Source organism: Streptococcus mitis, assembly GCF_001281025.1.
GTDB lineage: Bacteria > Bacillota > Bacilli > Lactobacillales > Streptococcaceae > Streptococcus > Streptococcus mitis_AK.
In genome coordinates this window covers 445,687-503,357 of the sequence record NZ_CP012646.1, presented here as the reverse complement: position 1 = coordinate 503,357, position 57,671 = coordinate 445,687, and the positions used below count along the sequence as shown (strand labels likewise).

Sequence of the window (57,671 nt, the reverse complement as noted above, 5' to 3'; positions counted from 1 at the left end):
CGTAGATGGCTTGAGACAAGTCAGGCTGCTGTTGGATTCGTTTGATTTCTATCATAGGCGTTTAATGTAAGACTCGCCAGACTCAGTGTGGTTCTTAAGCCAGTTTTCCTCTGCCTCGACTCGTTTGAGGTAATTCGGCACAAAATCATGCAAGGAGTCTGCTTCCTTGTCCCATGCCAAAAGAGCAAGATTGGCTGCATTAGGCAAGGTTTCTCTGTAATCAGTCCTTGGCAAATGTTCTTGAATCTGCTCAACAAAGGGGCCAACTTCTCCGACAAAGGTTACCTGACTAGCACCCTTGATTAGTTCGATGACTCGCTCAAAAGGCAGGTGCGCTTCTGGCATGACAGGTTTGGCATTTTCATAAAATCCTGCATAAACATTGTTGCGACGCGCATCCATCAAAGGAACGAACAAACCTTCTTGCTGGTATGGCACCAGAGCTAAGAGACTCGACATACCAACCAACTCGATGTTCAGAGTGTGAGCTAAAGTCTTGGCAGTTGCTACCGCAATTCGCAAGCCTGTGTAGCTACCAGGCCCTTCCGCTACCACGATTCGGCCCAAATCCTTGGGCGTCCAGTCCAAACTTGCCATCAAAAAATCGATGGCAGGCATGAGGGTAATACTGTGATTTTTCTTAATATTAATCGTCGTCTCGGCAAGAACCTGCTTATCCTCTAAAATAGCGAGAGAAAGAGCCTTGCTGGACGTATCAAAAGCTAATACTTTCATAACACATTCCTATCTTTTTGTCTGCTTACTATTATACTACAAAAGCTGGCACATGGGAATTTTCTTTATCCCCAAACAAAAATGCCTATACTTAGCTAAAAAATAATTCGCAAATAAAATTCAAAAAAATGCTCACTTTTCCTTTTCTTTTCCGAATATAAAAGTGAACAAGAAAAAAGGAGGAAAGTTCAATGACAAATTTTGACGTTCTTGACAATCAATTTTTATCCTTATCTGAAAATGAATTATCAGATATTGATGGCGGTCTCGCTCCCTTGGTTATCTTTGGAGTGGCAGTATCTTGGAAAGCTATTGCAGGTGGAACAGCACTTATAGGTTCTGGTTTGGCAGCTGGTTATTTTTTAGGAGGAGATTAATATGATGAAAGATTTGAACAACTATTGTGAAATTTCTAATAAGGAATTGCAAGAAATAAAGGGTGGTTTTGGTGTAGGTGTTGGTATCGCTTTATTTATGGCAGGTTATACCATTGGAAAAGACCTTCGTAAAAAGTTTGGTAAGTCATGCTAGATAAAAAACACATTTTTAGAAGGATAAATTTTATTATCTTTATCTCTTATAGTTTGCTCAGCATTCTCAATGATTTAAACATTACTACTATCCCTTTACCAATCGATTTATCTGTTTGTATTGTTTTGTTTTTAGTCTTCAACTCTATTTTTGAGCAGAAGAATCATTAATATAAAACTAATAAGCTCTGAAAATTCCATTGTCATGTCATTTTAGAAAAATGCAAAGACCACCTCATCTTGATAGATGGGGTGGAATTTTCTTTGCCCCCAAACAAAAATGCCCCAGCATAAGCAGGGCATCTAAGCATTTAATCCAAAATAAAATACAAACCAAACGACATAAGTTACGAGGAGGAGAAAAAGCGAGTAGAGAGTCACAAAGGTAATCTTCCACAAGAACTTGGTTTGTCGTCGTTCCAGTTTGGCAAATAGAAGATTCCCCGCATAAACGCAAGCAACAAAAACAATAAAAGCTACCAAACGAGCTCCGATAGCAAAAGCAAATAAGTTATACACGGGGCAACCTCCTTGACTTAAAATCTATATGGAATTATGACAAACAATAAAACTCATTTCCATTTTCAAAATAACATATTTTCTTTATTTTTGCAAACGATTACCAAAAAAATCGTCCTGTGACTTTCTCGTTTCCGTCTTTTACTAATTTTTCATTTTGTGGTATAATTGAAATAATTGTAACGAATCAAGGTCAATCTAGACACAAAATGGAATGAAATCAAGCAAATCTCTGCTAAAAGTTTGGAATAAGCTGACCTGTAAAATAGAAAGGAACTATATGATTTACAAAGTTTTTTATCAAGAAACAAAAGAACGTAGCCCACGCCGTGAAACAACACGCGCACTTTACCTAGACATCGATGCCAGCTCAGAACTTGAGGGTCGCATCGCTGCTCGCCAACTTGTCGAAGAAAATCGCCCAGAGTACAACATCGAGTATATCGAACGCTTGTCTGACAAATTGCTAGATTACGAAAAAGAAACTGGCGCCTTCGAAATCACGGAGTTCTAATATGGCCTATACTCTTAAACCTGAAGAAGTCGGCGTTTTTGCCATCGGTGGTCTGGGAGAAATCGGGAAAAACACATACGGAATTGAATACCAAGACGAGATTATTATCGTCGATGCTGGGATTAAATTCCCAGAAGATGACTTGCTGGGTATCGACTACGTCATTCCTGATTACTCTTACATCGTGGACAATATCGACCGCGTCAAGGCTGTTCTGATTACACACGGACACGAGGACCACATCGGTGGAATTCCTTTCCTGCTCAAGCAAGCAAATGTCCCTATCTATGCTGGACCACTTGCCTTGGCTTTGATCCGTGGGAAACTCGAAGAACACGGCCTCTTGCGCAACGCCAAACTTTACGAAATCAACCACAATACTGAGTTGACCTTTAAAAATCTCAAGGCAACTTTCTTTAGAACGACTCACTCTATTCCAGAGCCTTTGGGGATTGTCATTCATACACCTCAAGGAAAAATCGTTTGTACGGGTGACTTCAAGTTCGACTTTACTCCAGTTGGAGAACCAGCTGACTTGCACCGTATGGCGGCTCTTGGTGAAGAAGGCGTGCTCTGTCTCCTGTCTGACTCGACAAATGCAGAAGTGCCAACCTTTACCAACTCTGAAAAAGTCGTTGGTCAGTCCATCATGAAGATTATCCAAGGCATCGAAGGACGTATCATCTTTGCATCCTTTGCCTCAAATATCTTCCGTCTCCAGCAAGCAACAGAAGCTGCTGTTAAGACTGGACGTAAGATTGCGGTCTTTGGTCGTTCTATGGAAAAGGCCATTGTCAACGGAATCGATCTTGGCTACATCAAAGCTCCTAAGGGAACCTTTATCGAGCCAAATGAAATAAAAGACTACCCTGCAGGCGAGGTTCTCATCCTTTGTACAGGGAGTCAGGGCGAGCCTATGGCTGCCCTCTCTCGTATCGCCAACGGAACCCACCGTCAGGTGCAACTCCAACCCGGCGATACGGTTATCTTCTCTTCAAGTCCAATCCCTGGAAACACTACTAGCGTCAACAAGCTGATTAACATCATTTCTGAAGCTGGTGTCGAAGTTATCCACGGTAAGGTTAACAATATCCATACATCTGGACACGGTGGCCAGCAAGAGCAAAAACTCATGCTCCGCTTGATTAAGCCAAAATACTTCATGCCTGTCCACGGTGAATACCGCATGCAAAAGGTCCACGCTGGACTAGCAGTGGATACTGGTGTTGAGAAGGACAATATCTTTATCATGAGCAATGGTGATGTGCTTGCCCTTACTGCTGATTCAGCTCGTATCGCAGGTCATTTCAACGCCCAAGATATCTATGTCGATGGAAATCGTATCGGTGAAATCGGTGCTGCTGTTCTTAAAGATCGTCGTGATCTATCTGAAGACGGTGTCGTTCTGGCAGTCGCAACTGTCGACTTCAAATCACAGATGATTCTGTCTGGACCAGACATCCTCAGCCGAGGCTTTGTCTATATGAGAGAGTCTGGAGACTTGATTCGCCAAAGCCAGCGCATCCTCTTCAATGCAATTCGTATCGCACTGAAAAACAAGGATGCTAGCGTGCAATCTGTCAATGGTGCCATTGTCAACGCTATTCGCCCCTTCCTCTATGAAAATACAGAACGTGAACCGATTATCATCCCTATGATCCTCACACCAGATGAAGAATAAATCATAAAACAGCCCCGATTTTTCGGAGCTGTTTTTCTCTATGCTTTCTTTTCTTGATTTTTAGAAATACTACGATTTTTACCTTCAAGATACACCATCAAAATAGAAATATCTGCTGGGTTTACTCCCGAAATACGGCTGGCTTGGCCGATGGTTTCTGGATTGATGAGTTTGAACTTCTGGCGGGCTTCGGTTGCGATAGAGTCAATGTCATCCCAGTCGATATTAGCTGGAATGCGTTTTTCTTCCATGCGCTTCATCTTGGCAACCTGATCCATGGCTTTTGAAATATAGCCTTCGTACTTGATTTCTGTTTCAATCAATTCGATAATCTTGTCATCCAAGTTCTCTACAGCTGGCCCGATAAAGGCCACCACATCTTGATAAGAAACTTCTGGACGGCGAAGGAATTCCTTGGCTGTCACTGCATCTGTCAACGGCTTGAAGCCCATCTCCTCAACCTTGGCATTGGTTTCCTTGACTGGCTTAAGTTTGATGCTGTCTAGGCGCTTCATCTCATTGTCAAATTGATTTTTCTTGATTTCAAAGCGAGCCCAGCGTTCATCGTCCACAAGTCCAATCTCGCGTCCCATCTCTGTCAAACGCATATCAGCATTGTCATGGCGGAGAATGAGGCGGTATTCAGCACGACTGGTCAAAAGGCGATAAGGCTCAATCGTTCCCTTGGTCACCAAATCGTCAATCATCACCCCGATATAACCGTCACTACGCTTCAAAATCAACTCAGGCTTATCTTGGATTTTCAGAGCCGCATTGATACCCGCGATAATCCCTTGGCCTGCTGCCTCTTCGTAACCTGACGTTCCATTTGTCTGACCAGCAGTGAAAAGACCTGAGATTTTCTTGGTTTCCAAAGTCGCACGCAACTGATGAGGCAAGACCATATCATACTCAATGGCATAACCTGTTCGCATCATTTCAGCATTTTCCAAACCTTTAATAGAATGAACCAAGTCACGCTGGACATCCTCAGGTAGACTGGTTGAGAGGCCTTGGACATAGACTTCCTCAGTATTGCGCCCTTCTGGCTCAAGGAAGAGTTGGTGACGTTCCTTGTCCGCAAAGCGCACAATCTTGTCTTCAATCGACGGACAGTAACGAGGTCCCACTCCCTTGACCACACCTGTAAACATAGGCGCACGGTGGAGGTTATTTTGGATAATCTCATGACTGGTACCATTGGTATAGGTCAACCAGCATGGCACCTGATCCTTGACATAATCCTCATCACGTGAAGTATAAGAGAAGTGATTTGGCGCTTCGTCTCCTGGCTGAATCTCTGTCACGTCATAATTGATAGAAGAAGCCTTGACACGTGGAGGGGTTCCCGTCTTGAAACGACCGATTTCGAGGCCCAGTTCCTTGAGATTATCAGCAAGGTTAATAGAAGCCAAGCTGTGGTTAGGACCTGATGAATACTTAAGGTCTCCGATGATGATTTCCCCACGGAGGGCCGTCCCTGTCGTCACGATAACAGCCTTAGCAGCATACTCTTGATGGGTCGCTGTACGAACGCCGACAACTTTGCCGTCTTCCACCAAAATCTCATCAATCATGGTCTGACGAAGGGTCAGATTGTCTTGATTTTCAACTGTCTTGCGCATCTCCTTAGAGTAAAGTTCCTTGTCAGCCTGCGCACGAAGGGCACGGACAGCTGGCCCCTTCCCTGTGTTGAGCATCTTCATCTGGATGTAAGTCTTGTCAATGGTTTTGGCCATCTCGCCACCGAGGGCATCAACTTCACGCACAACAATTCCCTTGGCAGAACCACCGATAGAGGGGTTACAAGGCATGAAAGCCAGCATTTCAATGTTGATAGTCGCAAGCAAGACCTTACAGCCCATACGGCTAGCGGCCAAGGAAGCCTCGACCCCAGCGTGTCCCGCACCAATTACAATAATATCGTATTCTTCAGTAAAATTATATGTCATTTCTTAACCTTTCAAAAATTTCTCGTAAATAAGGAACTAACTTCTCCTCCTCTAGAGCTTGAGCCATAGTAACCCACTTAAAGTGCGTATGCTCTTCAGGATCTAATCGGATAATCGGCTTCTCCCCAACCCACTCTGCTTTATAAACTAAGCGAGTAAAGACTGTATCCTTAGAGGTATCCAGTTGACTATCTTCGTGAAGAAGTTTGAGCGAACTGCTATCTAGCCTAACTCCCGCTTCTTCAATACATTCTCTAAGAGCTCCATCTCGCGGAAGTTCACCCTTTTCAACCCCGCCACCAGGAATATCCCAGTAAGTTGGATAAACATTGGGTTGTCCTCTTTTAATTTCCGAACGCTGAATGAGTAAATAATCATCACCACTATGAACAAGTACATGGGCAATAAGCTTAACCATTATTTTCTCCCCTATTCCTCAAGATGGATGTGTCTTAGTTGGCCGTCCCAATCTGGCAGGGCTGTTTTTAAAAAGGCTGGAACTAGATTGATACCCTTAAGCTGGTCTATGTCAATCCATTCACAGGGCTGCCTTTTCTCATCTTCCTGCATGGTCAATGGGGCATCTTCAAGCAAGTCCACCAGATAATGAAACTCAATGTTGTGATAGGAAACACCGTCTTGTTCAAAACGATTTTCAACAACAAAAGCTAGTTGCCCAGCTTGAGCTTTGACACCCAGTTCTTCCTTCACTTCACGGACTACCGCGTCTTCCGTGCTTTCATTGACTTGAATCGCACCGCCAATAGTGTAATACTTTCCCTTGTCTTTGGTGACTAGGAGCTTGCGATTTTGGAGAATCAAGGCTGTCGCCCGAACTCCAAAAATTGTATTTCCTACTTTTGTCCGAAAGTCTTGCTGAGTCATTCTTATCCTTTCCCTTAAACGACACAAAAACAGTCAAAACTCCAAAGAAGTGCAGGACAAAAAAGCCTGCAACATCCATGAGCTTTGACCATCATTTCTATTGCTTTTATTATTGTAGCAAATTGAGAAAATTTGTCAATCTAAATGTACTGACAAACTTGTCCATCGCGGTAAGCATTGTCAATCAAACCGCCACCTAGACACTCTTCGCCCTCGTAAAAGACAACTGCCTGTCCTGGTGTAATCGCGCGTTGCGGTTCTGCAAAGATGACCTCTGCCTTATCTCCTTTGACATGGATGGTCACCTTCGAATCAGGCTGACGGTAGCGGAATTTTGCTGTGCATTCTAGCGTAAATTCCTCTGGCATCTCACGAGTAAAGTGAACTTGACTAGCTTCTAGGCTAGTTGACATGAGCGAGTCATGGTAGAAACCTTGACCGACATAGAGGATATTCTTGCTTAGGTCTTTTCCGACAACGAACCAAGGGGCATTGTCACCACCGTGTTGCCCACCGATACCAAGTCCACCACGCTGACCAATCGTATAGTACATAAGCCCAGCATGCTCGCCCATATCGCGACCATCCACAGTCATCATGCGACCAGGCTGAGCTGGCAGGTAGTTGCTGAGGAAATTTTTAAAGTTCTTTTCTCCGATAAAGCAAATCCCTGTCGAGTCTTTCTTCTTAGCAGTCGCAAGGCCTGCTTCTTCTGCTAGTTTTCGCACTTCAGGCTTTTCCAAATGTCCTAGTGGGAACATGGTTTTTTGAAGTTGTTCTTGCGAAAGTTGGCTGAGGAAATAGGTCTGATCCTTGCCATTGTCCACGCCACGAAGCATATGAACAGTACCATCTTCATCACGCGCCACTCGGGCATAATGCCCAGTCGCTACATAGTCTGCCCCCAAGGTCATGGCATAGTCCAAAAAGGCCTTGAACTTGATTTCCTTGTTGCACATCACATCTGGATTCGGCGTGCGCCCTGCACGGTATTCCGCTAGAAAATACTCAAAAACGCGGTCCCAATACTCTTTTTCAAAGTTGACAGAGTAGTAAGGAATGCCAATCTGGTCTGCCACCGCAGCCACATCCTTGTAATCTTCGGTCGCCGTACAAACGCCGTTTTCATCTGTGTCATCCCAGTTCTTCATGAAGATACCGATCACATCGTAGCCCTGCTCCTTGAGAAGAAGAGCCGTCACCGACGAATCGACACCACCACTCATCCCCACAACAACACGTGTTTTAGAGTTATCACTCATGGTAGGTCTCCCATCTATTCGTTTATTCACGATTGAAGGTCGTGTGTGCTTTAACGATTGAAGGTCGCTTGAGCAGTATTCATTATAACATGCTTGGTTAGAGAAGACAAGAAAGAGGCTGATAATCTACAAGCCTCTTTTATAAAATAATCAATCCTTCAACAAAATCCATTGTTGAAATGCTGTTCTAAACCATTGATCGCTCAGATTTCCCAGAATAGAGCTGTCCTAACTATCGAATAGATTAAATCCATACATATCCACGCAATTCTACGTTTAGAATTGCCATAAAATAAATGTTTTAGGGATATTCTAAATCTTTGACTGCTTAAAATTTTACGTTCTGAAGGATTTTAAAGCTAGAATAGCATAAAAATCATGAAAACTGAACTATTCGAAGCTTCAAAGTCATACGATTTCCATAGGAAGTATCTTTTTAGTACGTGTGGTTAGGAGGTAATTTTAGGGAATCTCCCAAAAACAACCGATTTCCTATTTTTATCAATCAAAAATGTTGATAAATGAGTGTTTTAAAATTAAATTTTAAAGGTATCCTTAAATTTAAAGATTTTTGATAAGATTTCTGTATTTTTTACAATTCAATGATTCGATGGCATTGTTGGGCTACATAGGCATCGTGGGTCACGATAATGACTGTTTTCCCCTCGCGATTCATCTCTAAGAGAAACTTCAAGACCAAATCTCTATTTTCAGGATCCAGAGAACCTGTTGGTTCATCGGCTAAAATCAGCTGGCTGGGTTTTAAGATGGCTCTAGCAACTGCAATTCGTTGTTGTTCGCCACCAGACAACTCAGAGACCTTTTGATGCAAAGTAGCTGACAAACCTACTCTATCTAAAATCTCTTCCACCTTTTTGAGCTTGTCTTTCTTGGACAATTTCACATATTTCAGCGCAAGCATGAGATTGTACTCGACCGTTTCATCATCAATCAGGGCAAAATTTTGAAATAGATAAGAGATGTGTTCACGGATTATTATTTGCGACTTGGCAGAATTGACCGCTAGATTTGTCTGACCAAAAATCTCATACCGTCCACTGTAATCACTATCTATCAAACCTAATAAATTTAACAAGGTCGACTTACCACTACCACTCTTACCAACAATGGCTACCAAATCCCCCTGATCAATCCTGAGAGACAAGTTATCCAAAATCACTTTTCCCCCAATGGTTTTGGTAATATTTTCCAACTCAATCATAAGATGCCCCCTTTCAATAACTCTACTAGACTTCTTTTCTCCATCCTAGAAGCCAAAACTAGCACAAATAGTATATCCAGACATGTAAAGCCTGCAAACAGCAGAAGTGGCAAGAACGCATGGGCAAAGAAAATCAAGACTAGAAGGGGGAGACTATAGCCCAGCAAGAGCAGAACTAAGAGAGCTCGGTAGCGATCGACCAGTTTCCACCCCATAAACTTCTTGGTAATGATATCCCTGCGCTTCAACAAGAAAGTGGTAACGAGTAAAAAGTAGGAGACAATCATACTGAGAAGAGCAAATAAGGCAAAAAGAACGTTAAAATTACGAACAGAATCCCGATAGGTATCGACCATCTCCTCTTGAATTGCTTGAATCGATGAAAATTTTAAATAGCTACCATCAGATAAGTTATCGATTAACTCTGTAATCACTTTTTGATTTTGTTCTGTATTTTCAATTTTCATCGGGTTGTTTAAACCTGTCGTTGACAAGTGAGTCTTTTCTTCCCACATCATGTCTTGATCATTTACCAGACTAATGATTGGATTGTGGAGATTTTCCTTTCGCTCATTATTATAAGGGAAGAAAGACCAATCTCCTTCATAGTAGGCAATTTCTACATCCATATCTTCTATTGTTTGCTTTTGCTGATCTTCATACCTCAGAGAAAGATAGGCGATGGATTTTCCCAAGAACTGATTCTTGCCTTCTTGTCCTTTGTCACTGGCTGGCAACAAAATAACTTTTTTAGTGCCGGTATCTGGTAACTTGAATCCCTGACTGTCTAAAAATTGACGGTTTGCATAGTAAACATCTACCTTATCAGGCAGTTGGTACTGTTGCACTTGTTCTGCTTTGATGACTGGTTTGATAGGAAGACTCGCACTTCGCACATAATTTACTTGTATTTTTGCTAACAAATCTTGATAAAATTGGTAGAAATAATCTGTAGATTTCCCTGACCCTGCTAGCTCTTCTTGCCACAGGTTATCATTGAGTTGGAAGGTTTCTAAGGTCAAGTAATTCCCTTGGCTTACCCACTGTTGCTGATAAGCAAGTTCTTTGTTTTCTTGTTCTAAACTTCTGCCCACCCCAATCAGTAAGGCCGTCAGTAAAATAGTTGTCCCTATTTTCATCACATAATTGAAGATAAGACCAAGTTTGACAGATGAAAAACCTTTCAACATGGAACTGACTGTCATTTTCTGAATCATCAGGTAGGTCAGCCAACTGATGAACAAATACAACTGTAAAAGCAGAAATTGGGATAAGAGTAAACTTGGGAACAGAAGTTTTGGTCTGTAGTCCAGCACTAAAAATAGTCCCAAGTCAATGATAAGACTTCCACCCAAGAGAAGATAAAAATTAGTCTTTACAAAACCAGCTAAAATCGCCCTGCTTTGAAAACCAAGTAACTTTTGAACCCCCACTCGTTTCATCTCCATCATCGGCTGATAAACTGTCATTAAAATCACAAGCAAGATTGCCAAAATAAAGATAATGATAGATAGTAACAAAGCTTGATTTAGCACTCCAACCTGACTTCGGTAAGTGGGTTCTAATAAAATCGTTTTATCTATCTGGAAAAAATCACTCCACTTTTGTAGAATGGTATCACGATCTATCTCTTTGCTGGAGGTAATCATGTATCGTCCATTTACAGTATGGGATTTATCCTCAATATAGGATTGGAAGGTCTGGAGTCGAATGAGTTTCACCTTTAAAAAGGTGGGAATGGTTCCTAGATTATTGGGAAGATCCTGGTTGCTGTAGACCCCCTTCTCATTCTTTGAAAAATCAAGAGAAGTCAGACCGAACTCCTGATAGGGGAAGGTTTCCTTATCAAAAACACCAGCCTTGACCACCTCATCGCCATTATCTACTTTGATAATAGAGACCTTGTCTTGACTTGCAACCTCTTCAAAAAACTGGAGAATAGTTTCTGTCGGTTTAGTGACATCTTTCAAGTACAAGTCAAATGAATAAGTTGTCTTGCCCATCTCCTGAATCCGCACTATTTCACGTGTAACATTTACATTCAGGACAAAAAACGTAGTACACAGCAAAAGCAAGAGCATACAAAGATGACTGATTTTTTTCATAGAGATACCTCCCGTGAAGAGACGAAAGTAAGATAGGTGCAGGTAATTTTTATTTTTTACTAAATTTTAAGTAGGTGTAAATAAATCCTGCACTTATAGCCAGAGTTATCCACCATTTAAAATCAATATGTAAAAGTGAAAAGATTACAAAACTGATGAACAGCGAGGCTGAAAGATAAACAATGATTAAAATTTTATTTTTCATAGGAATTACCTTTCTAAAGGGATTCTAGTGTTTAGAGCTTATTTGTAAAGTTTAAAATAAACAACTAGGGCAATTGTCAATCAGAATGTTCTTTTATCTGTTAATAATCCTAGAAAATCTTGTCGTTTCAAGTCGGAGAAATGTTTGGTAGAAAGACTTCCTTTTTGAAGTCCATCATCTCTAACCTGCAAATAATAGCTATGTTGGCTTGTTTTAATTGTCAAAAAATCGCCAAATACAAAAAATTTTTTCCAGTTACGAATCTCAAATTCTTTCATCTCTGATTTTGGAATGCGGATAAGTCCTTGCCGCAAATCACGATGATGCTCACTTGTGAAAGTCATCCCATTCCCAAGATTTCTTATCAGTAGTTCATCTGGAGTCACCATCACCAGCGCTATTTTAGTTAAGAAAATTTCAACTGTTGGTGGTAAAATCGCCAAATTAAACCAAGGATGTAGGTAGCGATACGCTAAGAAATAGTGAGGTTCCTCACTCAATGCTAGTTGTTTATATAAGGTCTTGACCTCACTATCTAACCTCGCTTCAAAAGACACATCCGAATGCTCTTCTTCCTTCTTCTGATTAAAATAACGCATCCAGACTAGAAAACCTATAAAGACTATGACAAATATTCCTGATAAAAGATATTTTAAATTGTAGTTCATCACTTAACCTCCTGATTCACGCCTCTGCCTAGAGCAGAGGTCTATTTATTTTGAAAAAATTTCCATAACAACTTTAAATAAGGCGGGTGTCATTAAAATGAGGATAATTCCTATCACAAATATCATGACTACTCGAAAAAGCTCCTTATTTCTAAACATTTTTCCATCCATTTCCTAGCTACATCATAATTCTCGACTAAATACAAAGTTAAGAATACCGTTTTTTGGTAGCGTTTACACAACTCGTTTCACTTATATTATAAATCAACATATATAACCTGTCAAGTAATTAAAGCAACATACTAGATATTTTTAAAAAGAAGAATTATAGTTATATCTTGCACATAAAAAAGATAGCTTCTGCTATCCTTATACATTCTCTGACTACTTATCCATCAGATATTGTTCTACCTTGAGTGTCATAACTTCATTATTTTCAATTAGATAGAGTACCTTAGCTTTCATATAATAGTCCTTAGCAACAGAGATATCAAGATTTTCTGTTACATTTCCCAACAAACAATATAAATCTGCTAGTCTAAAGCTACTATGATACTTGTTACAAAATTTAATTATCTCCAATAATATAGCTCTGGACTTATCCATCTCCTCCTGTTTCCAAAGGTGGTAACAATAATTGTATTTTATTTTGATATACAACTCAATTTGTTCACGCACACTGGTATCGATTTTTGAAAGAGCTACGGAAACCTGATCATATAGTTGCTCAAATTTCTCCTTATCCTCATCATAGCCTAAGAAAATCAGCAGGGTATTCAAAATATACAAGTAGTCCACTTTCTCAATACTAATCCTACTGAGGATGTCTTCTATTTTTGAAATAGCTAGTTTTAATTGATGTTCACATTGATAGGTTAGAATGGCATCTATCCAGTCCAGATAAATCTTTTCATCAAAAGATAAGGAAGTCTGTTGCTTTCTTTCTCCCTCAAAAGCATATTTCAGAGAGGCATAATCTTGATTTTCCAACAATGTTTCAGACAACCTCTTGAAAGCAGATAAGCCTAGAAACTCTTTCGAAATTTCTCCTGAAAAGAAATAGTCCATATTTAAGCCCATTTTTTCAGATAATTTATATAACAAATCTGCTCCTGGCATATATTTGCCTTGTTCCATGCGACTTATCTGAGTTTGTTGGCAAATTCCTTCTGCCAACTCTTTTTGCGACCAGCCCAGCTCTTTTCGCTTATTTTTTAATCTTGTTGCTAATAATGCATGCATGCTATCCACCACTATTTATATTCTATAAAAACATTATACTACTTTTTTGAGAAGATTATATCAAATTGGCTACACAGTGTGAACAGGCTTCTAAAAAGAAAAAAGAGCCATTAAAAGCTCTTTCCCCTATTTCTTAATACCAGCCGTTGTTAAGCCAGAAGTTTTTAGCGGCTGACCATGAACCGTAACGTCCTGCAACGTAGGCATCTGCTACACGTTCTTGGTTTTCAGCTGAGTAGTCACCGTTCAAGTATGAATCTGTCAATTGGTAACGTCCAATGTATTGGCCGTTTGTAGCTGTATAGCTACCACCTGATTCTTTTTGTGCAATCCATTCTTTAGCTTCTGCTTCAGAGCCACTTACAGTTGCAGCTGGTGCTGAAGTTTCTGTTGAAGTAACCGTTTCTTCTGCTGCAGGTGCGCTTGCCACTGGAGCTGCTTCTTCTGCTACTTCTGTAGTTTCTGCTACTGGAGCTGAAACAGTTTCATCTTGAGCTGCTGGTGCTGCATAAGTAGTTTGCGCTGGTGTTGTAGCTGGTGCTACAGGGCCATCGATAACCAACTCTTGACCAACATAAATCAGATGGATGTTGTCAATGTGGTTGTTTTCTGCCAATCTCTCAACAGTTGTGTTGTGAGTTTCAGCGATTTCTGAAAGTGTATCACCTTCTTTAACAGTGTAAGTTGATGATTCTTGAGCAGATACAAATGATGGAGCAAATACTGCAAACAAGGCAGCTACTCCTGCAAGAGTTGTTTTAATCTTTTTAGTTGTTGATTTCATATTTGAAAATTCTCCTTCTTTCTATAGTTCTATCATACCCTTTAAATATTACCGTTTCTTGACACTTTTATGTAGAAATATTACAAAATTATTTTTTATTTCCCTAAATAAGCTATTTTTTGTTACAAAAGATGCTTTTTTATGCTATTTGTAGTGTAAAAAGGTTTTCATCCACAATTAAAGCCAAGACCTTCATTCTTTGATATAATAGAGATAAGAATTTTTATAAGGGGAAACTGATGAAATCACTTCGTTTTCAATCTGTCTTTGATATCATCGGACCAGTTATGATTGGCCCATCTAGTAGTCATACCGCTGGTGCTGTTCGTATTGGTAAGATTGTCTCTTCCATCTTTGACGATACTCCGACAGAAGTCGAATTCCAACTTTTTAACTCATTTGCCAAGACTTATCGTGGTCACGGGACAGACCTAGCCCTTGTCGCAGGTATTTTGGGCATGGATACAGATGATCCTGAGATCCCAAACAGTCTGGAAATTGCCCACAAGCGTGGCATCAAGATTGTCTGGACTATTCAGAAAGACAGCAATGCTCCGCATCCAAACACCACTAAAATTACCGTCAAAAATGCCCACAAGACCATCAGCGTGACTGGTATTTCTATCGGTGGAGGGAATATTCAGGTCACCGAACTCAATGGCTTTGCCGTCTCTCTCAATATGAATACACCGACTATCATCATTGTTCATCAAGATATTCCAGGTATGATTGCCCTCGTAACAGAGGCTCTTTCACGCTATGGTATCAATATCGCCCAGATGAATGTTACTCGTGAAAAAGCTGGTGAAAAAGCCATCATGATTATCGAAGTCGACAGTCGCAACTGTGATGAGGCCATAGAAGAAATTCGAAAAATCCCTCATCTCCACAATGTCAATTTCTTTAAATAGGAGGAAGCATGTTTTATTCTATCAAAGAATTGGTCGAGCAAGCAGATCTGGACTTTCAAGGAAATGTCGCAGAACTCATGATTACAACAGAGTTTGAATTGACCGGTCGCGAACGTGAAGAAGTCTTCCTTCTCATGGAACGCAATCTGGAAGTCATGAAAGCCTCTGTCCAACTCGGCCTCAATGAAAATAAATCTCGTAGTGGTCTGACAGGTGGAGATGCTGCCAAATTGGATCACTACATCAAAAACGGAAAAACTCTGTCAGATTACACGATTCTCTCTGCTGCCCGAAATGCCATTGCAGTCAATGAACACAATGCCAAAATGGGCTTGGTTTGTGCCACTCCGACCGCAGGAAGTGCTGGCTGTCTGCCTTCCGTTCTAACAGCTGCTATTGAAAAATTAGACCTCAGCCACGAGCAACAGCTGGATTTCCTCTTTGCTGCTGGTGCCTTTGGACTAGTCATCGCAAATAATGCCTCTATCTCAGGTGCTGAAGGTGGCTGTCAGGCCGAGGTTGGTTCGGCCTCTGCTATGAGTGCTGCAGCCTTGACTCTAGCTTCCGGTGGAACACCTTATCAGGCCAGTCAGGCCATTGCCTTTGTCATTAAAAATATGCTGGGTCTCATCTGTGACCCTGTTGCCGGCTTGGTTGAAGTTCCCTGTGTCAAACGCAATGCCATGGGAGCTAGCTTTGCCTTCATCGCAGCAGACATGGCCTTGGCAGGTATCGAATCTAAAATCCCTGTGGATGAAGTCATCGATGCCATGTATCAAGTAGGAGCAAGCATGCCAACTGCCTTTCGTGAAACAGCTGAAGGTGGACTCGCTGCTACACCTACTGGTCGTCGCCTCCAAAAAGAAATTTTCGGAGAATAAGCTTATCAAATAGGAGAAACTATGACCTCTATCTCAGCTATCTTTTTTGATCTGGATGGAACCCTCGTTGACAGTTCTATCGGGATTCACAATGCCTTTACCCATACCTTTAAGGAGCTCGGGGTGTCTAGCCCTGATGCCAAAACGATTCGTGGTTTTATGGGACCGCCCCTTGAAAGTAGTTTTGCGACCTGCCTGCCCAAAGAACAAATCTCTGAAGCTGTGCAGATATACCGTTCTTACTACAAGGAAAAAGGCATCCATGAAGCTCAACTTTTCCCTCAGATTGTAGAGTTGCTTGAGGAATTATCAAGCAATTATCCTCTCTACATCACCACTACAAAGAATACACCAACCGCTCAAGACATGACTAAAAACTTGGGAATCTATCATTTCTTTGATGGCATTTATGGTTCCAGCCCTGAAGCCCCCCATAAGGCAGATGTCATTCGCCAAGCCTTGCAGACACATCAACTAAAACCTGAACAAGTCATCATCATCGGAGATACCAAGTTTGATATGCTGGGAGCTCAAGAAACAGGTATTCAGAAATTGGCCGTCACTTGGGGATTTGGAGAGCAAGCAGATCTACTAAACTATCAGCCTGATTATATCGCCCACAAACCCATAGAAGTTTTGGCCTATTTTCAATAACATAGACTGGGCGACAACCCCATTTCAGAAGAAAATGGAGCAAGTTTCTACATAACAAAACGCATATTACCAAGATTCTTCAGAACTGATAATATGCGTTTTTCTGTTTTTATTCAACGTGGGTGGTTTGATTGGCAAAGGCGATAATGGCTTGCTTCAACTCATCTCCACTAAGAGTGCGAAACTCTTCAATCTTTTGATCGATGGCTTCTAGAGGCATGACATTAACCTTACCAACGAAAATCTTATCCATAACCTGATTGTCAACCAATTCGGTCGAAACCAAGAGTTCTTCGTAAAGTTTTTCGCCTGGGCGGATTCCAACTTCAACAATTGGAATTTCGCTTTCGGTGTGTCCACTTAGAAGGACCATTTTCTTGGCCAAGTCATAAATTTTGACTGGTTTGCCCATATCAAGGATAAAGACTTCTCCATCCTTGGCGTAAGCACCAGCATGGATAACCAGACGGCTAGCTTCTGGAATGGTCATAAAGTAACGGGTCATGCGGAAGTCTGTCACCGTTACAGGCCCACCTTCAGCAATCTGGCGTTCAAAGACTGGAATGACACTACCACGGCTACCAAGTACATTCCCAAAACGAACCGCACAGTAGGTCGATTGGCTACGTTGGTTAAAGCCAGTGACAATCAACTCCGCCACGCGCTTGGTTGCTCCCATAACATTTGGTGGATTAACCGCCTTATCTGTCGAAATCATAACCATCTTAGGTACTTTGGCTTCATCAACAGCCTTAGCAACATTGTAGGTTCCACGGATATTGTTTTTGAAGGCTTCTTTTGGATTGCGCTCCATCATCGGAACGTGCTTGTGAGCAGCCGCATGGTAAACAATAGCTGGTTTATACTGCTCAAAAACTTGCAACAAACGGTCATAGTCTTGAATATCGGCAATAACTGGTACATAATCAATCCCTTGGAACTTGCGAATCAATTCATGATAAACAAGGTAGATTGAATTTTCCCCATGACCGAGCAAAACGATGCGTTCAGGATTGAAACGACTAACTTGGCGACAGATTTCAGAACCGATTGAGCCACCAGCACCTGTAACCAAGATTGTCTTACCTGTCAGTTCTGCGCCCAGACGCGATTCATCAAGACGAATTTCCTGACGTCCCAAAAGGTCTGTGATATCAATCTTCTGGAATCCTCCACCTGCTTGGTGAAGTCCCTGAACAACTGTTTCAACCTTAGGCATCTTGTAACATTTGACACCCAGCTTATTACACATCTGCAAGATACGTTCATATTCTGACGGGTCAAGCGACGGAATCGCAACGATAACACGCTCGATTTGATGGCGTTTGGCTAATTCAGGCAGATCATCATATGAACCCAAAACAGGAATCCCACCAAGTTTTTGGCCCTTTTTCTTAGAATCCTTATCCAAAATACCGACAAGTTCTAATTCACTAGTTGGATGTTGGTAACTATCCATAAAGAGAGCTCCACCATCACCGGCACCAATCAAGAAAGTCCGACGGTGTTCTCCATCACCACTTCCCTTTTTGCGTTTGGAGTAGATTAACTGCCAAGTAATCCGTGGCAATAAAATCAAGAAGGTACTTAACAAGATAAAGAGCACGATAAAACGGATGGAGAAGAGGGGCAAGAAGGCATAGCAGATACTATATGACAAGATACTGCTAGCAGTCACACCAAAAAAGATTTTCATGAAATCCGTAATCTTGCTGTAACGACTAATACTAGCGTTCAACCCCCAAAATCCAATCATCAATTGATAGAACAGGAAGGCCAAACTCGTATAGATAATGTAGTCAACAGGTGCTGGATTAATCAAGCCGTAGAATAAAATATAAGATACAATGATGGAAACCACCATACTCAAAATATCAAATATTCCCCAGAAAACCTGTTTTTGTTGTTTATTTAAAATTTCCACCAGATCAATCACATAATCTGTGAGTTTTTTATTCATAGAAATTTACTCCTCCTTAAAAGAGCCGAATAGTTATATTGTTATTATAACACTTTTTCTCTAGTTTACGATTTGCTACAATCTTTTACTTGCTTTTTCGTAACAGTTTCATAAAAATAAACTGTCTGACAAATCCTGGACAAAGAGCAACCACCATCTGAATGGCAACACTCTTGGCATACTCCATGTAAGAAATTTGCCCTCTCTTCAGCATGCGCTGACGAGCCTGACGATAGAGTTTAAGGTAACGCAGTCCCCCACGACGCTCAAACATCCCTGCTCCAACACGAACCTTACACAAGATTTGATCCAGATTTCCAGTCTTAGCTCCTGCAGCAATCATATTGAGCCAGAGGAGATCATCCTCCATATAAAGGCCATCCTCATAGTTGCCTGCCTTGAGAACCATGTCCTTCTTGAACATGACAGTCATGTGGTTAAAGGCACTTCTCATCCTTTGATAAGCTACAATATCTGCATGTTGGGTTGGAACACGACGGTAAGAAACAATCTCATCAGGATTGTCAATAAATTCTGCAATATGTCCACCTAATAGGTCGAGGTTGTTCTTCTCCATTAGCTGAACCTGTTTCTCAAAACGGTCTGGAACAGCTATATCATCCGTATCCATACGGGCAATAATATCATACTGACACTGCAAAACACCCTGTCGAAGAGCCAGACCCAAACCTTGATTCTGCTCAAGAGGATAGCGTTTCACTGGAATATCAGACCCAGCTTCAAGCTGGTCTAATACCTGATAGAGCTCAGGTGTCAAAGGTCCATCCTCAACCAGAACCAATTCGCTCGGTTTCAGGGTCTGATTTTGAACACTCTCAATAGCATCCTTTAAAAATGTCGGATTTTCCTTGATATAGACCGACATCAATACGCTGATTTTTTGCTTTTCAGACACAGTTTTTCTCCAATGTATAGATTTCCTTCCACTATTTTATCATAATTTTCAAGACTTTCCCATTTTTATCTTGAAAGCCCAAAACCTTACTTGACATTATAAGGAAAAAACCTTAAAATAAGCTGTTATTAAAATCAGCTAGAAGAGGTATTATATGAAAAAGCAATCACTCTTTTTTGTTCCAGGTATTATCCTAATTGGTGTTTCCTTGCGGACTCCTTTTACTGTTTTACCCATTATTTTGGGTGATATTTCGCAAGGGCTGGGAGTAGAAGTTAGTTCGCTTGGTGTCTTGACCAGCCTTCCTCTCCTCATGTTTACCCTCTTCTCACTCTTTTCTACCCGACTGGCTCAGAAAATCGGCTTGGAGCATCTCTTCACCTACAGCCTTTTCTTCTTGACCATTGGCTCACTTATTCGACTAATCAATCTGCCCCTACTCTATCTAGGAACCTTGATGGTTGGGGCAAGTATCGCAGTCATCAATGTTCTGCTTCCTAGTCTCATCCAAGCCAATCAACCAAAGAAAATTGGTTTTCTGACTACCTTATATGTAACCTCTATGGGGATTGCAACGGCTCTGGCCTCCTATCTGGCTGTGCCTATTACACAAGCCAGTTCTTGGAAAGGACTTATCATCCTCCTCACCCTGCTCTGTCTAGCAACTTTTTTAGTATGGCTCCCAAATCACCGCTATAATCACAAACTGGCTCCGCAAACCAAACAAAAAAGCAAAGCAAAGGTCATGCGTAATAAACAGGTCTGGGCAGTGATTGTCTTTGCTGGTTTTCAATCCTTGCTCTTTTACACCGCTATGACCTGGCTACCTACCATGGCTATCCATGCAGGCCTATCCAGTCACGAAGCTGGCTTGCTCACTTCTATCTTCTCTCTGATTAGCATTCCTTTTTCAATGACCATCCCAAGCCTGACAACCAGCTTGTCAACTCGCAACCGTCAGCTCATGCTCACTCTGGTTTCACTAGCTGGTGTTGTCGGCATTTCCATGCTCTTTTTCCCAATCGGTAATTTCTTTTACTGGCTTGCCAGCCATCTCCTCATCGGAACCGCAACCAGCGCCCTCTTCCCTTATCTCATGGTCAACTTTTCACTCAAGACAAGCGCCCCTGAAAAGACTGCCCAATTGTCTGGTTTGTCTCAAACAGGAGGCTATATCCTAGCAGCCTTTGGGCCGACTCTCTTTGGATACAGTTTTGACCTTTTCCACTCTTGGGTACCAGCTGTAGCGGCCCTCTTGCTCGTTGATATCCTGATGACTGTGGCCCTCTTTACAGTGGATAGGGCTGATAAAATCCTCTAAACTTCTAGTTTTTTCTAGAAGTTTTTTATATATAAAAATTTTACACATATTTCTTGACAGGGCTTTCTTTTAGATGTACAATGTATGTGTAGAAAAATTATATATAAAAATCTTACACATTAGAAAAGGAGGTTCCCCATGTACTTTCCAACATCCTCTGCCTTGATTGAATTTCTCATCTTGGCTGTACTGGAGCAGGATGATTCTTATGGTTATGAGATTAGCCAAACCATTAAGCTGATCGCTAATATCAAAGAATCTACACTCTATCCTATCCTAAAAAAATTGGAAGGCAATAGCTTTCTGACAACCTATTCTAGAGAGTTCCAAGGTCGCATGCGCAAATACTACTCCTTGACAAATGGTGGTATAGAACAGCTCGTGACCCTAAAAGATGAATGGGCACTCTATACAGACACCATCAATGGCATCATAGAAGGGAGTATCCGCCATGACAAGAACTGAATACCTGACTCAGCTAGAACTCTATCTCAAGAAACTACCTGAAACTGACCGCATCGAAGCCATGGACTATTTCAGAGAACTCTTTGACGATGCTGGAGTCGAAGGAGAAGAAGAACTTATTGCTAGCTTAGGAACTCCTAAGGAAGCAGCCCACGAAGTTCTATCAAATCTTCTAGATAAAAAAATCAATGAGGCACCCGCTCAAAAGAATAACCGACAAATTTTGCATATCGCCTTGTTAGCTTTGCTTGCAGCCCCTATCGGTATTCCTCTGGGAATCGCCATCCTCGTGTCCCTGTTCGCAATCCTTGTGGCAGCTTTGACTGTCATTCTGGCTTTCTTTGCGGTTTCTATACTTGGTATCATCGGCGGATTCCTATTTTTAGTTGAAAGTTTCACTGTCCTAGCCCAAGCCAAATCAGCCTTTATCTTGATTTTCGGTTCTGGCTTACTGGCTATCGGTGCTTCTTCACTGGTCTTACTAGGTATTTCCTATGTAGCTCGCTTCTTCGGTCTACTCATTGTTCGCCTGGTGCAATTTGTTCTTAAAAAAGGAAAGAGAGGTGACCAGCATGCGTAAATTGACAAAAGGATTTCTCATCTTTGGTGTTGTGACTACCGTTATCGGATTTATCCTGCTCTTTGTAGGTATCCAATCTGACGGGATTAAGAGCCTACTTGCCATGTCCAAGGAGCCTGTCTATGATAGTCGGATGGAAGAGCTGACCTTTGGCAAGGAAGTCGAAAACCTAGAAATTACTCTCCACCAACACGCGCTGACCATCACAGACTCTTTCGATGATCAAATCCACATCTCCTATCATCCAACGGTTTCTCCTCACCATGATCTTGTCACAAATCAAAACGATAAAACGCTGAGCCTCACTGATAAGAAACTGTCTGAAAGTCCATTTCTCTCTTCTGGAATTGGCGGGATTCTCCATATCGCAAGTAGCTACTCTCGTCGTTTTGAAGAAGTTATTCTCCAACTTCCAAAAGGGAGAACTCTAAAAGGAATCAACGTGTCAGCCAATCGTGGACAAACTAGTATCACTAATGCTAGTCTTGAAAATGCGACCATCAATACCAATAATGGCTATCTCCTCCGAATTGAAGGAAGTCGTATCAAAAACAGTAAACTCACAACCCCTAATATCATTAATATCTTTGATACAGACCTTACAGATAGTCAGCTAGAGTCAACAGATAAGCACTTCCACGCTGAAAATATCCAAGTCCATGGTAAGGTTGAACTGACTGCTAAAAAGTATCTCAGAATCATCCTAGACCAGAAAGAGAACCAACGAATTAACTGGGACATCTCAAGTAACTATGGTTCTATCTTCCAATTCACAAGAGAAGAGCCTAAATCAAGAGGTACGGAATTAAGCAACCCTTACAAAACTGAAAAAACCGAAGCCAAGGATCAACTCATTGCTAGAGCTGATAATGATATTGAGCTAATATCCATACCAAACAGACGTTGACAAAAACGCTTACATTTGCTACTATGGAAGCATATTTATCTAACTAAAAAGGAGGTTCTACCATGAAACAAGAATGGTTTGAAAGTAATGATTTTGTAAAAGCAACAAGCAAGAACAAACCTGAAGAGCAAGCTCAAGAGGTTGCAGACAAGGCTGAAGAAACGATAGCCAATCTCGATACACCAATTGAAAAAAATACTCAAGTAGAGGAGGAAGTCTCTCAAGCTGAAGTCAAACTGGAAAGCCAGCAAGAAGAGACAATTGAAACGCCTGAAGACAGTGAAGCGAGAACAGAAATAGAAGAAAAGAAGGCATTAGATTCTACTGAAGAAGAGCAAGATCTTTCTGGGGAAACAGAAAAAGTCACTATAGCTGAAGAGAGTCAAGAAGCACTTCCTCAGCAAAAACCAACCACGAAAGAGCCCCTTCTTATCAGTCAATCCTTAGAAAGTCCCTATATCCCCGACCAAGCTCCAAAATCTACGGATAGATGGAAAGAGCAAGCGCTTGATTTTTGGTCTTGGCTAGTGGAAGCAATCAAATCTCCTACAAGCAGTCTTGAAACAAGTAGCACACACAGTTACACAGCCTTTCTTTTGCTCATTCTGTTTTCTGCATCTTCCTTTTTCTTTAGTATCTACCACATCAAACATGCTTACTATGGACATATAGCAACTATGCATAATCACTTCCCTGAACAATTTGCTTCATTAAATCTCTTTTCGATTATCTCTATCCTAGTAGCAACAACACTCTTCTTCTTTTCATTCCTCTTGGGTAGTTTCGTCGTGAGACGATTTATCTACCAGGAAAAGGACTGGACGCTAGAAAAGGTTCTCCAACAATATAGTCAACTATTAGCAATTCCAATCTTCCTCACTACTATTGCTAGTTTCTTTGCCTTCTTTGACAGCCTGCGATTTACGGCTCTCTTGTGTGTGATTAGCATTGGAATCATTCTGCTTGCTAGCCTCCATATCATTACGAGACCTAGTCAAGCAAGTGAAACCGACTCCTTTTATCAGTTATTCTTGTCTGTCCTTGTGAACGGAGTTATTATCCTCCTCTTCTTTGTAGCTGAAGTGGCACTGATTGGGGATTATCTTCGTATCTTGGCCTTTCTTTAAACTTCATACTCTTCGAAAATCAAATTCAAACCACGTCAGCTTCGCCTTACCGTACTCAAGTACAGCCTGCGGCTAGCTTCCTAGTTTGCTCTTTGATTTTCATTGAGTAGCAATCCTGTCTTCCATGGCAGGATTTTTCTATATCAAAAAAGCAAGTCGATTGACCTGCTTCTGCTTTACTTTTCTTGTGCTAATGCTTTAAAATCTTTGTCTAAGATGGGTTGCACTTCTAATTGATTGGCATCTAGTTGGTGGTAAGATGCTGATGGTAGTGACTCTAGGAATTTTGCATAGTCTAAGCGGACAATGGCTTCATAGTCTTCTGGTTTAGAGCCGTCTCCTGTGATTTGAACCAAGTCAATCTCCCACTGAACTTCCTTATCCACCAATTGCTCAATATAGGCAGCAGGAACAAATGGTTCTCTCGGTAAAACGGTCTTGACCCCTTGAGCCAGATGGTAAACACCGTGCACTTGGCCTTCTCCATCCTGATAGAAGGAAACTCTTGCAAAATAGGCATCTGTCTCTTGAACCGCACGTACACGCGCTTCAAACTGAGCCAAGCCATTTTCCTCTAAAAAGCTTTTCAAGTCCTCATGACCAAAGAAAACAGGATTAAAAATTCCTTGGCAAATCGTAAAACGAGCTGCAGTGTCTGCTAGATAGGATTGAATACTTGCTTGGAAATAAGCTTCAAAATCAAAACCATCTAGTCCTTCAATCTCAGTTCCTGTATAAGCAAGTAGGGCTTCTAAAAATGTTTTGATAATCTCCCAATCTGTCTTCGTTAGTAGGTCAGGAAGATCGACACGATAAGCCTTTTGACCATCAGCATAACTAACTTTAAAGAGAAATTGTGATTGCCCCACTATCGCACACTCGATATACTCGAGACGGTTAAGTGGCTGACGGAGATAAACCGCATCATAACTATGAGACTCCAAACCATCTACCAAGGCCAAGATAGACTTGGCAGTCAAAATTTCCTGTTCTCCTAAAATGCTCTGTTTATTTGGAATAAAAAATGTTTTCGTCATAACTGGACTCCTTTGAAATCGTTTACATATAGTATACCTTATTTTCCTGAAAGATACAGAAACAAACTTTAGATTTTTGAGTAAAAAGCATAGAAAAACAGCCCCTGAGGACTGTTTAATATTATACAGTAGCTGCTTGATCCAAGCTTTCACCGATAGCGGCTAGGCGCTCGACAACTTCAGCTTGTGTCAATTCATTTTCTGAAACATAGCGGTTACGTGGGTGAACACGACACTCGTGTGAGCATCCACGAAGGTACTTGTCTTCATTTTCTTCTGATGTCAAGATACGACGGTTACAGAATGGATTTCCACAGTTGACATAACGTTCACATGGTGTTCCATCAAACCAGTCTTTCCCTACGATGGTTGGGTTGACATGGTTTACATCTACGGCGATACGCTCGTCAAAGACGTACATTTTTCCATCCCAAAGTTCACCTTGGACTTCTGGGTCTTTACCGTAAGTTGCAATTCCTCCGTGCAATTGACCAACATCTTTGTAGCCTTCACGGACCATCCAGCCTGAGAATTTCTCACAGCGAACACCACCTGTACAGTAAACCACGACGCGCTTGTCCATGAATTTTTCCTTGTTATCACGAACCCATTGTGGCAACTCACGGAAGTTGCGGATATCTGGACGGATAGCCCCACGGAAATGTCCTAGGTCGTACTCGTAATCGTTACGTGTATCAAGGACAACGGTATCTTCGTCAAGAAGGGCTTCTTTGAACTCTTTTGGAGACAAGTAAGCACCTGTTGTTTCAAGTGGGTTGATGTCGTTATCAAAGTCGTTGTCTTCCAAACCAAGGTGGACAATTTCTTTTTTGTAACGAACAAACATCTTCTTGAAGGCCTGTTCATTTTCTTCGTCAATCTTGAACCAGAGGTCTTCCATACCTGGGAGGCTGTGAACGTAGTCCATGTATTTTTGAGTTGTTTCGTAATCACCTGAAACTGTTCCGTTAATTCCTTCGTCAGCGATTAGGATACGACCTTTAAGGCCGATTGATTTACAGAAAGCCAAGTGGTCTGCAGCGAATTGCTCTGCATTTTCAATTGGAGTATAAAGGTAGTAAAGTAAGACACGAATATCTTTTGCCATAAGATTTGTTCTCTTTTCTATTCTTAAATTTTCAGAATTTTTCATCTAACTATAAGTATACCTGCTTGAGAAAACGAATGCAATTTATTTGACTGGAAATTGTAGAAAGGGATTTATCCCTCCATTTCGTCAGTAGCCATAGCGAATAGCAGATAATTCTCTCAATTTTTTGATCTGATCGGCTTGATTTTCTGATAACATCAGCTTATTATCAATCAACACACGTGAGATGTCAACATTCATTTGACTCAATATAAATGGGGTAGAGGTTCCATCGTCCTCTAATCGTCTTTTATAACTCACTAACAGATTTTTCAAGGGAGCAAGTTGAGGTGTATCCTTTATATCTTCCAATAGATGATCTATGATCGTCATGGCTTCACAACGTCTTTCGCTGCCTCCGGCAAACCATTTTAATGGTGTCATTCTCATTTTCCTCCTGAAACTCACTTATAAATTTGATAAACTATCATTCCTAACTCTCGCGCCAATATTTCACCCAAATACCCTGTGTAAAAAAGTCAGCAAAAATGGTAATGTCGCGAAAATATTATTCATCATATGCACCGCATAGGAAGGATAAATGCTCTTGGTATAGCGGGTCAAACTAGCAAAGATGATGCCAGATGTTGCAAAGACGAAGATATCTAACAAACTAGGCAGACTTGAAAAATGAGGAAGAGCAAATAAAATTGACGGAAGAAGCAAATCAAGGCCAAATCTCGAATGCTTAAAAAAGGCGTGTTGCAGTAATCCTCTATAGATTAGCTCTTCCATAAGTGGAGTCAGAAAGAACAAAGTTATATAGATACCTAGCTCAGCAAAGTTGGTCCCACTATAACCGATCAATACAGCCCAACCCTCAGCAGTTGACTGAACATGTTTAGCTGTCTGAACGTTAAAAGAGATCTGGAGCACTACCACTAATACTGTCAAAATCGAATACCAAAGCCATTTTTTTCTTGGAATGCGAAAGAGATAACCATGCCCTGTCTTAACCAGAATCCAAATCATGACTCCGATAAATAGCAAACTCAAGAGATTTTGAATCCAGACGAAATTGCCAATCTGGGAAGAAAATTGCCAATAATTTTGGACGATAAGCGTCAGCTGAGAAAGACCAAATACGAAAAATAAGTAAGAGAAGACTGCACTTATTTTGAATAGAAGTCGATACTTTTTCATGTGAACCCTCCTTTGTAAACTCGGAACATCTCTAATATAAGCCATATTCCCCCAAATCCTTACTCCAAATCCTAAAGGGTACTTGAGATTTCCTGAATGGTTAAATAGTGATAAGAAAACATGGATATCTATGCTCTCGTTTCAAAAAATCACTGCCTCCCCCAGATAGGCCTGAGGAAAACAGTGATTCAGTTTTTAGGAATTAGGAATGAATACACGAAATCAATTGATCTTATGATTTTTTGTTTTTCAAGAATTCATCGTATTGTTTTTGCATTTCGTTCAATACTTTTTCGTAGGCACCTTCAGATTTCAATTTTTCCATCAATTCTGGAATAGCTTTATCTGGGTCTACAGTACCAGTGTTGATAGCTGTATCGAATTGTTGCATTGTGTTAGAGATTGCTGAGATTTCAGATTTCACATTGTCAGTGTTAAAGATGAATCCAAGTGCTGGAGATTCTTTAGCTTCAGCCAATTGTTTCTTAGAATCTGCAATTTGTTGATCTGTAACGTTTTCGTTGATGTAAAGGATCCAGTTGTTACCAGTGTTCCATCCACCCATGTGAGTGTTTCCTTTGTAGCCATCAAGTACTTTAACACGGTTTTCTTTTCCTTCAATTTTCTCCCAGTTTTTGCCTTCTGGACCGTAAACAAGACCGTTCAAGAGTTCTGCGTTAGTGTTCAAGAGATTCAACACTTCCATTGATTTTTCTTTGTTCTTAGAGTTGTTTGAGATGACAAAGTTAGCAACTTGTGTTGTTTGGTTTTTCTTGATGAAGTTAGTGATTGGTTTGATTTGGATATCTTTATTCGCAACACGTGAAAGCAAACTGTTACCGTAGTCAGCTGGTCCTACTGTTTCTTCACGAACGAACCAAGTATCTTGTTGAAGGTCAAATGAAGTGTCGCTTGTTGCTACGTCTTTTGGAATGTATCCAGCTTCATAGAATTTGTGAAGAGTCTTCAAGTGTTCTTTAAAGCGAGGCACTTCGTAACGGTTTACGATCTTAGTAGTGTCCCCTTCAAGGTCGATAACGAATGGAAGTCCATTTGGAACTGGGTAGTCAAAGTTATCAGATGGGATGAAGTTCTTAGTAACCGCAAATGGCACTACATCTGGAGCTTTTTCTTTGATTTGTTTCAAGACTGGTTCAAGTGTTTCATATGAAGTGACACCTGAAATATCGATACCGTATTTAGCAAGAAGAGTTCCGTTAAAGGCGAAGTTTTGAGATGATGCAACGTTGGCTGCAACTGGAACTGCGTAAATTTTACCGTTAATGCTGTTACCCTTGATGTAAGCTGGGTCAAGTGCTTTATAAAGCTCTGCCCCTTCTTTCTTGTACAAGTCAGTTAGGTCTGCATAAGCACCTTTTTGAGCATTTACGACATAGTTAGATGCAAAGGCGATATCATAGTTTTCACCAGATGATGTGATAACTGACATTTTCTTATCATAGTCACCCCATCCAAGATATTGGATATCCAATTTAGCACCAACTTTTTCACCGATGATTTTGTTGGCATTTTCTAGCAATTCATCTAAGTTATCTGGTTTGTCACCGATTTGGTACATTTTGATAACAGTTTTTTCACCTGAAGCTGAGTCAGCAGCTTTCTTGTTACCTGAAAGGTTTCCACAAGCAGCGAGACCAGCAGCCAAAGCGACTACACTAGCAGATGCAAAAGCATATTTTTTCCAGTTTTTCATGATAAAAACTCCTTTTTTTATTTTTAAACTTATAAACAATGTAATGATCTTAACTTCACACAAGGGAAGTTTGGAAATGAGAAATGTTCTTCTCAATAAGCACTATTCTTTCACACCACCGATAGTCAAACCTTTTACAAAGTAGCGTTGGAAGAATGGATACAAAATCGCGATTGGAAGGGTTGCGACCACAACCATGGCCATACGTCCTGTTTCTTTCGGTAGAGCAACTCCCAGTTGACCAGATAGGCCGACTGCTTTGGCGATATAGTCCATATTTTGCTGGATTTGCATGAGCAAATATTGCAATGGATACAAGTTGTCACTCTTGATGTAAAGAAGGGCGTTGAACCAGTCATTCCAGAAACCAAGTGCTGTCAAGAGCGTGATGGTTGCGATACCTGGTAGTGACAATGGCAAACAGATTTGGAAGAATATCCGGGCTTCACTGGCACCATCGATACGAGCGGATTCTAGAATGGCTTCTGGAATGGTCTTCTTGAAGAAGGAACGCATCAAGATGATGTTAAATGGCGAGAGAAGCATTGGAATAATCAAGGCCCAAACTGTATCACCAAGTTGAAGTAAACGAGTTACCACGATATAGCCCGGTACCAAACCAGCGTTGAACAACATACTAAGAAGGGCAAAAATCGTAAAGAATCTGCGATACTTAAAGGTTGTCCGTGAAATAGCGTAGGCATAAGTTGTTGTGATAAAAACGTTTGTGATAGTCCCCACCACTGTTACAAAGACTGAGATGAAGAGGGCTTGGAGAATTTTATCCTTAAACTGTGCCAAAAACTCAAAACCGTCTAATCCAAATTGAGATGGGAAGAAGCTATATCCATTTTGGAGGATACTCTTTTCATCTGTCACTGAAATAACGATAACGAATACAAAGGGTAGGATACAAGAGAGGGCAACCAAACCAGAAATGGTACTAAAGAAGATATCCGCTTTCTTACTGAAGGAGTGAATGCCGACATTATCAATTTTTTCTTTTTTAATTTTCTTTTCTGCCATATTCTCCTCCTTTCTAGAACAAGGCTGAGTTTGGATCAACTCGTCTTGCAAGTAAGTTTGATAGGATAACCAGAATCAAGCCGACTACTGATTGGTAGAGACCTGCTGCTGAAGCCATCCCGATATCCGCTGTCTGAGTCAAACCGTTATAAACATATACGTCCAAGACATTGGTTACGTTATAAAGCTGACCAGCATTGTGGGGGATTTGGTAGAAGAGACCAAAGTCTGCACGGAAGATATTTCCGACTGCAAGGATGGTCAATACAGTTACCAATGGTGTCAACTGCGGAATGGTTACATTGCGAATTCGTTGCCATTTGCTAGCCCCGTCCACTGTTGCTGCTTCGTAGTAGGTTGGATCAATTCCCATGATTGTTGCATAGTACATGACACTGCTATATCCAAAGCCTTTCCAAATACCTAGGAAAAGTAGGAGATATGGCCAGATACCCAAATCAGCGTAGAAATTGATTTCCTTCATTCCAATAGATTCTAGGAAATGGTTGAACACCCCTTTATCAATGTTTAGGAAGGCATCTGTAAAGAAACTGATGATAACCCAAGACAAGAAGTAAGGGAACAACATAGAAGTTTGGAAAATCTTAACCATTCTCTTAGAACGGAGTTCACTAAGGATGATGGCAATCCCTACAGATACAATCAAACCGATAAAGATAAAGCCTAGATTGTAGAGGACAGTATTTCGAGTGATAATAAAGGCGTCTTTTGAACTAAACAAGAATCTGAAATTATCGAGTCCGACCCATTTACTATTCACGATACTATCTATAAAACCATTACTGGTCATGTGGTAGTCTTTAAAGGCAACCACGTTCCCAAATACTGGAATGTAGAAGAATAGAATCAACCAGAGTGCCCCTGGTAAAACCATCAAGAGAAAGATCCAGTTGTCTCTCAAGGTTTTTGAAAACTTATTCATAATTTCCTCCCTTTTTTATTTTGATATCCATCTAAAAATTCCTTTTTAGACTTTTGATAACGATTACATTATTAGTATACTCCTATTTGAAGGTTAGGTTAAACTACTAATTATAGAAAAAACTCCACAAATTATTTTATGTGGAGTACTTTTTTAAGAAAGGGATGTTTCACGAGAAACACTCTGCCCAAGGCACGGTGTTCTTGTTTTTAGGTCGTGTAAATGGTTGAAGCTGTCGCAATGGTATGCCACTGGTTGGCTGTTGTGGCTGCGAAGTTCTTGTCTGCGTAGAAATCGTTAAATGGCAGAATTTCTACTTCCAACTCGTCGATGCGGTCAATCTGACCAGCTAGATAAGCCTCGATGCGGCTTTCTGCTCGTTTGATGCGTTGCAAGAGTCCGCCCATACGGATATCGACCGTATCCAATCCAAAGACCTTGTTTTCTTTCAGCCATTGGTGGCTAAAGAGGGCATGGAAGTCTTCAATTTGGCTTCTGAGTTCTGGTAATTCTTGTCTTGCGATTTCTTGCAGACTTTCTTTATCATCCGTTTGGTAGGCCTGACGAATACGCCGTCCCACGTCCACTTTGCTACTTAAAATAGCATTCAACTGAGCCTGAGTTTCAAAGAGGTAGGCATAGTTGCCAGCTTTTTCTTTAATGTTAGCAAGCGTCTCAGCAGCCTGAGCGAAGTGCGGTTTGTCCTGTTCAGGTGTCATGTGCTGGTCAAGGATCGGACAGAGAATATCCTGATAAAAGACATAGCGGTTGGGGTTGATGCCGCTGAGGTTGCCTGGTAGATCTGGCAAGAGGTTAGCAAGGTCAATCTGCATGAAATCCTCAACTGATAGACCTGTATTGGTCTGGAAATGAGCAGACAGTCGGTCTAGGTCATTGCGATAGCTGAGTTCTGCCCAGATTTGCAAACTTGGTAGGACAGAGAATTGGGCTGTTTCCCCACCATTATCCCCCCAACCCGTTACAATGACTTCTTTGATATCATTAGCACGACAGGCTTTGTTGGCCTCGATAGCCACTAGACGGCTGAAATGGTTGTTGGGTGTGAAACCGATCCACTTCCAAGCTCCCCCTGCAAAGGCAAGATCATGGCTAATCTTGTGATGGTTGCGGAAATTGCGGTTGTATTTTTCCTCGCTATCCTGATAATAGTCCCAGTAAACCAAGGTTACACGGTCTTTGAGACGGTCTAGGTAGACACGAGTTTCTTCTGGAATTTCCACATCACGGTCGTACTGGCCATCTGCTGACATAAGTTTAAAGAACATATCGCTCCACATCTGGCAGTGGAAACCATATTTGTCAGCAATATCCAGCACGCGCTCCAAGTGTTGGCACATGAGGAGACTACGATCCACAACACCGTTCAATATCAAGTAGCGTCCCAAACCAACCAAGTGGGCTTCGTCCATCCCGATATTGACCTTGCGAGTTTGTAGTTTAGACAGAGTAGCAAACATACCATCAATCAGGTCATAAACCTTTTCTTCGCCGATAAGAAGGATATCCTCCACATCACGGAGCTCCTGCACTTCTTTGACACCCCATTTAACAAAGGCTGACAAGTGGGCCAAGGTCTGGATGCAAGGCACAAAGGTCATGTCAAACTGCTGGGCATAGGCTTCGATCTCCTGCAACTCCTCAGCCGAGTAGGCTCCACGGAAATAGCCAAAGTAAGGCTGCCCCTCAATCTGGTAGGTGTCTTCCATGTAAAGCTCAAAGGTTGAGTAGCCCATGAGAGCCAAGACCTCAATCATCTGCTTGGCAGCAGCCACATTCAGCACCGCATTTCGAGAACAGTCTGCCATATAGGCTAAATCTTCATAAGCTGCTTGCTCCTCAATCTCTACCTTGTCACCTTCTGCTAGGGATGTTGCCAACAGGGACAAGGCACGATAAAGTTGGTGGGGTTTGCGGTAAGTTAATTGATAGTGTCCACCCTCACCCTTGATAGAGATAGAGGCTTGGTCAGATTGGGCGAGAGCTACCTCTACATCTGGTAGCGAAATGTGCTTTGTCAGCAAGTCGATTGCCTGAGTTTGTTTGGAACTAAGTCCTGTAAATCTTACCATTGATTTTCCTCCTGTAGCCAGTTGACAAGGGCACCGTAAAGATTAGCATCTGCATGATAGGTACAGGCTTGGATGACAGGTGCGACCGTGTATTCTTCGTAGGTCTCGACAAAGTTATCTACAGCCTTCTTGACACCTTGGATAAAATCTGGATTTTGACTGATAGAGCCTCCCAGGCTAATGACATCTGGATCAATCAGATACTGAATATTGAGCAAGCCTTGCGCCAGATTGCGGTTCATGCGCTCAATGGCTTCTTGGCAAAGAGCATTGCCAGCTGCGGCCTCTTGGTAAATCTTGCGACCGTCCCAATCAGTCTGACCAGACTTTTCAATCACGTATCGTACCATATTCCCAGTTGACGCTAGTTGCGACCAGTTGTTGAGTTTTTCAGCAGGGGCAAGGGTTGTCATGTAGCCAAATTCTCCACCCAAGCCGTGGCGACCTCGGTGAAGTCTGCCATTGATAATCATGGCTCCGCCAATCCCTGTCCCAATCACGACACAGGCTGCATTTTCAAGCTCTGGATGAGCTAGCAGTTCACTAAGTCCAACACAGTTGGCATCATTCTCTAGATGTACAGGCAGATGATGATGGGCAAGGGCTTCATACCAAGAAAAGCCGTGGATATAAGGGACAGCACTGAAGCCATCAATCACACCTGTTTCTTGATTGACCGCACCTGGAACGCTCATAGCAATCCCGCTGTAATCCTGTTCTGACAATCGCTGGTCTAGCCAAGCTAGTAAATCTTCCAAACTTTCTGGCGTTGGAATGCTTGTCTTATCCAGTATTTTCCCATCAGGAGTCAGACTGGCAAACTTAATTCCAGTCCCTCCGATATCAATCGTTGCAATGGTCATTGTTTTTACCATAAAAAGGGGCGAATCAGCAGTTAGTCCTTACTTTTTCGCCCCTCCTTTCTTTTTATGTTTACTTTTTGAAATTAAATTTCTTCTTTTTTGAGGAATTCTGTACGAATCTCTTGTGGTGAAATGAGTCCTCTATGAACTGGGTATGGTCGTTCAAGTAGGTCAAGGAAGAGATGTTGACTTTCCGGTACACGTACATTTTCACTACACATATTGTAGTAACGAAGAACATAGCCTTCTTCATTTTCAGCTACCTTAAAGGCTGTTGGACAGATTTGTGGTATGCTGAGAACAGAATGGCTCAAGAGGCTACCAGTCGCAGCCACGCTTCCTTCCTGTCTAGCAAGCTGAAGGCTGGTAAATGGTGTCTGCAAGGCCTTAGCACGACGGAAAGCTGAGAAGCGTTCTTGGGCTTGGTGGCATTCAAGCGCAAACTCAACTTCAAACTCACGCAAGCATTGAGCTTCTGGTGTTGGGAAGTAACCCCAGTCACCTAGCTCACCTGATGCACGCAAAATAGTCACTGCAATGGTGTCGTCTCCAAGGATTTCGTATTCATTTAATCCCTTGTTGGATACAGTCACCCCTTTTTCATCGTCATACAGACTGACAAAGGCTTGTTGGTGTTGAGGATTTTCAGGATTTTCCCATGAAGCAGCTGGTTTGTTTGGTCGTGTCACCACCTCATAGATGCTTTCAGAATCATTGCTTGGACGCGTGTTATGAGTCTTGACCAAGAGGCGGATACGGTGGTCTTTGGCAGTGTTGGTAAAGCGAGTCTTGCAACGGATTTGTGGATTATCAACGAAGACAGTCAGCTCTGTTTCAAGAGGAATGCTTGTCAATTCTTCTGAACGTCCAGCTTCACGCTTCATAAACTCGATGATGCCTTTTTGCTCTTCTTCTAGCTTTTCATCCGCGCTGACAGGCACGGCCAATTCATGTTTGAGCAAAATCTTAGCATAGCGAGCTGTGTTTTCCAAGACCTCATAGCCTTTCAGCTCTGCAAAGATTGGCTCTGTTCCTTTTGGTTGGAAATAGATATACTCGTTTCCGATATCCCCACGGTCTTCGAAGCGGATAAAATCTTCATAGGCTTCGTGAGTTGTCTTATCATAAACTGTGATATTGTCATCCACACTAACCGTTACAAATGGCGTATCAATCACTCCGTTTTGGTAAATACCGTCGCGGTGTTCTTGTTCTCCTTCCAGCAATTGGAAGGTTGTCCAAGAAAGCGGCGCTAGGTGAACTGGAATGGTCACGCGCACTTGTCGGGCGATACGAGCTTGGCGGAACTTGTCTTTTGGTAAATCGTACTCAAAATTAGCTCCGAGGTCTTCAATTTTAGCCTCTACAGGACGCCCATCCAAGTCCTCCACATGGTAACTTGGCAAGGTAAGAGCAGCCATCTTCTTGTAGCCTTCTGTTGGATGCAATTCCTTGAAATCACAAGTCGCAACATCAATCACTGTGCTGACAGTATCGACCTTATCATGCAAGCCTGTATTAATGACAGTAAAGAGATAGTCACTTTGAGCTTTAGCTGTAGCGATTTTACCCTTCCACTCGTTGAGCAGGTTGCTCTTAACAAAGTTTCCGACTTGATTAACCTTGGCAAAACGAGTTTCCATTTCGCGGTGAACTTCGTCCACGCTACAGCCACAGATACTATCATGCGGCGCATTTTGCAAAAGAGTTTTCCAAGCATAGGTCAACTGGTCCTTGTGGTTATGACCACCAGTGATGATAGTTAGTGGCTCCACTACTTGCTCTAGGAGGTTGCTATTTTCTTGGAAGGATTGTTTGAGATAAATACGAGATGAAGAAGTGTTGGCAAGTGTATACCAGCCGTCTGTTTCCTGACTGGTCAACTCACCTGTAACCGTTGATAACTGCTCTGGTAGGGCACTTTCCACAGCTTGGACATATTCATCAAAAGAACTGTGAACAAAGGTCACATCTGGGAAGAGTTCATTTGCCACACGAATGGCTTCACTCAGATTTTTCTGTACAGGCTGGTGGTCACAGCCGTTCATCATCAACCATTGGTTAGTCGAAGCGTAGGCACGCACATCTGACAATTTTTGTTTCCAGAAGGTCAAGGCCTCTTCTTTATCAACTGGGATTTCATTCCCGTTACTGTACCAGTTGGCAAAGAGGATACCGAGGACACGACTTCCGTCCGCACCCTGCCAGTACATTTCTGAAAACTGGGAAGTAAACTGCTCATCTTCGAGGACTTGGTTATCAAATCCAATCGGCTTCACACCACGACCAAAGGCTGCCACGTGAATGCCTGATTTTTGAAGAATTTGAGGCGCTTGTCCCATATTTCCAAAGGTATCTGGGAAGTAACCAACCTGAGTTGATTTGCCCCATTTTGCACATTCTGCTTGACCAATCAAGGTATTGCGGACATTGGCTTCACTTGAAATCAAGTAATCATCCTGCAAGATATAAAAGGGACCAATTTTAAGTTTGCCCTCGTCGATGTAGCGTTGGACTTTGTCGCGATTTTCAGGACGAATTTGCAAGTAGTCATCAAGGACAATGGTTTGACCATCCAAATGGAAGCTCTTGAACTCAGGGTCATTTTCAAAGAGATCAAAGAGATTGTCAAATAATTCCACCAACTGCATACGGTGGCTTTCAAAGGGCAAGTACCACTCACGATCCCAGTGACTATGTGAGATAATATGTACGACAACATTTTCCATGAAGTAAAACCTCATTCTAAATTTAAATTTTTATTGTTAACGTTTTAAATGTAAATTTGTGATTCTTTCCAAGAATCAGTTGCGCTAAAGCGTGTTCCTTAGCGGATATCCAAGTAATCCAAGACCAATTCACAAAACATCATGTTGGCCCAAGAGAACCATTCACGAGAATAAAGAGTTGGGTCATCTACGTGGAAGCTTTCATGCATAACACCTGTACCACCATCGCAAGCAACCAGCTGATCCAGCAAGAATTTCTTCTCTGCTTTATCTGTCGTTGTCAAACCTTGGATAGAAAGGGCAATTGGCCAGATATAGCGATAGAAGGTATGAGAACTTCCGAGACCGCTAGCGTATTCTCCTTGGTAGAAGTATGGATTTTCAGGGCTCAGAATGGTGCGACGAGTTGCTTGATAAACTTCATCATCGACCGAACAGTAACCCAGATAAGGTGCAGCCAGCAGACTTGGTACGTTTGGATCATCCATAATGCTGGCATTTCCTAGGCCATCCACTTCAAAGGCATAAATCTTTTCGCCCTTACTGTTGGTGGTGTAAGCATAGTTTTCAATTCCTTCTTGGATCTCATCCTGAAGACGCTTAGCGTCTGTGATAACACTCTCGCTATCAGCTAGATTCAATTCTGTAAAGATCTCTTGCACATAACCCAAGACTACTACAGCAAACATATTTGACGGAATCAAGTAACTATACTGACAGCAGTCATCACTCGGACGAAAGGCTGACCAAGTCATACCTGTCACTGCAAAATCAGGTCCAAAGCCATCATTTACCAAGGTGTCTTCCTTACGATCGGTATCACGAACAAAACGATAAGGAGAGTTCTTGTGGTCTTGTTCTACCTTCCACAGATGAAGAATTTCCTTTGTCGCTGCGACAAAAGTCTCATCAAACTGGCTAGTCTCGCCAGTCTCTTTCCAGAGGAGATAAGCCAACTGCAAAGGATAGCAAAGCGAGTCCACCTCATACTTGCGTTCCCAAATCCAGCCGTTAAGGTCTGTGTGGTCAGTCTCATGGTGACCCTTCCAGTTTTCCTCAATGTTGAAGGAGTTAGCATAGGGATCCTTAAGTATCAAGGTCATCTGACGTTTAACCAAACCTGCAATGGTCTGACGCAGGAGGTCATCTCTTTTGGCCACATGCAAGTAGGGTCTGAGTTGGGCTGTCGAATCCCGAAGCCACATTGCAGGAATATCCCCAGTCAAGACAAAAGTTGAACCGTCTTCTAAGATTTCAACCGTATTGTCCAAGGTGTCTGTGTAGCAACGCTCGAAAACATCCACCCACTCTGGATGGTCCTTAGCCCGCTCTGCCACTTCATCTAGCCATTCTCTAACAATTTCTTTTGAATAAATCATCGTGCAGTATCCTCTTTCAAACAAGTTTCATTTTCAGTATATAGCTTTTGAGACAGAAAATACATACACAAATGATAGTCATTTTTCTACAAAATAGTTATCTTTGAAACTCCTTTTCTATAGGTTATAATTTTCTGATATAATGTAGAAAAACAGCTAAAGGAAAGACTATGAAACCACTACTTGAAACCATCGATACCCGCTTTGGAACTGCCAGCAAGCATGCCTTTTCTCGGGGAAATACCCTGCCATACACAGGCGTGCCTTTTGGTATGAATTACTTTGTGCCCCAGACCAGTGACCAGGATGGATCTTGGTTTTTTGATCCACATCTGCCTATTTTTCAGGGGATTCGTTTAACCCACCAGCCCAGTCCTTGGATTGGGGACTACTCTTGGCTCCTTCTGACACCTGTCACAGGCCAGATAGGTGGAGACAGCCTCTTCTATCGTCAGTCTTCCTATGATATGGATAAGGCCTCTTTCCAACCTCATTATCTGAAAATTTTCTCCCTGCGCTATCAGATTGAAACCCAGCTCACACCGACTTGCTACGGTACTTCTATTCTTTTAGAGCAAAAACAAGGCAAAGCCCTCTCCCTCTACCTTCACGCAGCAGATGAACTGACAGTAGAACAAGTAGATAAGCGAACTCTTGCCCTGCGACAAGAAGGTAAAACTGAAACCAACAAAAATCCACTAACTATGTTCACTGCCCTGCAAATGAATACGGATATCCTTGCTATCAACCAAGAAGGTGGAGACTGGCGAATCGACCTGGCAGATAGTCATGCTGAAATTCAGCTAGCGACTTCTTTCATCTCTCACTCTCAGACTCTGCTTAATCTACCTCAAGAAGATTTTGATAGCTGTAAAGCAAATGCCCAAGCGAATTGGGAAAATCTCCTCCATCGTTTTGACATTATAGAGACAGGAGAAGCTGACCGAACCTTCTTTGATCACTGCCTTTACAGACTCTTCCTCTTCCCACAGACTTTTTATGAGGTTGATGAATCAGGGCAAGCCATCCACATAGATTTGGCTACTGGAACTGTCAAGCCTGGTGTCCTCTTCAGCAACAATGGTTTCTGGGATACCTTCCGTACCACCTTCCCCCTCTTTGCTCTTATCATACCGGAACACTACCACCGCTTCTTAGAAGGATTTCTCAATAACTACCGCGATACTGGTTTTCTTCCAAAATGGCTAGCTCCAGATGAACGGGGTATGATGCCAGGTACACTTTTAGACGGTATTATCGCAGATAGCGTCTGCAAAGACATGGCCCCTGACCTAGAAGAAGAACTCCTCCAAGCCATGCTTGAAACAGCCAGCAAGGCCGACCCTCTCGGCATCAATGGTCGTCACGGACTAGCCCAATACCAAGAACTAGGCTACCTCTCTACCGACCACCACGAAAGCGTCAGCCACACCCTAGACTATGCCTATAGTGACTTTTGTATCGCCAGCTGTGCCAAAAAACTAGGGAAAATAGAAATCGCCGAAACCTACAAGGTTGCATCACAAAATTACCGCCATCTATTTGACGCTGAAACAGGTTACATGCGAGCGCGTGATGGTCAAGGAAACTTCCGCCCTGACTTCTCTCCTTATGGTTGGGGGCATGATTATGCCGAATGTTCAGCCATCCAAGCAACTTTAGGCGTTCTCCACGACATCCCAGACTTAATCCAACTTATGGGTGGAAAAGAAACCTTCAGCAACTATCTTTTGAAAACCTGTCAAGATGCTCCCCTCTTTGAGACAACAGGCTATGGTTACGAAATTCACGAAATGAGCGAAATGGCTACTGCTCCTTTTGGACAACTCGCCATTTCCAACCAACCTAGCTTCCACATTCCTTATCTATTCCGCTACAGCGATTACCCTGACTACACTGCCCTTCTCATCAAGACGCTCCGTCAGAAAGCTTTTCAGCCAAGTTGGGAAGCCTATCCTGGCGATGAAGACAATGGTAGTCTCTCAGCCTGGTACATCTGGTCAGCTCTCGGATTTTATCCGACCTGTCCAGGCAAACCAAACTATGATCTCGGAATCCCTCTCTTTAATCACCTCCGTATCTACCTAGCTAAAAAAGATAAATGGTTGGATATCCATACTAAACAAAACCACAGCCATTTTAATTTTGTAAAAGAATGCCGACTGGACAAGATCTCTGTATCTAGCATTCAACACCAAGACCTCTTGAAAGCTGATCAGCTAACCTTTACACTTAGCTGGTTACCAAGTCACTAGCTAGTAGACAAAAGAACCTTTGTATCGTGCAAAGGTTCTTTTATTTTATGAAACTTGTACTTGAGCTTGATCAACCAGTTGTCCATCCACAGTTAGATTTAGATAGAAATCCAAGGTCTTATCAGCAGCAAAATACAGGGTTGGTAGGCACAAATCTTTTTTGCTTTCCCCTGCTTGGAATTGAAGGAATTGAATCTCGTCCTGATAGGCGACACCATGGACACCTGTCCCCGGTTGAATCGAAATCTTAGCCTCTAAAGAGGAGCTACTTTCGCTACGTTCAATCCTAAAATGAAGAGTCTCTCCCTTTGTCACAGCTAGACTTTTTTCTGCAAATGCTAGCCCCTGAACAACTTCTTTTTTTGATAAGCTAGGAGTTTTATAGAGTGAAATTTTGGTCAGTACAGGTAAATCCTGTGACTCTGTAATCATCACGCGCACCTTCTGTGCCTCTACTAGCGGACCTCGCAGGAGGCGCTTATGACCAACTGTAAAGCCCTTACCAAATTCTTGCCAGACGCCGTCCACCTCTACTTGCACATGAAAAGCCGCAATTCGTTGCCCTAGCTTCAAATCTTCTCTTAACTCAATTACATCAAAAGTTTTAGGTGATCCTAAGTCGAGTTCTAACTGGATGGGCAAGCCTGCATCGCTTGCCCAAGAGCTGGTCTTAAGGCCATCTGTCAAATAGTGACAGGCAAAGTCTGCTGAAAGAGCAGGACCAAATACCTTAGCTCCCAGAGCCAAATCTTCTTTATAGAGCTCATTACGATAGGCCGCAAATTCATAGAGGCGTTCAATATCCTTTGCATCAAAGAGCCCATCTTGATCCGGCGGAATATTAAGTAGGAGTGGGGTTCCTCTCCCCACTGAGTGAAAATAGATTTCGACCAACTCCTCAAGAGACTTAGGATCCTGGTCTTCATGGTAAAACCAGCCCGGCCGGATGGAAACATCTGCCTCACCGATTGAAAAAATCGTGCCCGAGGGATCTCCGTGCTGAAGATAGTCCAGCTCTGCTTCTGTTCCTAGTTTATCAGGATTCACCTTTTGCCATAGGGGATCACCTGCATATCCTCGTTCATTGCCAATCCAGCGGATACTAGTGCCTTCTGTTGAAAAAATTAAGCAATCGCCCTGCAGTTCACGAATGGTTTCAAACCATTTTTCAAATTCATAATTGACCTTTTGAGCGCCCTCTCCTCTGGCACCATCCATCCAGACCTCAGCAAATTTCCCTGCATTACCATAGGCAGGATTTGATAAAGTCTCCTTCAGCTGAGCCAGATAATAGGCATTATAGTCCTCTTCTCGGTTCACATGATAGAGGGGGCTGTGGGCGTCCCACGGAGATAGGTAGACCCCCATATCCATATCAAACTCTGTGGCAGCTTGGGATACTTCAAGGAGCAAGTCTCCCTCTCCATTCCTCCAAGGACTGGCCTTGACCGAATAATCTGTATGAACTGTCGGATAGAGGACAAAGCCATCATGGTGCTTGACCACCAAAATCAACTTCTTAAAGCCCGTTTCCTTGAGCACGCGCACCCACTCACGCGCGTCTAACTTTGTCGGGTTAAAACGTACAGGATCCTCCTGACCTATCCCCCATTCCTGGTTATAAAAGGTATTAGGTCCAAAATGGATAAAGGCTGCTAGTTCATCCTCTAAATACGCTAGCTGGGCCTGACTAGGCAAGGGCCCATGCGGTTTTATTTCTCTTACCATACTACTTCCTATCTACATTTTTCTTTACTTTTTTGGCATGTACTTGCAATTCTGTTAACGCTAGTGGATTTACCAATTTTTCAAATCGAAGACGAAGGGCATAGGTTTCCACCTTGTCAAATTCAAAACGAAGCTCCTCATCTTTGTCGCTTGACACTTTTCGGATAGCTGATACAGGGCGCCAATTCTCCTCTTGCTTGAGCAGGGAATCCTTATCCAAATGATTTGGAGTCCGAGGTAAAGTAGGCTCATTCCCTACATAATAATCAATAAAGCTAGGCTCCACCGCCAGGTATTCTTGATTTTCAACATAATACAAGGTCACGTTATCCACAAATCGCGGTTTTAAAATCCCTGCATCTCCAAAAAGAATGCCCACGCTGGCTTGCTCTGACTTGGTAATCCAAGTATTGGCTGTCGATTTCTTCCGAGCAATGACCTTGTCATTGAGGTAAGAGGCTGGGTGATTAGGCTCTGAGTGAGAAGCAAAGACCAGAGGCAGGTTAGACCCTGTCCACTGATTGGAAATAACTTCTCCATCTACACTAGCATCTGTCACATGAATGGTGACTGTTGCTGGCAACTCACAGCCCACTACCTGTCCTGTGAGAACGCATTCTCCTACCTGAGCATAGACTTGAGGATCGAGTTCATTCCAAGTCACCTTGGCCGTATCTCTTCTGCCATCTGATAAGACTAGCTTGACTCGATCTGGTAAGTGTGGGGGTTCCTTGACAAGCGTCCAAACCCTCTCAGGCTCAATAGCGCAAATCCCTTGAACACAAACCTGAGCAGAAGCCTTTAAATTCAGACCTTCTAGCTGACCAGATACTGTAAACTCATGAAATCTTGCCAAAGCTTCTTCAGGAATCTCCTCCCAAACAACCTTGACTCGTTTTGCACTACCGAACTCATAGTCCACCAAGATCGATGATGGAAACTGTGGATAAGTCCCCTTAGCTGTATACAAGCGAAGTGGTCTTACAGAAACTGCTCGGCCTAGCGAAGTATTTTCTGCCACCTGCAAATGAGTTTGATAGGTCTTTCCTTGATAAATGGCGCGAATAGCCAAGTCGCCTGCAGACAAGCAATAAAGCACTCCCTGCTTGATAATGGCGTGGGCACTACCACTCGTCTCCCAAATCACTTCACTATTCCCCACCTTGTTCACAGGGTTATCCACAATTTGTGGATAAAGTCCAATCGCTGGGGAATCCCCTTCTTGTAATCCTGCCTGCTTGTCCACTCGAATCTCAAACAAGCTCTTATTTTTCACTGGTTGGGTAGCCAAAGCCTCTCCCACTAAGATATCAAAACTTGCTGGCTCTAGCCCTCTGGCACTGGCCTTTACTCTTACTTGGCCTGCCTGCTCCAAGCTCTGAACCAAAAGTACACCTCTGCCATGGAAGGCTTTCCGCTTAAACCGACTATTTTTCTGAGCCTGATAACGTTCACGACTGGCCTGCCTGCCATTATCCACACCTACAATGCGAGCAGGGCCCTCAATTTTAAAATGAAGCTGATTGGAAGCACTCGGCACCCAATTTCCATCCTTGTCCAATACATCAAAATAGAGATAGAGGAGGTCTTGCCCATCTGGCTCCAGTTGTGATTTATCGGCATGTAACCCGATTTTGGCTGGCTTACCTGCAGTTACCACCCTATCTTCTGCTACAATCTGACCTTGACGGTCATAGGCTACAGCATGTAATTCTCCTGGTTGATAAGGCAAACGCCATTCGAGATAGAGTTGGCCAGAACCTTCTCCCTCTTGGTATTTTCTGCCATCTGAAGTCCATTTTTCCTGAAAAGTCTTCCTACCTTGAGATTTTCCATTGAGAAATAGCTCTACAAAACCAGCATTTGAATACACTCGAACAGGGATATCCCCATACTTATCCACAACTTGTTGATAACTCTTGTGGATTTCCCAATTCCAGTGGGGCAGGATATGAACCATAGGCTGCTGATCTAGTGCCAACCACTGACTTTGATAGAGATAATAATCATTTTTAGGAATCCCTGCCGTATCCACGATCCCAAAATAGGAACTCTTGACAGGTGTGTCATTTTGGTTGTGCCAAGGAGTCGGCTCACCGATATAGTCCACTCCTGTCCAGATAAACTGACCCGCATAGTCTAGCCGATTTCTATCTGCTATCCAAGAAGCCGTCGCTGTCTTCCCCCAAGGAACCCGATCATTGCCATAGTCTGACTGTTCAAAATTCCGCACGCGGCGATTATCACCAACCCATTCCTTATCTGGGCGAAAATAGCTATCACGCGTTCGGATAGCCGATGAGGTTTCAGATCCATAAAGTCGCCACTTGGAATGTCTTTTGCGAATCCCATCAATATTGTCTTCTGAGTAATTCAAGCCCACCACATCCAGCAAATCAGCAATCTTTTCATGACCTCCAGAACCATCTCCGAAGCGGAACTGGTCCATTCCCATGGTCACAAAACGGCTATCATCAACCTCCTTAACCCTTTCTAGCAAGCGTTTGATAGTCTTCAATGAATGAGCATCGCCATTTGCTTCACTGACTTCGTTTCCCAAGGACCACATAAAGATAGCTGGATTGTTCTTGCCACGCTCAATCATGGTGCGTAAATCATAATCTGACCAGAAATCGCCTGCTTTCGCTTCTGGATGAGTCGCTTCTTCCTCAAAAAAGCGACCATAATCATATTCTTTCTTGCCTCCATACCATGTATCAAAGGCTTCTTCTTGAATAAGTAGCCCCATTTTAGCAGCCACATCCAGCAAGATGCTACTGGCTGGATTATGGGTGATTCGAATAGCATTGACCCCCATTTCCTTCATCTGGCGCAAGCGTCTCTCGGCAGCTGACCTGTTTTCCACAGTTCCCAGTGCTCCATAGTCATGGTGGAGACAAACCCCATGAATCTTCAACCAGCGACCATTGAGAAAGAAGCCCTTATCCGCTTGCCAATCCATATAACGGTAACCAAAAGTCTCCTCTTCTTCATCAACCAAAATGCCATTTTTGTAGAGGCGAGTCTTCAATTGATAGAGACGAGGGTGGTCAATATCCCAAAGCAAGGGGTGAAAAATTGATATGGCTTGTTTGAAAGAATATTTGTCCCCAGACTCAATTACTAGAGAGTCTGTCGCCTGCCAGTCTGAAACCTGTTGTCCATCATACCAGATACTCTGCTCCAAATACACCGACACGGACTGAGGTCCATCATTTGAAACCTTACTTGTAAGCTGAGTTTCCACCCATCCATCTCTTTGTTCCTTGAGCTTGGGACTTTCTATCTTAATCCCATACAAATCCAGATGTACCGAATCTGTAATCAATAATTTTACTTCTCGATAAATACCGCTACCAGAGTACCAACGACTGCTAGGTTGCTGATTTTCCACAAAAACTGCAAGCTGGTTGGCCGTCCCATCATTTCTTAGATAAGGCGTGATATCATAAGAAAAAGGTGTGTAGCCATTGGGATAATAACCCAGCACTTGCCCGTTGATATAGACTTGGGCATTCATGTAAACCCCGTCAAACAACAAACGCACCGATACAAGACTGGCATCTTCTTCCAAGTAAAACTGTGTCCGATACCAGGCCTGACCCCCGTTTAACTGACCACCCTCATTTTGCGCTGGCGAATACTGGTCAAAATCATTGTAAATACTCCAGTCATGTGGCACTTGAATAACCTGCCAATTTTCCCTCTGAAAATCCGACGCCAAGGCCTCTTCCTTCCCCACCTCTTGGTTAAAAAACCAGTGATTTCGTAAAACTTCTTCTCTTCTCATACAAGCATTCCTCTTTAAACGAATCGATATAGTTGACTATAGCACAAAACAAAAGCGCTTTCAAGACTTCCTCCATCACTCCCTAAATACTCAGAAAAGATTCTATAATTTGTAGAGGAGGATTTATTCCTCAAAGCTACAAGGGTAATGCAAAAAGAGCCTGTTGCCAAGCTCTTTAGTCTATTATTTCTTCTCAGCACGTAGAGCTGACAAGATTTGTGTACGAATATCATCCACACCATTTGGCGTATTTGGTAAAAAGATGGTTTGATTTCCTTTAGAGGCAAAGGTATTCAAGGTATCCAAATACTGGTTGGTCAAGAGGATGGACATGATTTGTTCTTCTGTCATGCCAACATTGGCTTCCTTGAGTTCGGTGATAGACTCTGCTAAGCCATCCACAATCGCCTTACGTTGTTGGGCAATCCCCACACCATGGAGGCGATCTTTTTCTGCTTCGGCTTCAGCTGCAGTGACGATTTTAATCTTATCAGCTTCCGCCAATTCTTGCGCTGCGACCCGCTTGCGCTGCGCCGCATTGATTTCATTCATGGATTGCTTGACTTCTGCATCTGGTTCGACCTTGGTAATCAAGGTTTTCACGATAATATAACCGTAAGTAGTCATTTCTTCTGCTACTTGGTGTTGAACTTCAAGGGCAATCTCATCTTTTTTCTCAAACAATTCATCCAAGGTTAATTTGGGAACAGAAGAGCGAAGAGCATCTTCGATATAAGATTTAATCTGAGATTCTGGACGCATGAGTTTATAGTAGGCATCTGTCACGCTCTGCTCATTAACACGGTACTGAGTCGCTACATTCATCATAACGAACACATTGTCCTTGGTCTTAGTCTCAACCACAATATCACTTTGCAACAAGCGCAACTGAATCCGCGCTGCAATCGAGTCAATCCCAAAAGGCAAGCGAATATGAATGCCGCTATTGGCAACCTTTTGGAATTTCCCAAAGCGTTCAATAATCGCCACCGACTGCTGACGAACCACATAAACTGTACTCAGTGTGACTATCACCAATAGGAGCACACAAACCACCACAAAAATCATCAAAAATGTTGTTATCATCGCGACGACCTCCATCATTATTTTTTTTCTGTATTATAGCACATTTAAAGAAGGATGTGCAGTTTTTACTGCGATTTTTCCTGAAATGTCAATAATTAGAGGTGAATTGTCACATTGTCGTCAAATCTCTTGCTAAAACAACTCTTTATAAAACTCAATCGTTTCTTCTAAGGTTGGCATAAATGGATTTCCTGGTGCGCATGCATCAATCAAGGCATTCTTAGAAAGGTATTCAAAGTCGAAATCTTTTTCTTCAATACCAAGTTCAGTCAATTTCTTAGGAATACCTACTGTCTCAGAAAGCTTTTCAATCTCAGCAATCGCATAGTCGGCACACTCTTCATCTGATTTACCTTCTACATGAAGTCCCAAGGCTTTAGCAACATTGCGGAAAGCTTCTGGTACACGTTTAGCATTTTCACGTTCTATAACTGGTAACAACATGGCACAACAAACACCGTGTGGCAAGTTATATACTGCACCGAGTTGATGAGCCATTGAGTGAACATAACCAAGACCAGCATTGTTAAAGCTCATACCACCAAGGAAAATAGCATTGACCATACCTTCACGCGCTTCAATATCGTGTCCATTTGCTACAGCGCGAGGAAGGTATTCCTTGATAAGCTCAATAGCACCAATAGACAGTTTCTTGGTTACATCATAAGCACCAGGTGTTACCAAAGCTTCAACAGCGTGAGTCAGAGCATCCATACCTGTCGCAGCAGTCAAGGCTTGAGGTTTTGAAATCATCAATTCAGGGTCATTAACAGAGATAAGAGCAAGGCTATTTTTATCAACCATTACCATTTTAACCTTGCGTTCTTCATCAGTAATCACGTAGTTAATAGTAATCTCTGCAGAAGTTCCTGCGGTTGTATTGATAGCCACAACTGGCAAGCCTTTTTTAGCAGACTTATGAAGCCCTTCATAATCCTGTGGTTTTCCACCATTTGTTGCTATGATAGAAATACAACTAGCTGCATCCTGTGGAGAACCCCCACCAAGACTGATGATAAAATCACATCCATGTTCTTCCAAAGCAGCTACCCCATCTGTGACATTCTTACAAGTAGGGTTTGGCTCTACATCGCTAAAGATGACATATTCAATTCCTTCTGCATCTAGCGGTTTTAAAACCTTAGGCAAAATGTCACTTCCTTCGATGAACTTATCTGTCACCAAAAGCGCCTTTTTATAGCCAAGTTCCTTGATATAAGGACCCACTTCATTTACAACACCTTTTCCAATAAGGTTGACTGCCGGAACATAAAATGTAGCCATATAATTTTCCTCCTGCGCCTTCGCGCTATATATTTAACATCATTATATTACTTTTTGTATTCGTTTTCAATCATTTGTGAAATATCTAACAAATATTTTTAAAAGGAGTGAAATTTGATTATTATTTATAAGATCCTTTTCCAATATGACACTCTGCTCCTTGAAACAAAATTGCATCTACCAAAGATAACAGCTATAGGCTATCCGCCGACACATGAAATGGGCTACACATCAGCCCCTATTTCAAAAAACCGACTAGCTCCTATGAACTAGTCGGTTTCTCATCAATGCGCCAACATTTCTTGGGCAATTTCTTGGCCAGATAGGTTATCTGGGTAGTAGGTTGGCCAGTTATCCATTTCTTCAAAGAGGGCTTCTTGGCTTGTGCCTCCAAAGAAGATATGGAAATGTTCTGCCTTAACTGGGGCGATATTATGGTCACTAAACTGAACATACTTGAATTGTCCAGCATCCGCATCTGTCGCTTCAAAGAGGAAGCGCACGCCACGATTTCCTTTCTTATAAGTCAAGATTTTCTTACCAACATACTTGTAAGTATATTTCTTGCTTTGTCCACCTTGAACAAATTCCATAGTGTTATCAGTAATGTTAATCTTAGTCACATCTGTCTGATAGCCTTTTGTATAGTAGGCCTTGTACTCAGCCTGAGTCATCTTACCAGTCAACTTAGCCTTGTAGTCAAAGACTTGGTCAAAGGTTCCATCTTCAAGGAAAGGATAAACTGATTGCCAGTTACCTGCATAGTCACTCAAGGTGCGGTCCTTGACGTCTGCATCCTCAAAGTAACCATTTTGAACTGTCTTGGTATCCTCTGCCTTTTCAGGTTCGATAGCTGGGCCTTCTTGGTCTGTTGTTTGTTTTAAAGCCTTGAGGTTTTTCTTCATGATAGAGATGTAGTTTTCTCCAGCCTTGGTATCCTCTTCTGTCAGACTTTCTAAAGGATTGAGGACATCTGTTTTGACACCTGCTTCTTTTGAAAGTGTGTTAGCAAGAGCTTGTGAGGCATTTTCTTCAAAGTAGATATAGGCAATTTTATTTTTCTTGACATACTCTGTCAATTCTGCCAAGCGAGCAGCTGATGGCTCGGCATCTGGAGAAAGGCCTGAAATTGCGACTTGTTTGAGTCCATAGTCCAAGGCGAGATAGTTAAAGGCTGCGTGTTGCGTTACAAAGCTCTTTTGTTTGGCTTGAGACAATCCTTCTGCATACGCCTTATCCAAGACTTGTAATTTTTCGATATAGGCAGCAGCATTCTTCTCAAAGGTCTCTTTTTTATCAGGATAATCTGCTGACAAGCTATCACGGATGTGCTCTACAAGTTTAATGGCACGGACTGGTGATAACCAAACATGGGGGTCAAACTCATGGTGATGGCCTTCTTCTCCATGGTCATGGTCTCCCTCTTCTTCCTCACCACCTGGCAAGAGCAACATATCACCTGTCGCCTTGATGGTTTTGACCTTTTTCTTATCCAAGGTATCTAGCAATTTAGGGACCCATGTTTCCATGTTTTCATTTTCATAAACGAAGGTATCTGCGTCTTGGATTTTAGCAACTGCCTTGGCAGACGGTTCATATTCATGGGGTTCTGTCCCAGCACCGATGAGGAGCTCTACATTAGCCGTATCTCCTGCGACTTGCTTGGTAAATTCATAGACAGGGTAAAAGGTTGTCACAATATTTAGTTTGCCATCTGCCTGCTTTTGATTAGAACAAGCTACTAAAAACAAGGCACATAGACTGGCGAGTAATAAGCTAATTTTTTTCATGTTCATCTCCTATTTGATAAAACGTCTTACTAAACTAATGAGTAAAAAGACAGTTACAAAAATAATGGTAATACTTGCACTTGCAGGTGTTTCTGCATAGTAGGAAATGTAAAGTCCTGCTACCATTCCCAAAAATCCAATAGCACTGGCAAGCAGCATAACCGATTTAAAGTTTTTCCCCAGACGCAGGGCAATACTAGCTGGCAAGACCATAATGGTCGATACCAGAAGAGCTCCCGCAGCTGGAATCATAAGGGCAATGGCCACACCTGTCACCATGTTAAAAAGAATGGACATGGTACGAACAGGCAAGCCATCCACAAAGGCCGTATCCTCATCAAAGGTCAAAATGTACATCGGACGAAGGAAGAGGAAGGTCAAAATCAAGACAACCGCCGCAATGACAAAGAGGGAAATGACCTGCTCTTCGCTGATAGTCACAATCGAGCCAAAAAGATACTGGTCCAAACTCATTGAGCTAGAGCTTTTACCCTTGCTCATGACAATCAGAGAAACAGCCAGACCTGTTGACATGAGGATAGCTGTCCCGATTTCCATAAAGTTCTTGTAAACCGTACGGAGATACTCCAGAAAGACCGCCGCAATCAAGACAATAGCAATAGTAGAAATAGTCGGAGAAATCCCCAGAACCAGACCAAAGGCTACACCCGAAAGCGAGACGTGGCTGAGGGTATCACTCATCAAACTCTGACGACGCAAGATAAGGAAGGTTCCCAATACTGGCGAGAAAAGACTCATAGCAATAACGGCCAGAAAGGCACGTTGCATAAAGTCATAAGATAACAAACTAAGCATGGCCCACCTCCTGATCATTCTCATGAACGTTGAAACAACGCCATGGCGAGTCTTGGTTACGTACTAGATGAATATTGCGGTCCGCATAGTCCTTAACTTCTTCAGGGTCATGAGTAATCATCAAAACAGCCTTGCCGTGATGATGAGCGCTGTGGTGCATGAGTTCGTAAAATTCGTTTTTACTTCCTGCATCCATCCCCGTTGTCGGCTCATCTAGGACAAACACATCTGGGTCAGAAGCAAACATACGCGCAATCACCGCTCGCTGCTTTTGCCCCCCAGATAGAGAACCCAAGCGTTTGTCTCGGTGTTCCCACATGCCAACTGAGTCCAGACTAACCTTGATATGCTCCTCATCATGAGCATTCAAGCGACGGAACCAACCTTTTCGTGGATAGCGTCCCGACTTGACAAATTCATAAACCGTACTTGGAAAACCTGCATTAAAACTGGCAATCTGTTGAGGAAGATAGGCTATTCTCAATTTCTTACCCTGCGTATTTGTCTTTGAAATGGTTACCTTACCAATGCGTGGTTGGAGGATTCCAAGACTGGCCTTGATGAGTGTCGTCTTAGCCGCCCCATTTTCCCCTGTCAAGGTCACAAATTCCCCACTATCAACACTATAATTGATATGTTCAAGAACAGGCTCCTTATCATAATAGAAGGACAAGTCCTCTACCGTAATATATCTCATTATTTGATTTCTCCTACTAAAGCAGTCAAAAACCGCTGAATCACTTTTTGTTCATTTGGAGTAAACTGAGTAGCCACTTGTTCATAGGTTAAAAGTGTATGCTCATGGTGATGATGATGCTCCTCAGCAATTGGACGAGCCAAATCAGTCAACTGATAAAAAATTACACGCGCATCCTTAGGATCTTTAGATGTTTCCAACATCCCTTCCTTGACCAAAGACTTAATAGCCTTGGTAACTGCCGCCTGACTGACATTGAGACGACGGGCCAACTCTGAATTTGTTAAAGATTCCTCTGACAAGAGCATGAGGATATGCTCCTGGGTATTGGTCAGAGCCACCTCGCTAGTGCAATGACCTATTAGGATTTCATGCTGATTTTCTGCCTGCAAAATCACCTCATTCAAAAAAGCATCGATATCCTTCGCTAGCTGTCTCATATTTGACTCCTTTCCTTTTGGACTTCTCTTTTTTAAGAGAAAAATACTATTCTTTGAAAAATTATTTACTGGTTAATTATATCACAACCAAAAAAAGAGTCAAGAAAAAACGTGAAAACTAGTTTCATCCTTGAACTCTTCTATATTATGATCTATTGAAATTCCTTGACATCTCCATCATAAGTCGCCCAGTCTTTACTGAAAAAGCGCTCATTCAGATGATAAGTCGGAGCTGGTGTGGGATTGGATAGGAAAGGATCAACGGCCTTATCAAATGCCAACCAACCTAACCAACCAAGGTGAATGGTATCCTTCATAAAGAAAGCTTCCCCACCGTCCTTAGAAAAATCTGCTATATTGGTAAAACCTTGACTTTCTAACTGGTAGCGAATCTTCTGCACCGTTTGTTGGTACATATCCTCTCGTAAACCAGCATAGTCCATCCATTTTTTATTAACAGGTGGAATGATAAAAATCGGGTTTACCTTGGATTTAGAAAACTGTGTCAACACTAACTGCAAGTCATTATATTCTGGCGACTTGAGATAGGTAAAATTTTTCTGAGAATCCTTTAATTTATTCAAATCCTTCTTAATCTGTGTATTATAGAAATAATTCTCCATTCCCAGATCATTATTAGAAGTATTCTTTTCTGCATCTGCTTTGACAACATCTTCTATAGCTTGATAAGAAAACTGATCTGGCAAGGTCTTTAAATACTTAGCTACATGCTTATCGTATTTGAAATAGCCTCTAACCGAAAACTGACCAAAAAAGGAAGCTTGACGTTCATTAAAACGAGCCAATAATTCAATCATTTCATTGTCTGCCGTCGACAATTCTTCTTTACTTGCCAACTTCTGAACCAGGTCCTTCATAGCTACATTTGGAAACTGCTGTAGTAAGCGGGTCGCTGCATATTGACTAGCCTGATCTCCAGATTGATGTTCCAGAAAACTCGTCAACTGATCCCCATTAAAATACTGCTGGAAGGCTGCTGGCTCATAGCCATTTTTACTAAACCACTGGGGCGAGATGACATATACAACTTGTTTATTCTCCAGTTGTGGCAACATCTGTTGCATCCCAAAATACTGGTTGAGCGATGCAGCTCCCCTCTGTCCTAAAAGATAGGGGCGATAAGAGCGGTTGTATTTCTCAGCCAATACCGCAGGATGGGCACCGTCAAAACGAAGCCATTCACTGGAGCCAAAGAAGGGAACAAAACGCATATTTGGATCTGTAAGAGCCCTTACTTTTTGGCTTCTCTCTTTAAAACTCTCTACACTAACAGAAGCCGCCGAATATTTCTCCTCCGTCAGATTATGGCTTGTTGTACTTGGATAAAAAAAGATGAGTAGAAGAACCAAAAATCCAGCTATGAAGATGGGCCCGAAAATCATCCATAAGCGTTTAAGCATTTTGTAGCTCCACAATACCAGCTATGATTTTATTGGCTGTATTCCAGTCGTCGCGACCAAACTCTGTTACAGGAACGCGAATGTCAAAACGGTTTTCAATCTCCACAATCAACTCTACCGTTCCCATACTATCCAAGACACCTGCATCAAAAAGATCTTCATCCATCATGTCAGAAACATCTTCCATAAACAACTCATCAATAATTTCGATAACTTCTGATTTGATATCCATATTTTATTTCCTTTATTTTTTAAACCATAAATCATTCAAGAATCCAGAAAAGATTAAGAATGACAGCATGACGACATGGAAGGTGATAACCATGCCAAGCAACTGAATCCAGCGATTCTCAGGTAGAGCAGGCTTCCCTGCTTTTTTCCGTTCCTTATTGAGTGTTTTTTTCTTACGAACCCAAGCGTCATTGATGACCAAACCCAATCCATGAAAGAGTCCATAGGCGATGTAGTACCAGGTCACGCCATGCCAAAATCCCATAATCAGCATATTTACAATGTAGGCCACACTTGAGGTTACATTGCGATTTTTAAAGACCTTCTTTCTAGTCAACACCATGACCATTCGCATAAAGACAAAGTCACGGAACCAGAAGGACAGACTCATATGCCAACGATTCCAAAATTCCTTTAAATCCCTTGATAAAAAGGGCTTATTAAAGTTGATAGGGCTACGAATTCCCATCAAATTTGAAATGGCTAAGGCAAACATAGAGTAACCTGCAAAGTCAAAGAAAAGCTCCAGACCAAAGGTATACATAACTGCCAAGGCATAGTGGTTAAAGAAGCCACCTGACTGCAGGGCTAGATTCTTCAGAGGAGGGAGTAAGGTCTCTCCTAAAATATGAGCTAGGATAAACTTGTACAAAAATCCCCACATGATATAGCGAACAGATTCATCCAACATATCCAGCAACTCATCCCGCTCAGGAATGGTCTGATAATTTTCATTAAAACGCTTAAAGCGATCAATTGGACCACTCGAGAAAGTCGGCATGAAGAGAAGAAAACGGAGGAATTCCCAGAGGGTAAAATCCTTAATCACTCCATCTCTCAGCTCGATGATAATCCCAACCGAACGAAAGGTCAGGTAAGAAATTCCCAAAAATCCAAGCAAAGACTGCGTTCCATTGATAGCTGGCTGCACCTTGACAAAGATAATCGGAAGGAGGGATAGAAAGCTAACTAGGTAGAAGACCCACTTGCCATCCTTACTTTTTCGATAATGCTTATAGAAGAGTAAGAGCAATATCTCCCAGCAAAGGTAAATACCCAAGGCTGCCAATTGATTGGTCTTCCCACCCACCAACATGGTGACGATAAAGAAGAGGCTAACCAGCACTTCATACCAGGCAAAGCGTTTCTTGAAAAAGAGGCCAATAAAGATAGGTAAGGTTGCAGCAATCACGTAGACAAAATACTGAGGATTGCCGTATGGCTCTAAATGAGGAAGCTGTTGAAAGAACTCCATCATCTGCTATTCACCTCGTTAATCAATCCTTTGATGTCAATCTTTCCATTTGGAGTCAGTGGCAAACTGTCTCGATAAAGGAATTTAGACGGCATCATGTAGGACATCATGATATCTGTTAAATCTTCCTTGATAGCCTTGGTAATATCAATATCTCGCTCAAACTGCTCACGAACACCGTCTTTCAAGATGACATAAGCCAATAGATTTTGCACCTTGTGGTCTTTATTATAACGTGGTACAGCTACAGCAGACTCGATAAAGCGAGACTTATTGAGGTTTTGAGAGACATCTTCTAACTCAATGCGGTAACCGTTAAACTTAATCTGGAAGTCCATGCGTCCGCCGTAGAGAAGCAAGCCTTCATCTGTCATAGTTCCCACATCTCCTGTATGGTAGGCTGGTAGACCTTCAAACTCAAAGAAGGCTTCTGCCGTTTTTTCAGGATTGTTCATATAACCTTTTGAAACGGCTGGTCCAGAAACAATGATTTCTCCCTGTTCACCATTTGGCAGTTTCTTGCCATTCTCATCAATGATAAAGGTTGGAGAATCAGCCTTGGTATAGCCGATTGGTAGGCGTTTGAGAGTCGCTAGCATCTCGTCTGTCACAGCAACTGCTGACAGGGCTACTGTCGCTTCTGTTGGGCCGTAGGCATTGATAATACGGGCATTTGGGAAACGTTCGCGTAGTTTTTGAGCCGTTTTAACCGTCAATTCTTCACCATCAAAGTAGAAATGCGTGATGTCAGGCATTTTCTCACTATTAAAGGCTTCAGACAACATGGCCATATCTGCAAAAGAAGGGGTTGATGTCCAGATAGCGATTGGCAATGAAAAGATGGTCGCAAAGAGTTGCTTAAAGTCCTGAGTAATAGCTGAAGGAAGAGCGAAAAGCGTACCACCCAGTGCCAAGGTCGGCGCCCAGTACATGACAGACAGGTCAAAAGAATAAGGTGGCTGAGCCAGCATTTGCGGACGACTTGGCGTCGCAAATTCCTTATCCGTAATCATCCAGTTGGTAAAACTGAGGAGGTTATCATGGGAAATCTGCACTCCCTTAGGCTTACCAGTCGTACCAGAAGTAAAGATAATGTAGTAGTTATCATCTCCCTTGACTGGATGCGTGATCTCATAGCTAGTCCCTTGAGCAAAGGCTTCATGAACCTGAGCTAGATTCAACATCGGTGTAGAAATCTGCTCCAATGGAAAATCTGAGATGGCAATAATCAAGCTTGGCTCTGCTACTTCTAAAATAGCCGAAACTCTCTCCAAGGCCGAATGGCTATCAATCGGAATGTAGGCATGACCTGACTTAGTCAGCGCTACAAATGTTGCCAACATTTCATATTCTTGGCCTCCAAAGACAACCACAGGAGACTTCTCTGGTAAATCCAGTTGATCGATGGCTGCAGCCAAACTATCCGAATCAGCCTTTAAATCTCCATAAGTGTGTTCCTGTCCCAAAACATTGTAAACAGGATAGCTAGGCTGTGTCTGAGCAAAATGCTCAATGGTTTCAATCATATCTACTATTGGTTTATTTGACACAATAGGGATTCTCCTTCAAGTTAAAATTCATTATAGATAAAGCTTCCTTGACCCTGACCAAGATAGCTAAAGAAGTAAAGCAGCCCTAGAAAGATAAGAAAATACAAGGCTGTCCGACCAAGAAAAAGGTACAATTCTTTTCTTTGTTTCATCAAGAAAAACCATTCATTTCTGTAATTTTTGTGAAATAAGATGAACTCTTACTATAGTATTTTTCTACCATTGTACCATTTTTTAGGGTAATCTTTCAATTGTTTACCGTACATTTTCACTGCATTTAAGCTAATTTTAAAGATTATGCAGTTTTTCTATGAATATTTTTAAAAAAGCCTGAGATTTTCATCTCAAGCTTTATCAACATAATTGTTTTCTAGATTAGAAAAGTGAGAATACAAGCACGGCCAAGGCTGCACCGATAACAGGTCCCACAACAGGAATCCAGGCATAAGACCAGTCTCCGTCTCCCTTGTTTGAAATTGGAAGGATACTGTGCATGATACGAGGTCCAAGGTCACGTGCAGGGTTCAAGGCATAACCTGTTGTCCCACCTAGTGATAGACCGATACCGACAATCAAAGTTCCCACTGCAAAAGTTCCGATTCCTGCTTGAAGGTCATAAAGTCCCAAAGCAAAGATTGTCAATACCAATACAAAGGTGCCAAGGATTTCGCTAATCAAGTTTGATACAGTATCTTTGATGGCCGGTCCAGTACTGAAGGTTGCCAGGATATTTCCTGCATTTTCTTCTGCCTCATAATGCGGCTTGAATTGCAACCAAACCAAAATCTGACCGAGCATAGCCCCTGCGAACTGGGCTAAGATATAAGGCAAAACAGAAGCCCAAGGCAAGTCACCTTTTAAAGCTACACCAATTGTCACAGCTGGGTTTAAATGAGCTGGACTGAGCTTGCCAGATACAAATACTGCAACCGCAACTGCAATCCCCCAACCCATGGTAATCACAATCCAACCTGAGCTATTGCTCTTAGTTTTAGGAAGAACCACACCTGCAACAACACCATTTCCTAGAAGAATCAGGATTAAAGTTCCCAAAAATTCTCCAAATAATTCATTCATCATCTTTCTATCTCCATTAAAAAGAAGGGGCGGGCGACAAGGATTGTTGCCCGCCGCCTCTTTTATTTTTTCTTAATTTTTTAATTCTGCTAAATCGTTGTTAGCAAGAGCTACTTCGACATCCGCACGGTAAGCGGCTTTTTCTTCTTCA

At 42.2% G+C, this 57,671-nt stretch carries 53 protein-coding genes (2 of these 53 only partly in view); 13 read left to right on the top strand and 40 right to left on the bottom strand.

Going from position 1 to position 57,671, the window contains the following annotated elements:
- Positions 1-55, bottom strand: partial view of a ribosomal protein S18-alanine N-acetyltransferase gene (rimI, locus tag RN80_RS02600; RefSeq protein ID WP_060627385.1) — the beginning only. 383 nt of this gene lie to the left of the window's left edge; only the first 55 of its 438 coding nucleotides appear in the window; it begins with the start codon at positions 53-55; its stop codon lies beyond the left edge, outside the window.
- Entirely contained in the window at positions 52-735 is a 684-nt protein-coding gene (tsaB, locus tag RN80_RS02595) for a tRNA (adenosine(37)-N6)-threonylcarbamoyltransferase complex dimerization subunit type 1 TsaB (RefSeq protein ID WP_060627384.1), read from the bottom strand. Before tsaB ends, rimI begins: the two co-directional genes overlap by 4 nt.
- A gap of 191 nt (positions 736-926) precedes the next feature.
- On the opposite strand from tsaB, the gene cibA reads away from it, so the two are divergent.
- On the top strand, positions 927-1,112 hold the full coding sequence (cibA, locus tag RN80_RS02590) for a fratricide two-peptide bacteriocin subunit CibA (RefSeq protein ID WP_000180841.1): 186 nt from the start codon (positions 927-929) through the stop codon (positions 1,110-1,112).
- A 1-nt stretch (position 1,113) separates the two neighbouring features.
- A complete protein-coding gene (gene cibB, locus RN80_RS02585; protein WP_000974044.1) occupies positions 1,114-1,266 on the top strand; it encodes a fratricide two-peptide bacteriocin subunit CibB in 153 nt (50 codons plus the stop codon).
- Positions 1,267-1,568: 302 nt separating this feature from the next.
- Here the strand turns inward: cibB and RN80_RS02580 are convergent, their stop codons facing one another.
- Entirely contained in the window at positions 1,569-1,784 is a 216-nt protein-coding gene (locus RN80_RS02580) for a hypothetical protein (protein WP_000282478.1), read from the bottom strand.
- A 280-nt stretch (positions 1,785-2,064) separates the two neighbouring features.
- Between RN80_RS02580 and RN80_RS02575 the strand changes: the two genes are divergently transcribed.
- Entirely contained in the window at positions 2,065-2,298 is a 234-nt protein-coding gene (locus RN80_RS02575; RefSeq protein ID WP_000639575.1) for a DNA-dependent RNA polymerase subunit epsilon, read from the top strand.
- A 1-nt stretch (position 2,299) separates the two neighbouring features.
- Positions 2,300-3,979 (top strand): ribonuclease J1, encoded by a 1,680-nt coding sequence (gene rnjA / locus RN80_RS02570; RefSeq protein WP_000331983.1) that lies wholly within the window; start codon positions 2,300-2,302, stop codon positions 3,977-3,979.
- Between the two features lie 38 nt (positions 3,980-4,017).
- On the opposite strand, the gene mnmG is transcribed toward rnjA, so the two are convergent.
- From mnmG to apf, 9 genes are all read right to left on the bottom strand, one after another.
- On the bottom strand, positions 4,018-5,931 hold the full coding sequence (gene mnmG, locus RN80_RS02565; RefSeq protein ID WP_060627383.1) for a tRNA uridine-5-carboxymethylaminomethyl(34) synthesis enzyme MnmG: 1,914 nt from the start codon (positions 5,929-5,931) through the stop codon (positions 4,018-4,020).
- The gene (locus tag RN80_RS02560; RefSeq protein ID WP_060627382.1) at positions 5,921-6,352 is read right to left on the bottom strand and encodes an NUDIX hydrolase; all 432 of its coding nucleotides are present in this window, start codon (positions 6,350-6,352) and stop codon (positions 5,921-5,923) included. Before RN80_RS02560 ends, mnmG begins: the two co-directional genes overlap by 11 nt.
- A gap of 8 nt (positions 6,353-6,360) precedes the next feature.
- Positions 6,361-6,816 (bottom strand): NUDIX hydrolase, encoded by a 456-nt coding sequence (locus RN80_RS02555; protein ID WP_060627381.1) that lies wholly within the window; start codon positions 6,814-6,816, stop codon positions 6,361-6,363.
- A gap of 140 nt (positions 6,817-6,956) precedes the next feature.
- Positions 6,957-8,078, bottom strand: coding sequence for a tRNA 2-thiouridine(34) synthase MnmA (gene mnmA, locus RN80_RS02550; RefSeq protein ID WP_060627380.1), 1,122 nt, complete (start codon positions 8,076-8,078; stop codon positions 6,957-6,959).
- Between the two features lie 592 nt (positions 8,079-8,670).
- Positions 8,671-9,300 (bottom strand): ABC transporter ATP-binding protein, encoded by a 630-nt coding sequence (locus tag RN80_RS02545; protein ID WP_060627379.1) that lies wholly within the window; start codon positions 9,298-9,300, stop codon positions 8,671-8,673.
- Complete coding sequence (locus RN80_RS02540) at positions 9,297-11,405, bottom strand: amino acid ABC transporter permease (RefSeq protein WP_060627378.1); 2,109 nt, start codon at positions 11,403-11,405, stop codon at positions 9,297-9,299. Before RN80_RS02540 ends, RN80_RS02545 begins: the two co-directional genes overlap by 4 nt.
- A 285-nt stretch (positions 11,406-11,690) precedes the next feature.
- A complete protein-coding gene (locus RN80_RS02535) occupies positions 11,691-12,278 on the bottom strand; it encodes a hypothetical protein (RefSeq protein WP_060627377.1) in 588 nt (195 codons plus the stop codon).
- A gap of 384 nt (positions 12,279-12,662) precedes the next feature.
- On the bottom strand, positions 12,663-13,520 hold the full coding sequence (locus RN80_RS02530; RefSeq protein ID WP_060627376.1) for a helix-turn-helix domain-containing protein: 858 nt from the start codon (positions 13,518-13,520) through the stop codon (positions 12,663-12,665).
- A gap of 133 nt (positions 13,521-13,653) precedes the next feature.
- Positions 13,654-14,304, bottom strand: coding sequence for an aggregation-promoting factor (gene apf / locus RN80_RS02525; RefSeq protein WP_060627375.1), 651 nt, complete (start codon positions 14,302-14,304; stop codon positions 13,654-13,656).
- Positions 14,305-14,543: 239 nt separating this feature from the next.
- Between apf and sdaAB the strand changes: the two genes are divergently transcribed.
- The 3 genes from sdaAB to RN80_RS02510 are packed head-to-tail and all read left to right on the top strand — an operon-like array spanning position 14,544 to position 16,750.
- Positions 14,544-15,215: an L-serine ammonia-lyase, iron-sulfur-dependent subunit beta gene (sdaAB, locus tag RN80_RS02520; protein WP_000838912.1), complete on the top strand. Its 672-nt coding sequence runs from the start codon at positions 14,544-14,546 to the stop codon at positions 15,213-15,215.
- A gap of 8 nt (positions 15,216-15,223) precedes the next feature.
- Entirely contained in the window at positions 15,224-16,096 is an 873-nt protein-coding gene (sdaAA, locus tag RN80_RS02515; RefSeq protein ID WP_020902659.1) for an L-serine ammonia-lyase, iron-sulfur-dependent, subunit alpha, read from the top strand.
- 21 nt (positions 16,097-16,117) lie between these two features.
- Positions 16,118-16,750 carry an HAD-IA family hydrolase gene (locus RN80_RS02510; protein WP_060627374.1) on the top strand — a complete coding sequence of 211 codons (633 nt, stop codon included), beginning with the start codon at positions 16,118-16,120 and terminating at the stop codon, positions 16,748-16,750.
- A gap of 109 nt (positions 16,751-16,859) precedes the next feature.
- Here the strand turns inward: RN80_RS02510 and RN80_RS02505 are convergent, their stop codons facing one another.
- Positions 16,860-18,710 carry a polysaccharide biosynthesis protein gene (locus RN80_RS02505; protein ID WP_045605200.1) on the bottom strand — a complete coding sequence of 617 codons (1,851 nt, stop codon included), beginning with the start codon at positions 18,708-18,710 and terminating at the stop codon, positions 16,860-16,862.
- Positions 18,711-18,795: 85 nt separating this feature from the next.
- Positions 18,796-19,626 (bottom strand): glycosyltransferase, encoded by an 831-nt coding sequence (locus tag RN80_RS02500; protein ID WP_060627373.1) that lies wholly within the window; start codon positions 19,624-19,626, stop codon positions 18,796-18,798.
- 154 nt (positions 19,627-19,780) lie between these two features.
- On the opposite strand from RN80_RS02500, the gene RN80_RS02495 reads away from it, so the two are divergent.
- From RN80_RS02495 to RN80_RS02475, 5 genes are all read left to right on the top strand, one after another.
- Positions 19,781-20,947 carry a CynX/NimT family MFS transporter gene (locus tag RN80_RS02495; RefSeq protein ID WP_060627372.1) on the top strand — a complete coding sequence of 389 codons (1,167 nt, stop codon included), beginning with the start codon at positions 19,781-19,783 and terminating at the stop codon, positions 20,945-20,947.
- A gap of 138 nt (positions 20,948-21,085) precedes the next feature.
- Positions 21,086-21,412: a PadR family transcriptional regulator gene (locus RN80_RS02490; RefSeq protein WP_000273858.1), complete on the top strand. Its 327-nt coding sequence runs from the start codon at positions 21,086-21,088 to the stop codon at positions 21,410-21,412.
- Positions 21,399-21,992, top strand: a complete 594-nt coding sequence (locus RN80_RS02485; protein WP_060627371.1) for a DUF1700 domain-containing protein — start codon at positions 21,399-21,401, stop codon at positions 21,990-21,992. The genes RN80_RS02490 and RN80_RS02485 overlap by 14 nt, the downstream gene beginning before the upstream one ends.
- Positions 21,985-22,899, top strand: coding sequence for a DUF4097 family beta strand repeat-containing protein (locus RN80_RS02480; protein WP_060627370.1), 915 nt, complete (start codon positions 21,985-21,987; stop codon positions 22,897-22,899). The genes RN80_RS02485 and RN80_RS02480 overlap by 8 nt, the downstream gene beginning before the upstream one ends.
- 62 nt (positions 22,900-22,961) lie before the next feature.
- The gene (locus RN80_RS02475; RefSeq protein ID WP_060627369.1) at positions 22,962-24,026 is read left to right on the top strand and encodes a DUF6574 domain-containing protein; all 1,065 of its coding nucleotides are present in this window, start codon (positions 22,962-22,964) and stop codon (positions 24,024-24,026) included.
- 176 nt (positions 24,027-24,202) lie between these two features.
- Here RN80_RS02475 and RN80_RS02470 read toward each other — a convergent pair whose 3' ends face one another.
- The 11 genes from RN80_RS02470 to RN80_RS02420 all read right to left on the bottom strand — a co-directional run bounded on the left by RN80_RS02470 (position 24,203) and on the right by RN80_RS02420 (position 38,100).
- On the bottom strand, positions 24,203-25,063 hold the full coding sequence (locus RN80_RS02470) for a DUF4299 family protein (RefSeq protein WP_060627368.1): 861 nt from the start codon (positions 25,061-25,063) through the stop codon (positions 24,203-24,205).
- 121 nt (positions 25,064-25,184) lie between these two features.
- On the bottom strand, positions 25,185-26,171 hold the full coding sequence (trhO, locus tag RN80_RS02465; protein ID WP_060627367.1) for an oxygen-dependent tRNA uridine(34) hydroxylase TrhO: 987 nt from the start codon (positions 26,169-26,171) through the stop codon (positions 25,185-25,187).
- 129 nt (positions 26,172-26,300) lie between these two features.
- On the bottom strand, positions 26,301-26,597 hold the full coding sequence (locus tag RN80_RS02460; protein ID WP_060627366.1) for a bacteriocin immunity protein: 297 nt from the start codon (positions 26,595-26,597) through the stop codon (positions 26,301-26,303).
- A gap of 69 nt (positions 26,598-26,666) precedes the next feature.
- Positions 26,667-27,356 (bottom strand): CPBP family intramembrane glutamic endopeptidase, encoded by a 690-nt coding sequence (locus RN80_RS02455; RefSeq protein WP_060627365.1) that lies wholly within the window; start codon positions 27,354-27,356, stop codon positions 26,667-26,669.
- A gap of 232 nt (positions 27,357-27,588) precedes the next feature.
- Positions 27,589-29,070 (bottom strand): ABC transporter substrate-binding protein, encoded by a 1,482-nt coding sequence (locus RN80_RS02450; protein ID WP_049488632.1) that lies wholly within the window; start codon positions 29,068-29,070, stop codon positions 27,589-27,591.
- A gap of 102 nt (positions 29,071-29,172) precedes the next feature.
- Positions 29,173-30,096 carry a carbohydrate ABC transporter permease gene (locus tag RN80_RS02445; RefSeq protein WP_060627364.1) on the bottom strand — a complete coding sequence of 308 codons (924 nt, stop codon included), beginning with the start codon at positions 30,094-30,096 and terminating at the stop codon, positions 29,173-29,175.
- A 13-nt stretch (positions 30,097-30,109) separates the two neighbouring features.
- Entirely contained in the window at positions 30,110-31,039 is a 930-nt protein-coding gene (locus RN80_RS02440; RefSeq protein ID WP_001032152.1) for an ABC transporter permease, read from the bottom strand.
- Positions 31,040-31,248: 209 nt separating this feature from the next.
- On the bottom strand, positions 31,249-33,129 hold the full coding sequence (locus tag RN80_RS02435) for a beta-N-acetylhexosaminidase (protein WP_060627363.1): 1,881 nt from the start codon (positions 33,127-33,129) through the stop codon (positions 31,249-31,251).
- Positions 33,123-33,992, bottom strand: a complete 870-nt coding sequence (locus RN80_RS02430) for an ROK family protein (protein ID WP_060627362.1) — start codon at positions 33,990-33,992, stop codon at positions 33,123-33,125. The genes RN80_RS02435 and RN80_RS02430 overlap by 7 nt, the downstream gene beginning before the upstream one ends.
- 83 nt (positions 33,993-34,075) lie before the next feature.
- The gene (locus RN80_RS02425) at positions 34,076-36,721 is read right to left on the bottom strand and encodes an alpha-mannosidase (RefSeq protein WP_060627361.1); all 2,646 of its coding nucleotides are present in this window, start codon (positions 36,719-36,721) and stop codon (positions 34,076-34,078) included.
- 98 nt (positions 36,722-36,819) lie between these two features.
- Positions 36,820-38,100: a glycoside hydrolase family 125 protein gene (locus tag RN80_RS02420; protein WP_060627360.1), complete on the bottom strand. Its 1,281-nt coding sequence runs from the start codon at positions 38,098-38,100 to the stop codon at positions 36,820-36,822.
- A gap of 170 nt (positions 38,101-38,270) precedes the next feature.
- On the opposite strand from RN80_RS02420, the gene RN80_RS02415 reads away from it, so the two are divergent.
- Positions 38,271-40,355: a GH92 family glycosyl hydrolase gene (locus RN80_RS02415; protein ID WP_060627359.1), complete on the top strand. Its 2,085-nt coding sequence runs from the start codon at positions 38,271-38,273 to the stop codon at positions 40,353-40,355.
- A 45-nt stretch (positions 40,356-40,400) separates the two neighbouring features.
- Here RN80_RS02415 and RN80_RS02410 read toward each other — a convergent pair whose 3' ends face one another.
- The 15 genes from RN80_RS02410 to glpO all read right to left on the bottom strand — a co-directional run.
- Positions 40,401-42,083: an alpha-L-fucosidase gene (locus RN80_RS02410; protein WP_060627358.1), complete on the bottom strand. Its 1,683-nt coding sequence runs from the start codon at positions 42,081-42,083 to the stop codon at positions 40,401-40,403.
- 1 nt (position 42,084) lies between these two features.
- Positions 42,085-45,873 carry a glycoside hydrolase family 2 TIM barrel-domain containing protein gene (locus tag RN80_RS02405; RefSeq protein WP_060627357.1) on the bottom strand — a complete coding sequence of 1,263 codons (3,789 nt, stop codon included), beginning with the start codon at positions 45,871-45,873 and terminating at the stop codon, positions 42,085-42,087.
- Between the two features lie 183 nt (positions 45,874-46,056).
- Positions 46,057-46,941 carry an SPFH domain-containing protein gene (locus tag RN80_RS02400; protein WP_060628745.1) on the bottom strand — a complete coding sequence of 295 codons (885 nt, stop codon included), beginning with the start codon at positions 46,939-46,941 and terminating at the stop codon, positions 46,057-46,059.
- 150 nt (positions 46,942-47,091) lie between these two features.
- Positions 47,092-48,243: an iron-containing alcohol dehydrogenase gene (locus RN80_RS02395; RefSeq protein ID WP_049543204.1), complete on the bottom strand. Its 1,152-nt coding sequence runs from the start codon at positions 48,241-48,243 to the stop codon at positions 47,092-47,094.
- A 284-nt stretch (positions 48,244-48,527) separates the two neighbouring features.
- Positions 48,528-50,033 carry a zinc ABC transporter substrate-binding lipoprotein AdcA gene (gene adcA / locus RN80_RS02390; RefSeq protein WP_060627356.1) on the bottom strand — a complete coding sequence of 502 codons (1,506 nt, stop codon included), beginning with the start codon at positions 50,031-50,033 and terminating at the stop codon, positions 48,528-48,530.
- A gap of 9 nt (positions 50,034-50,042) precedes the next feature.
- On the bottom strand, positions 50,043-50,849 hold the full coding sequence (locus tag RN80_RS02385; protein WP_045612455.1) for a metal ABC transporter permease: 807 nt from the start codon (positions 50,847-50,849) through the stop codon (positions 50,043-50,045).
- On the bottom strand, positions 50,842-51,546 hold the full coding sequence (locus RN80_RS02380; protein ID WP_060627355.1) for a metal ABC transporter ATP-binding protein: 705 nt from the start codon (positions 51,544-51,546) through the stop codon (positions 50,842-50,844). The genes RN80_RS02385 and RN80_RS02380 overlap by 8 nt, the downstream gene beginning before the upstream one ends.
- Positions 51,546-51,986: a zinc-dependent transcriptional regulator AdcR gene (gene adcR / locus RN80_RS02375; RefSeq protein WP_001249308.1), complete on the bottom strand. Its 441-nt coding sequence runs from the start codon at positions 51,984-51,986 to the stop codon at positions 51,546-51,548. The genes RN80_RS02380 and adcR overlap by 1 nt, the downstream gene beginning before the upstream one ends.
- Positions 51,987-52,138: 152 nt before the next feature.
- Positions 52,139-53,407, bottom strand: a complete 1,269-nt coding sequence (dltD, locus tag RN80_RS02370; RefSeq protein ID WP_060627354.1) for a D-alanyl-lipoteichoic acid biosynthesis protein DltD — start codon at positions 53,405-53,407, stop codon at positions 52,139-52,141.
- Entirely contained in the window at positions 53,400-53,639 is a 240-nt protein-coding gene (dltC, locus tag RN80_RS02365; RefSeq protein WP_000351967.1) for a D-alanine--poly(phosphoribitol) ligase subunit DltC, read from the bottom strand. Before dltC ends, dltD begins: the two co-directional genes overlap by 8 nt.
- 12 nt (positions 53,640-53,651) lie before the next feature.
- Positions 53,652-54,896 carry a D-alanyl-lipoteichoic acid biosynthesis protein DltB gene (dltB, locus tag RN80_RS02360; RefSeq protein ID WP_060627353.1) on the bottom strand — a complete coding sequence of 415 codons (1,245 nt, stop codon included), beginning with the start codon at positions 54,894-54,896 and terminating at the stop codon, positions 53,652-53,654.
- Positions 54,893-56,443, bottom strand: coding sequence for a D-alanine--poly(phosphoribitol) ligase subunit DltA (gene dltA, locus RN80_RS02355; RefSeq protein ID WP_060627352.1), 1,551 nt, complete (start codon positions 56,441-56,443; stop codon positions 54,893-54,895). Before dltA ends, dltB begins: the two co-directional genes overlap by 4 nt.
- A 20-nt stretch (positions 56,444-56,463) precedes the next feature.
- A complete protein-coding gene (locus RN80_RS02350; protein WP_000813667.1) occupies positions 56,464-56,595 on the bottom strand; it encodes a teichoic acid D-Ala incorporation-associated protein DltX in 132 nt (43 codons plus the stop codon).
- A gap of 223 nt (positions 56,596-56,818) precedes the next feature.
- Positions 56,819-57,523 carry an MIP/aquaporin family protein gene (locus tag RN80_RS02345; protein WP_004255366.1) on the bottom strand — a complete coding sequence of 235 codons (705 nt, stop codon included), beginning with the start codon at positions 57,521-57,523 and terminating at the stop codon, positions 56,819-56,821.
- Positions 57,524-57,592: 69 nt separating this feature from the next.
- On the bottom strand, positions 57,593-57,671 hold the 3' end of the coding sequence (gene glpO, locus RN80_RS02340; RefSeq protein WP_060627351.1) for a type 1 glycerol-3-phosphate oxidase. The gene runs 1,748 nt beyond the window's last position; only the last 79 of its 1,827 coding nucleotides appear in the window; its start codon lies beyond the right edge, outside the window; its stop codon occupies positions 57,593-57,595.

Coding starts and splice junctions, on each gene's coding strand:
- tsaB (WP_060627384.1), bottom strand. CDS start 735: ATGAAAGTATTAGCTTTTGATACGTCCAGCAAGGCTCTTTCTCTCGCT.
- cibA (WP_000180841.1), top strand. CDS start 927: ATGACAAATTTTGACGTTCTTGACAATCAATTTTTATCCTTATCTGAA.
- cibB (WP_000974044.1), top strand. CDS start 1,114: ATGATGAAAGATTTGAACAACTATTGTGAAATTTCTAATAAGGAATTG.
- RN80_RS02575 (WP_000639575.1), top strand. CDS start 2,065: ATGATTTACAAAGTTTTTTATCAAGAAACAAAAGAACGTAGCCCACGC.
- rnjA (WP_000331983.1), top strand. CDS start 2,300: ATGGCCTATACTCTTAAACCTGAAGAAGTCGGCGTTTTTGCCATCGGT.
- mnmG (WP_060627383.1), bottom strand. CDS start 5,931: ATGACATATAATTTTACTGAAGAATACGATATTATTGTAATTGGTGCG.
- RN80_RS02555 (WP_060627381.1), bottom strand. CDS start 6,816: ATGACTCAGCAAGACTTTCGGACAAAAGTAGGAAATACAATTTTTGGA.
- mnmA (WP_060627380.1), bottom strand. CDS start 8,078: ATGAGTGATAACTCTAAAACACGTGTTGTTGTGGGGATGAGTGGTGGT.
- RN80_RS02545 (WP_060627379.1), bottom strand. CDS start 9,300: ATGATTGAGTTGGAAAATATTACCAAAACCATTGGGGGAAAAGTGATT.
- RN80_RS02540 (WP_060627378.1), bottom strand. CDS start 11,405: ATGAAAAAAATCAGTCATCTTTGTATGCTCTTGCTTTTGCTGTGTACT.
- RN80_RS02535 (WP_060627377.1), bottom strand. CDS start 12,278: ATGAACTACAATTTAAAATATCTTTTATCAGGAATATTTGTCATAGTC.
- RN80_RS02530 (WP_060627376.1), bottom strand. CDS start 13,520: ATGCATGCATTATTAGCAACAAGATTAAAAAATAAGCGAAAAGAGCTG.
- apf (WP_060627375.1), bottom strand. CDS start 14,304: ATGAAATCAACAACTAAAAAGATTAAAACAACTCTTGCAGGAGTAGCT.
- sdaAB (WP_000838912.1), top strand. CDS start 14,544: ATGAAATCACTTCGTTTTCAATCTGTCTTTGATATCATCGGACCAGTT.
- sdaAA (WP_020902659.1), top strand. CDS start 15,224: ATGTTTTATTCTATCAAAGAATTGGTCGAGCAAGCAGATCTGGACTTT.
- RN80_RS02510 (WP_060627374.1), top strand. CDS start 16,118: ATGACCTCTATCTCAGCTATCTTTTTTGATCTGGATGGAACCCTCGTT.
- RN80_RS02505 (WP_045605200.1), bottom strand. CDS start 18,710: ATGAATAAAAAACTCACAGATTATGTGATTGATCTGGTGGAAATTTTA.
- RN80_RS02495 (WP_060627372.1), top strand. CDS start 19,781: ATGAAAAAGCAATCACTCTTTTTTGTTCCAGGTATTATCCTAATTGGT.
- RN80_RS02490 (WP_000273858.1), top strand. CDS start 21,086: ATGTACTTTCCAACATCCTCTGCCTTGATTGAATTTCTCATCTTGGCT.
- RN80_RS02485 (WP_060627371.1), top strand. CDS start 21,399: ATGACAAGAACTGAATACCTGACTCAGCTAGAACTCTATCTCAAGAAA.
- RN80_RS02480 (WP_060627370.1), top strand. CDS start 21,985: ATGCGTAAATTGACAAAAGGATTTCTCATCTTTGGTGTTGTGACTACC.
- RN80_RS02475 (WP_060627369.1), top strand. CDS start 22,962: ATGAAACAAGAATGGTTTGAAAGTAATGATTTTGTAAAAGCAACAAGC.
- RN80_RS02470 (WP_060627368.1), bottom strand. CDS start 25,063: ATGACGAAAACATTTTTTATTCCAAATAAACAGAGCATTTTAGGAGAA.
- trhO (WP_060627367.1), bottom strand. CDS start 26,171: ATGGCAAAAGATATTCGTGTCTTACTTTACTACCTTTATACTCCAATT.
- RN80_RS02460 (WP_060627366.1), bottom strand. CDS start 26,597: ATGACACCATTAAAATGGTTTGCCGGAGGCAGCGAAAGACGTTGTGAA.
- RN80_RS02455 (WP_060627365.1), bottom strand. CDS start 27,356: ATGAAAAAGTATCGACTTCTATTCAAAATAAGTGCAGTCTTCTCTTAC.
- RN80_RS02450 (WP_049488632.1), bottom strand. CDS start 29,070: ATGAAAAACTGGAAAAAATATGCTTTTGCATCTGCTAGTGTAGTCGCT.
- RN80_RS02445 (WP_060627364.1), bottom strand. CDS start 30,096: ATGGCAGAAAAGAAAATTAAAAAAGAAAAAATTGATAATGTCGGCATT.
- RN80_RS02440 (WP_001032152.1), bottom strand. CDS start 31,039: ATGAATAAGTTTTCAAAAACCTTGAGAGACAACTGGATCTTTCTCTTG.
- RN80_RS02435 (WP_060627363.1), bottom strand. CDS start 33,129: ATGGTAAGATTTACAGGACTTAGTTCCAAACAAACTCAGGCAATCGAC.
- RN80_RS02430 (WP_060627362.1), bottom strand. CDS start 33,992: ATGACCATTGCAACGATTGATATCGGAGGGACTGGAATTAAGTTTGCC.
- RN80_RS02425 (WP_060627361.1), bottom strand. CDS start 36,721: ATGGAAAATGTTGTCGTACATATTATCTCACATAGTCACTGGGATCGT.
- RN80_RS02420 (WP_060627360.1), bottom strand. CDS start 38,100: ATGATTTATTCAAAAGAAATTGTTAGAGAATGGCTAGATGAAGTGGCA.
- RN80_RS02415 (WP_060627359.1), top strand. CDS start 38,271: ATGAAACCACTACTTGAAACCATCGATACCCGCTTTGGAACTGCCAGC.
- RN80_RS02410 (WP_060627358.1), bottom strand. CDS start 42,083: ATGGTAAGAGAAATAAAACCGCATGGGCCCTTGCCTAGTCAGGCCCAG.
- RN80_RS02405 (WP_060627357.1), bottom strand. CDS start 45,873: ATGAGAAGAGAAGAAGTTTTACGAAATCACTGGTTTTTTAACCAAGAG.
- RN80_RS02400 (WP_060628745.1), bottom strand. CDS start 46,941: ATGATTTTTGTGGTGGTTTGTGTGCTCCTATTGGTGATAGTCACACTG.
- RN80_RS02395 (WP_049543204.1), bottom strand. CDS start 48,243: ATGGCTACATTTTATGTTCCGGCAGTCAACCTTATTGGAAAAGGTGTT.
- adcA (WP_060627356.1), bottom strand. CDS start 50,033: ATGAAAAAAATTAGCTTATTACTCGCCAGTCTATGTGCCTTGTTTTTA.
- RN80_RS02385 (WP_045612455.1), bottom strand. CDS start 50,849: ATGCTTAGTTTGTTATCTTATGACTTTATGCAACGTGCCTTTCTGGCC.
- RN80_RS02380 (WP_060627355.1), bottom strand. CDS start 51,546: ATGAGATATATTACGGTAGAGGACTTGTCCTTCTATTATGATAAGGAG.
- adcR (WP_001249308.1), bottom strand. CDS start 51,986: ATGAGACAGCTAGCGAAGGATATCGATGCTTTTTTGAATGAGGTGATT.
- dltD (WP_060627354.1), bottom strand. CDS start 53,407: ATGCTTAAACGCTTATGGATGATTTTCGGGCCCATCTTCATAGCTGGA.
- dltC (WP_000351967.1), bottom strand. CDS start 53,639: ATGGATATCAAATCAGAAGTTATCGAAATTATTGATGAGTTGTTTATG.
- dltB (WP_060627353.1), bottom strand. CDS start 54,896: ATGATGGAGTTCTTTCAACAGCTTCCTCATTTAGAGCCATACGGCAAT.
- RN80_RS02350 (WP_000813667.1), bottom strand. CDS start 56,595: ATGAAACAAAGAAAAGAATTGTACCTTTTTCTTGGTCGGACAGCCTTG.
- RN80_RS02345 (WP_004255366.1), bottom strand. CDS start 57,523: ATGATGAATGAATTATTTGGAGAATTTTTGGGAACTTTAATCCTGATT.